Annotated in this window: 39 protein-coding genes and 2 pseudogenes (1 of these 41 cut by a window edge); 21 read left to right on the forward strand and 20 right to left on the reverse strand. The window is 63.4% G+C overall.

Annotation, left to right across the window (positions count from 1 at the left end):
* Positions 1-192, reverse strand: partial view of a DUF302 domain-containing protein gene (locus FQU74_RS09420; protein WP_146286130.1) — the 5' portion only. It extends 195 nt beyond the left edge of the window; the window shows 192 of its 387 coding nt (coding positions 1-192); the start codon lies at positions 190-192; its stop codon lies beyond the left edge, outside the window.
* Between the two features lie 38 nt (positions 193-230).
* Positions 231-584, reverse strand: a complete 354-nt coding sequence (locus FQU74_RS09425) for a hypothetical protein (RefSeq protein WP_146286131.1) — start codon at positions 582-584, stop codon at positions 231-233.
* Between the two features lie 302 nt (positions 585-886).
* Here FQU74_RS09425 and FQU74_RS09430 point away from each other — a divergent pair, with 302 nt between their 5' ends.
* On the forward strand, positions 887-1825 hold the full coding sequence (locus FQU74_RS09430) for a transglutaminase family protein (protein ID WP_146286132.1): 939 nt from the start codon (positions 887-889) through the stop codon (positions 1823-1825).
* A gap of 57 nt (positions 1826-1882) precedes the next feature.
* Here the strand turns inward: FQU74_RS09430 and FQU74_RS09435 are convergent, their stop codons facing one another.
* A complete protein-coding gene (locus FQU74_RS09435) occupies positions 1883-2659 on the reverse strand; it encodes a ZIP family metal transporter (protein ID WP_146286133.1) in 777 nt (258 codons plus the stop codon).
* A 231-nt stretch (positions 2660-2890) separates the two neighbouring features.
* On the opposite strand from FQU74_RS09435, the gene FQU74_RS09440 reads away from it, so the two are divergent.
* On the forward strand, positions 2891-3592 hold the full coding sequence (locus FQU74_RS09440) for a VIT1/CCC1 transporter family protein (protein WP_146286134.1): 702 nt from the start codon (positions 2891-2893) through the stop codon (positions 3590-3592).
* Positions 3593-3654: 62 nt separating this feature from the next.
* On the opposite strand, the gene FQU74_RS09445 is transcribed toward FQU74_RS09440, so the two are convergent.
* A complete protein-coding gene (locus tag FQU74_RS09445; RefSeq protein WP_146286135.1) occupies positions 3655-12060 on the reverse strand; it encodes a glycoside hydrolase family 94 protein in 8406 nt (2801 codons plus the stop codon).
* Between the two features lie 415 nt (positions 12061-12475).
* On the reverse strand, positions 12476-13504 hold the full coding sequence (locus FQU74_RS09450) for a UTP--glucose-1-phosphate uridylyltransferase (protein WP_146286136.1): 1029 nt from the start codon (positions 13502-13504) through the stop codon (positions 12476-12478).
* Between the two features lie 361 nt (positions 13505-13865).
* Between FQU74_RS09450 and FQU74_RS09455 the strand changes: the two genes are divergently transcribed.
* The 4 genes from FQU74_RS09455 to thrC all read left to right on the forward strand — a co-directional run bounded on the left by FQU74_RS09455 (position 13866) and on the right by thrC (position 18041).
* Entirely contained in the window at positions 13866-14933 is a 1068-nt protein-coding gene (locus FQU74_RS09455; protein WP_206665006.1) for a homoserine dehydrogenase, read from the forward strand.
* Positions 14930-16336: an aldehyde dehydrogenase family protein gene (locus tag FQU74_RS09460; RefSeq protein WP_146286138.1), complete on the forward strand. Its 1407-nt coding sequence runs from the start codon at positions 14930-14932 to the stop codon at positions 16334-16336. The genes FQU74_RS09455 and FQU74_RS09460 overlap by 4 nt, the downstream gene beginning before the upstream one ends.
* A 116-nt stretch (positions 16337-16452) precedes the next feature.
* Complete coding sequence (locus tag FQU74_RS09465) at positions 16453-16656, forward strand: hypothetical protein (protein WP_146286139.1); 204 nt, start codon at positions 16453-16455, stop codon at positions 16654-16656.
* Positions 16653-18041 (forward strand): threonine synthase, encoded by a 1389-nt coding sequence (thrC, locus tag FQU74_RS09470; protein WP_146286140.1) that lies wholly within the window; start codon positions 16653-16655, stop codon positions 18039-18041. The genes FQU74_RS09465 and thrC overlap by 4 nt, the downstream gene beginning before the upstream one ends.
* Before the next feature lie 50 nt (positions 18042-18091).
* Here thrC and FQU74_RS09475 read toward each other — a convergent pair whose 3' ends face one another.
* From FQU74_RS09475 to FQU74_RS09505, 7 genes are all read right to left on the reverse strand, one after another.
* Entirely contained in the window at positions 18092-18529 is a 438-nt protein-coding gene (locus FQU74_RS09475) for an Lrp/AsnC family transcriptional regulator (protein WP_146286141.1), read from the reverse strand.
* Between the two features lie 9 nt (positions 18530-18538).
* Entirely contained in the window at positions 18539-19774 is a 1236-nt protein-coding gene (locus FQU74_RS09480) for a trans-sulfuration enzyme family protein (RefSeq protein WP_170246210.1), read from the reverse strand.
* A 29-nt stretch (positions 19775-19803) separates the two neighbouring features.
* Positions 19804-20493, reverse strand: coding sequence for an ABC transporter permease (locus FQU74_RS09485; RefSeq protein WP_146286143.1), 690 nt, complete (start codon positions 20491-20493; stop codon positions 19804-19806).
* Between the two features lie 7 nt (positions 20494-20500).
* Entirely contained in the window at positions 20501-21211 is a 711-nt protein-coding gene (locus tag FQU74_RS09490; protein ID WP_229704288.1) for an ABC transporter permease, read from the reverse strand.
* A gap of 16 nt (positions 21212-21227) precedes the next feature.
* Positions 21228-21995, reverse strand: coding sequence for a transporter substrate-binding domain-containing protein (locus tag FQU74_RS09495; protein WP_146286144.1), 768 nt, complete (start codon positions 21993-21995; stop codon positions 21228-21230).
* Positions 21996-22024: 29 nt separating this feature from the next.
* Positions 22025-22807 (reverse strand): ABC transporter ATP-binding protein, encoded by a 783-nt coding sequence (locus tag FQU74_RS09500; RefSeq protein ID WP_146286145.1) that lies wholly within the window; start codon positions 22805-22807, stop codon positions 22025-22027.
* A gap of 130 nt (positions 22808-22937) precedes the next feature.
* Positions 22938-23411: an Lrp/AsnC family transcriptional regulator gene (locus tag FQU74_RS09505; RefSeq protein WP_146286146.1), complete on the reverse strand. Its 474-nt coding sequence runs from the start codon at positions 23409-23411 to the stop codon at positions 22938-22940.
* Between the two features lie 397 nt (positions 23412-23808).
* Here FQU74_RS09505 and FQU74_RS19625 point away from each other — a divergent pair.
* The 9 genes and pseudogenes from FQU74_RS19625 to FQU74_RS09550 all read left to right on the forward strand — a co-directional run.
* Positions 23809-24063: pseudogene (locus tag FQU74_RS19625) on the forward strand (transposase); the annotation flags it as partial.
* 284 nt (positions 24064-24347) lie between these two features.
* A complete protein-coding gene (locus FQU74_RS09515) occupies positions 24348-25382 on the forward strand; it encodes a LacI family DNA-binding transcriptional regulator (protein WP_146286148.1) in 1035 nt (344 codons plus the stop codon).
* 181 nt (positions 25383-25563) lie between these two features.
* Positions 25564-26886 carry an ABC transporter substrate-binding protein gene (locus FQU74_RS09520; RefSeq protein ID WP_170246211.1) on the forward strand — a complete coding sequence of 441 codons (1323 nt, stop codon included), beginning with the start codon at positions 25564-25566 and terminating at the stop codon, positions 26884-26886.
* Positions 26887-26957: 71 nt separating this feature from the next.
* The gene (locus FQU74_RS09525) at positions 26958-27902 is read left to right on the forward strand and encodes a carbohydrate ABC transporter permease (RefSeq protein ID WP_146286150.1); all 945 of its coding nucleotides are present in this window, start codon (positions 26958-26960) and stop codon (positions 27900-27902) included.
* Between the two features lie 211 nt (positions 27903-28113).
* Positions 28114-29049 carry a carbohydrate ABC transporter permease gene (locus FQU74_RS09530; RefSeq protein WP_146286151.1) on the forward strand — a complete coding sequence of 312 codons (936 nt, stop codon included), beginning with the start codon at positions 28114-28116 and terminating at the stop codon, positions 29047-29049.
* A 58-nt stretch (positions 29050-29107) separates the two neighbouring features.
* Complete coding sequence (locus FQU74_RS09535; RefSeq protein WP_146286152.1) at positions 29108-29296, forward strand: hypothetical protein; 189 nt, start codon at positions 29108-29110, stop codon at positions 29294-29296.
* A 6-nt stretch (positions 29297-29302) separates the two neighbouring features.
* Complete coding sequence (locus FQU74_RS09540; RefSeq protein ID WP_146286153.1) at positions 29303-30400, forward strand: ABC transporter ATP-binding protein; 1098 nt, start codon at positions 29303-29305, stop codon at positions 30398-30400.
* Positions 30393-31391 carry an ABC transporter ATP-binding protein gene (locus tag FQU74_RS09545; RefSeq protein ID WP_146286154.1) on the forward strand — a complete coding sequence of 333 codons (999 nt, stop codon included), beginning with the start codon at positions 30393-30395 and terminating at the stop codon, positions 31389-31391. Before FQU74_RS09540 ends, FQU74_RS09545 begins: the two co-directional genes overlap by 8 nt.
* Positions 31392-31395: 4 nt before the next feature.
* Positions 31396-33018 (forward strand): dihydroxyacetone kinase subunit DhaK, encoded by a 1623-nt coding sequence (locus FQU74_RS09550; RefSeq protein WP_146286155.1) that lies wholly within the window; start codon positions 31396-31398, stop codon positions 33016-33018.
* Positions 33019-33135: 117 nt separating this feature from the next.
* Here FQU74_RS09550 and FQU74_RS09555 read toward each other — a convergent pair whose 3' ends face one another.
* Positions 33136-34065 (reverse strand): hydrogen peroxide-inducible genes activator, encoded by a 930-nt coding sequence (locus tag FQU74_RS09555; protein WP_170246212.1) that lies wholly within the window; start codon positions 34063-34065, stop codon positions 33136-33138.
* Between the two features lie 97 nt (positions 34066-34162).
* On the opposite strand from FQU74_RS09555, the gene FQU74_RS09560 reads away from it, so the two are divergent.
* On the forward strand, positions 34163-35125 hold the full coding sequence (locus FQU74_RS09560; RefSeq protein WP_146286157.1) for a sodium-dependent bicarbonate transport family permease: 963 nt from the start codon (positions 34163-34165) through the stop codon (positions 35123-35125).
* A 344-nt stretch (positions 35126-35469) separates the two neighbouring features.
* Positions 35470-36147 carry an Hsp70 family protein gene (locus tag FQU74_RS19755; RefSeq protein WP_308423070.1) on the forward strand — a complete coding sequence of 226 codons (678 nt, stop codon included), beginning with the start codon at positions 35470-35472 and terminating at the stop codon, positions 36145-36147.
* Between the two features lie 720 nt (positions 36148-36867).
* On the opposite strand, the gene FQU74_RS09570 is transcribed toward FQU74_RS19755, so the two are convergent.
* From FQU74_RS09570 to kdpF, 6 genes are read right to left on the reverse strand one after another with little or no spacing between them, the layout of a single operon-like run.
* Positions 36868-37563, reverse strand: coding sequence for a response regulator (locus FQU74_RS09570; RefSeq protein WP_146286158.1), 696 nt, complete (start codon positions 37561-37563; stop codon positions 36868-36870).
* Positions 37560-40235 carry a sensor histidine kinase gene (locus FQU74_RS09575; protein WP_146286159.1) on the reverse strand — a complete coding sequence of 892 codons (2676 nt, stop codon included), beginning with the start codon at positions 40233-40235 and terminating at the stop codon, positions 37560-37562. Before FQU74_RS09575 ends, FQU74_RS09570 begins: the two co-directional genes overlap by 4 nt.
* Before the next feature lie 8 nt (positions 40236-40243).
* Positions 40244-40825, reverse strand: a complete 582-nt coding sequence (gene kdpC / locus FQU74_RS09580; protein WP_146286160.1) for a potassium-transporting ATPase subunit KdpC — start codon at positions 40823-40825, stop codon at positions 40244-40246.
* A gap of 11 nt (positions 40826-40836) precedes the next feature.
* A complete protein-coding gene (kdpB, locus tag FQU74_RS09585; protein ID WP_146286161.1) occupies positions 40837-42873 on the reverse strand; it encodes a potassium-transporting ATPase subunit KdpB in 2037 nt (678 codons plus the stop codon).
* Positions 42874-42882: 9 nt separating this feature from the next.
* On the reverse strand, positions 42883-44556 hold the full coding sequence (gene kdpA, locus FQU74_RS09590) for a potassium-transporting ATPase subunit KdpA (protein WP_146286162.1): 1674 nt from the start codon (positions 44554-44556) through the stop codon (positions 42883-42885).
* A 13-nt stretch (positions 44557-44569) separates the two neighbouring features.
* A complete protein-coding gene (kdpF, locus tag FQU74_RS09595) occupies positions 44570-44668 on the reverse strand; it encodes a K(+)-transporting ATPase subunit F (protein WP_241659872.1) in 99 nt (32 codons plus the stop codon).
* A 370-nt stretch (positions 44669-45038) separates the two neighbouring features.
* Here kdpF and FQU74_RS09600 point away from each other — a divergent pair.
* Positions 45039-45702, forward strand: a pseudogene (locus FQU74_RS09600) (tyrosine-type recombinase/integrase).
* Positions 45703-45967: 265 nt separating this feature from the next.
* Here FQU74_RS09600 and FQU74_RS09605 read toward each other — a convergent pair.
* Positions 45968-47686 (reverse strand): AfsR/SARP family transcriptional regulator, encoded by a 1719-nt coding sequence (locus FQU74_RS09605; RefSeq protein ID WP_146286163.1) that lies wholly within the window; start codon positions 47684-47686, stop codon positions 45968-45970.
* Between the two features lie 125 nt (positions 47687-47811).
* On the opposite strand from FQU74_RS09605, the gene FQU74_RS09610 reads away from it, so the two are divergent.
* From FQU74_RS09610 to FQU74_RS09620, 3 genes are all read left to right on the forward strand, one after another.
* Positions 47812-48492, forward strand: coding sequence for a peroxiredoxin (locus FQU74_RS09610; protein WP_146286164.1), 681 nt, complete (start codon positions 47812-47814; stop codon positions 48490-48492).
* Positions 48489-49616 carry an NAD(P)/FAD-dependent oxidoreductase gene (locus FQU74_RS09615; protein ID WP_146286165.1) on the forward strand — a complete coding sequence of 376 codons (1128 nt, stop codon included), beginning with the start codon at positions 48489-48491 and terminating at the stop codon, positions 49614-49616. Before FQU74_RS09610 ends, FQU74_RS09615 begins: the two co-directional genes overlap by 4 nt.
* A 298-nt stretch (positions 49617-49914) precedes the next feature.
* Positions 49915-50021 (forward strand): transposase (locus FQU74_RS09620; RefSeq protein ID WP_146284639.1); only part of this gene is annotated, 107 nt, incomplete at its 3' end.

Below are 50021 nucleotides of genomic sequence, written 5' to 3' on the forward strand. Positions count from 1 at the left end.
TGCCATACGGGGATTGCAGGCCCCGAGGATGCGGTAGCCTGGCATCTCGAGGCCCAGCTTGGCCCTCATCGTCGCCTGGACATCGATCTCGGTCAGCACACCAAACCCCTGCGCCGCGAGCGCGGCACGGGTGCGGGTCTCGATGGTGGCCAGATCGCTATCCGGGATCAAACGGGTGATCGTGTAGTCCATGTGTCCTCCTTGAGCAGAGCATGGGTTGGCGCGGATCGTCACCGGACGGGTGTTTGCTGATGGGCCAACCTGAGCCACGTTCCGGCATCGTGCAGCCACGTTGAGGCGCAAAGCGCCTCGTGCAGTGGCGCTTCTGCCTTCTCGGCGCGGACGCGGTAGGCGAGTATGGCGACATCACCGCGTCGAGTGATGCTGCGGTCAGTCATCTCGACAAGCCGCCAACCGGTGTTGACGGCTGGATGGGACCAGACGTCGTCACCCTGAAGTATCCCGTCTGGATAGGGCAGAACCATGATCGCGCCGGAGGCCAATCTGGTCCGGGCGCTATCGCGCCCACTGGTCCAGAGTTGCTCTTCCAGTTGCCAAAGCTCGTCATCCTGTTGCCGTGACATGAATTTACCCTTTTCTCGTGGCTCAGACGCGCTCTTGGGTGGCCAGAACCCCGGCAACCCCGCATGATCCTGAACTCGATCTGCGCCTGCCGCGTTGATGCAGATCAGCACGCGGACAACCCAAGCGACAAAGCCCCTTAACCATCGCCAGACTGATACCGATCAGCGCCAACAGGTCAGGGCGCGGTATGATGCCTTGCGCGGCGTGGTGGTGAGGCTGCAAGGGACTCGCAAGGCGCCCCAGGATCCCCGCAGGCGCTGGATCGCCAATGCCAGAGCAACGCAGAATGAATGGAGAAGGCATGCAGGTTCTGAACATTTCGCATGTGACCGAATACCGCTATGCCGCGCAGGTGGCGTTGGGCGAGCATCGTTTGATGCTGCGCCCGCGCGAGACGCGCGCGTTGAGGCTGCACTCCTTTGATCTGAGCATCCAGCCTGAGGCGGCGGTGACATGGGCCTATGACGTCGCCGGCAATTCGGTCGCGACGGCAAGGTTCTCAGGCACCACCGATATCCTGCGGATCGAAAGCCGCATGACGGTAGAACTTGATACGCCCGTATGGCCCGTCTTCGACATTGCGGCATCGGCAGTTCAGTACCCGTTCCGATACTCTGATGAAGACAGGACCGACCTTGGCGCACTGGCGCTTCCGCAATACCAGGATACCGCAGGCAGGCTGGCCGACTGGGTCGGGGGGTTCATCATGGGCCGGCCAACCGATACGCTATCCTTGCTTCGAGATATCGCCAACGGGGTATCCAACCGGATCAGCTATCAAAGCCGCGAAACTGAAGGCACACAAGGTCCGCTGGAAACGCTGGACCGTGGCTGGGGATCGTGCCGCGACCTCGCCGTGCTTTTCGCCGAGGCGGTGCGAACGCTTGGCCTTGGCGCACGGATCGTCTCGGGCTATATTACCGAGCCTTTGCGCGACGGCGACGGCTCGATCAGCCCCGGTTCAACCCATGCCTGGGTCGAGGTTTTTGTACCAGGTGCTGGCTGGATCGCCTTTGATCCGACCAACTGGTCTGTGGGCGCGGTCAACCTTATCCCGGTCGCCGCCGCCCGCCATATTGGTCAGGTCTCTCCTGTGACGGGCAGCTTTCGCGGTGCAGGTGTCGGCCCAGTCAAGCTGGCGGTCGAGGTCTATGTCGTGCCCCTTGGACGGGACCCCTTTAAATCCACCGACAAAATGGGCGGTCTGTTCAGGCACCGGCAGGACTTGGGACACGGATAGCCGCTGGTTTCGCATGGACCGTGCACCGATCATTCATCGAGCGTGAGTGGCGGGCCATCAACTGCTGGACAGCACGAACATCACAAGAAACCCGATTGCCACGGAAACCGCAGCCGATTGCTGGTATTGCGCACGCTCCGATTTTGGCAAGAGGTCCGTGATCGTGAGATAGAACATTCCTCCGGCTCCAAGCGACAGAAGCGACCCAACGACACTCTGTGGCATTTCTCTCAGGAAGAACCATCCGATTGTCGCAGAGGAAAACAGCGCCAACCCGATAATGCTGGTCCAGGCATAGGTCGGCAAAGATGCCCGTTCGGGATTTTCGGCGCGGATGATCTCGGCAATGCTGATCCCTTCAACGAGATTGTCCAGGATGATTGCAGCCGCAATGATGGCACCCAGAGTGGGGTCTGTTGCAAGTGCGACGCCGATGCTCAGCCCCTCGATAATCTCCTCGACGGATGTCCCTGCCGCCAGCAGCGTGACCTTTGAGCTTCGCGCGCGCCTGTTGCGATGAATGCGGGACAGGGTGTGCCATTCATCGGACTCCCGACCGGCCATGAATCCGCGATTGATCAACATGTCGATTGCGTAGACGCTGGCAAAGCCAAAGACGAAGCCTGCGACTGTCAGTGTCCGCCCCGCGGCCTCGAGCGCGGCGGGCATCATTTCAAAGCTGAACGCGCCGAGAAGTACGCCCCCTGCGAGGCCTACAGAAATCGACAGAAAGAGGCTCCCCGTCCCGAGGCGCAGTCCGAGCCAGCCACCAAGTGGAGAGGCGATTGCCGCGGCACCGGCAAGCAACAGATACGCCGAACTGCCAAAAACCATGACTGTCACCGTTGGTTGAGAAAGTCGGACCTTGAGTGCTGTGATATGCAAGCCAAGCGGGCTGCGAAGGCAGGATTGCGGGAATGTGGGACGGGAAAAGGCGTTCGCCCCTGTGTCGGCCATGCTAACACATATGAAGACGCGCAAGGCCGATGTCAGCGAAGATCAAGGTCAATAGAGCATGGTCACGCGGATATCGACCGCTCATCCAGAATTGAAAGGACCACGATGATGAGCAGGCTTTCGCATGGAGAGATCCACATGGTTCACCGCATCGGTTGGTTGCGCGCGGCCGTGTTGGGGGCAAATGATGGGCTTGTCTCGACGGCAAGCCTCGTCATCGGCGTCGCGGCAGCAGGTTCGGCCCGCCCGGAGATCCTTATCGCGGGCCTTGCTGGTCTGGTCGCGGGGGCGATGTCGATGGCTGCCGGTGAGTATGTCTCGGTCAGTTCGCAGACAGACGCGGAGCGGGCCGACATCCGGCGCGAAACGATGGAATTGAAGGACGCCCCGGAAGTGGAGCTTGACGAACTGACGCGCATCTATGTTGAGCGTGGGCTGGACGAAGGTTTGGCGCGACAGGTCGCAACCCGGCTTACGCAGATGGACGCGCTGGCGGCGCATCGACGCGACGAACTGGGGATATCTGATACCGTGACCGCCCATCCGATTCAGGCGGCCATCGTATCGGCGTTGACCTTCGCTGTCGGAGCCGTAGTCCCGCTCATTGTGGCAGCGGTCGCGCCTTCTGGACAGATCACGACAATCATCGCGGGAACCACCCTGTTCGCGCTTGCGGTGCTTGGGGGACTTGGGGCGTCCGCCGGCGGCGCCCCTGTCCTGACCGGTGCAGTTCGCGTAACCTTCTGGGGGGCGCTTGCCATGGCGGCGACAGCGGCTGCCGGGGCCTTGTTCGGAGTGAGTTTGAGCTAGACAGTCAACCTTCAGCTCAGGTGACGGTTCGGGTCTGCCCGACCAATCCCGGTTGGGCCGGTTCATGGTGACCCGAGTGTAACCGTCAGGTGATGCGTTCCGTCCAGCACGGGAAACGACAGGATGCCATGTGATACATCCATGGTCATTCCGTTCAGGATGGCGGATCGGATGCCGCGCCCTGTCAAATCCGGATTGAGGATCGAGACGGTATAGCTGGCCGCGCCGAGTGTGATGGTCAGCGTCAGTTCGGGCCAGGAAGCCGGAAGGCAAGGATTCAGGCATAGGATGTTGCCCCGGCGCGTCAGACCGATGATGCCCTCGATCCCTGCGCGATACATCCAGCCTGCCGAACCGGTGTACCATGTCCACCCGCCGCGACCGGCATGAGGTGGCGCGGAATAGACGTCGGCAGCCACGACATAGGGTTCGACCTTGTACCGCTCTGCATCCTCAGGCGTCAGGGAATGGTTGATCGGGTTCAGCATCGCGAACAGTTGGTGGGCGGAATCGCCGTCGCCAGACTTCGCATGCGCGAGGATCGCCCACATGGCCGCATGGCTGTACTGGCCACCGTTTTCCCTCAGGCCCGGCGGGTAGCCTTTGATGTATCCAGGGTCGAGGGGCGTGCGGTCGAAGGGGGGCCAGAAAAGAAGCGCAAGCCCCGGGTCGGGCTGTATCAGATGGCGGGTCATCGACGCCATCGCGGTGCGCGCGCGGTCCGGATCAGCAGCCCCGGAAAGGACTGCCCAGGACTGTGCGATACTGTCTATGCGGCATTCGTCCGAGGTGACCGATCCAAGCGGTGTGCCATCATCATAGGTGCCGCGCCGGTACCACGCGCCGTCCCAGCCGTGCGTTTCAATGGCCTTGAGTACGGATTTTGCATGATCGCGCCAGCGCGCGGCGCGGACAGGGTCGCGGGTGTCGGACAGCGGCGACATCAGCTCGATCGTGGAAATCAGAAGCCAGCCCAGCCAGAGGCTTGTGCCCTTGCCGCCTTCGCCCACACGGTTCATCCCGTCATTCCAGTCGCCGGTGCCGATCAGGGGCATGCCGTTCTCACCGGTTTTTGCGATGGCCAGATCCAGACCACGGGCGCAGTGCTCGAACAGGGTTGCGGTTTCGACCGACGTCTGAGGCTGGAAGAAGTCGTCATGAGCCCCGGGCGGCACTGTCGGGCCCTGAAGGAACGGCACTGCCTCGTCCAGGATCGACGCATCGCCCGAGACGGCCACATAACTCCCGACCCCGTAGCCAAGCCAGACACGGTCGTCAGAGATGTGGGTCCGCACACCCTGCCCGGAATGGGGCAGCCACCAGTGCTGCACGTCGCCCTCCGGGAATTGGCGGGCGGCGGCGCGCAACAGATGGGCGCGCGTCATCGCAGGCGAGGCGAACGTCAGCGCCATACCGTCCTGAAGCTGGTCCCGGAAGCCGTAAGCCCCGCTTGCCTGGTAAAAGCCTGCCCGTGCCCAGATCCGGCAGGCAAGGGTCTGATACATCAGCCAGCCATTCAGCAGAATGTCCATCGCTCGGTCGGGTGTCCTGACCTGCACGGCGCCAAGTTGCAACGACCAGTGGTCGCTGACGGCCCCGAGAAGCGCTTCGGTATCGAGCGCCCGCATGCGCTGGACAAGGGCGCTCGCATTCGCGTCACTGTCGGCCTGACCGATGAGGAAGGTCAGCGACACCGTCTCACCCGCGCGCAGGGTCACGCGGCGCTGCAATGCGGCGCAGGGATCAAGGGCGGGACCGGTCTTGCCAGACAGCGGCGCATCGCGGAGTCCGGCTGGTGAGGCAAGCGAGCCGCCAAGCCCGATGAACTCAAGCCGGTCTGCCGTCAAGCTGGTGCAGCCGGGCCCGAAATCGGCAAACGCAATGCGGTCCGGGAAGGCCGTGCTGAAGGTGTTCTGCGCGAGAATTGCCCCGGTCGCGGGGTCAGTCCGCGTCACGATATAGGGCGCCGTCACACCGCGAGCGGTACCCAGAACCCATTCGGCGAAGGCGGTCACCGAAAGGGACCGGTTCGTCGCGCCGATGTTGCGCAGCGAAAGCCGGCTGACTTTGACCGTCTCATCCAGCGGCACGAACTGAACCATGTCAGCCGCGATCCCGTGGGCGTCATGCTGGAACCGGGAATAGCCGAACCCGTGACGCGCAACAAAGACCCCTGTGCCGCGAATGGGCTGGGCAGTTGCTGTCCAGATCTGGCCGGTGTCGAGATCATGCAGATAGATCGCCTCGCCCGTCGGATCCATCACGGGGTCGTTTGACCAAGGCGTCAGCTGGTTCTCGCGGCTGTTTTCCGACCAGACATGGCCACATCCTTCGGATGAGACCTGAAAACCGAACCTCGGGTTGGCGATGACGTTGATCCAGGGCGCCGGCGTCGTCTGCCGCCCTTGCAGGATCGTCACATACTCGCGCCCGTCGCGGTCGAAGCCGCCGGTGCCATTGAAGAATTCAAGCTGCGGCAGGTCCCGCGCGGGTGAGGCTTTCGACGGGGTCGGCAGTCTGCGCGGCTCTGTCACAGGCGGACGTGCAAGACGTGCCATCTGGTCTCCAATATCGCCCCTGCTTGCCACAAGCAGCACCCGCGCCACAGAGAGAAGCTGCGCTCGCGCGTTGGCACCCAGAAGATCCGCGCGAAGCACGTGGATTGACCCCTTGGCCGGGGCGTGGATGCCCGTGGCTCGTGGGCGGGACCGGGCGGCGCGCACAGCGCTTTCGATGGCGATCTGCAAGTCCTGCACATAAGAGGATGTGCGGTCGTTGAGCACGACCAGATCCACGGCGTGCTGGCGCATTTCCCAGTAGACATGGGCGGCGATCGCCTGATGCAGGACGGCGATGTCTTCGGCATCATCGATCTGCACCAGCACGATCGGAAGATCCCCCGATATTCCAAGTGCCCAGAGTGCGGATTGCGGCGCAGCGCCCGCGATGATTTGCGCGGGCGAGGCGCGCATCCGGCCGTCGTTGCGCATCACCATGCCACCCAAAGCCTGATAGACCGCCGCGTCGGCATGGGTGATGCCCACGTGGCGCAACTGCACCTGTGCCTGCGTCCAGGCCAGCGTGGCGGCGCGTGCAAAGGCAGTCGGATCGCGATGCCGGTCCACCAGATCAAGCAGCGCATCCGGCGTATCGGCGACCATGGTCCAGAATGTCACGCGCGTCGTGCCCCCTGCCGGCACAACGACCCGACGCCGGATCGAAAAGACCGGATCAAGCACGGTGCCGATGGTCCCGGAAAGTGGCTGGTCGGTCATGGCCGCCGAGGCGATGCTCCGTCCGCGCCCGATGAACCTCGCACGGTCCGTCTCGATCTGGATCGGCGCGGTCTCCTCTCCCTCGACCACAGCAATGTGCGCGGCCCAGACCTCGGGGTCATGGGGTGAGCGGCGACGGCGGGTGGCTATGATGACCCCAAGTTCCGGCAGGTAGTCCGTCACGACAAACATCTTGGAGAATGCCGGGTGCGCCAGGTCGGCCGCCGCCGGGGCCAGCGCCAGCTCGGCATAGGAGGTCACGTCGATCTCTCGTGCGCGGCGGCCGCTGTTGGTCAGGGTGACGCGTCTCGCTTCGGCATCGTCCTCGGCCGAGACAACAACTTCGGTGGTCGTCGTCAGGCGTGGCATGTGTTGGGTAAAGGCCGCATGGTGTTCGCAGAAGACAGCGCGGTGCCGGTCGGCCCCCACGCGCGTTGGCTCGATCCCGGCCGACCAGACTTCGCCCGAGGCAGTGTCACGCAGAAACAGGAACGACCCAAGGGCCGGCTGCGTCGCCTCGGCCCGCCAGCGCGTGATCGCCATGTCCCGCCAGCGGCTGAAGCCCTCTCCCCGAGGGGTCAGCATCACGCCGTAGTTTCCGTTAGACAGCAGATGGGCGGTCGGAGCCTCGGACGCAGGGTTTTCAAACGTGCGGACGGCGGGCGCCTCATGGTGTTCGACCGGCGCAACCAGCACTTCGGTCGCACGCGGCGGGGCGCTGGCGACATCACGGGGGATCCGCTCTTGCAGCAGAAGCTCGACGCCCTGGATCATCGGCTCGGCGTGGAAGTGGTCGCACAGCCGACCGTTCTGCAGGGCATTGGCGATTGCGGTGATCGTCATGCCCTGATGGTGCGCCATGAAACTGCGCACAATGGCCCTGGGTTCGTTCGCAGGCAGGCGGGATGGGGTGAAATCCACCGCCTCGTAGAAACCATAGCGCCCAAGGGCCCCGAGGTTCGTGAGTTCGGCAAAGTTGTTCGATGCGGCAACGGGATCGATCATCGCCGCAAGGCCGGTCGCATAAGGTGCGATCACGCGGTTTTCGCTTAGTCCCCGTTTCAACCCAAGTCCCGGTACGCCGAAGTTGGAATACTGATAGGTCATTTCCAGGTCGCGGGCGTTGTACGAAGACTCGGAAATACCCCAGGGGATTCCAAGCGCGGCGGCATAGGCACGCTGCCGGGCGACGACCAACCGCGTTGTCTGTTCCAGAACCGAGCCCACCGGGGCACGCATCACCAGCGACGGCATCAGGTATTCGAACATGCTGCCGGACCAGGAAATCAGTGCCGATCCTGAGCCGATTGGTGTTGCCGGACGTCCCAGCCGGAACCAGTGCCGGGTTTCCACGTCGCCTTTTGCGATGGCAAACAGGCTGGCCAGGCGCGCCTCAGAGGCGAGGAGATCATAGCAGTTTGCATCCAGCCGGTTAGTCGCCACCGAAAAGCCGATGGAGAGCAGCTTCTTGTCCGGCTCCAGCAGGAACTGGAAGTCCATCTCCATGGCGAGGCTGCGGCACAGGTTCTCCACTTCTGCAAGCAGCGCCGTCTCAGCCGGATCGGCCTGATCGGCAATATGATCCGCAAGCGCCGTCTGCATGGCTGCGATCCAGAACTTCGCCTCGGAACGGGTGTCGCCGGTCAGCGCGAGGGCGCTGTCCATCAGGCCCATCAGCAAGCCAGGTGGCGTTGCCCGGCCTGCGGCTGCGTCCACGATCGCATCAAGGGCGCGGATCAGGGCCAGATCTTCCGCGTTCGACCCAAGCGAGCGGCGTGCAAGCAAGGCACAATCCGCCATTGCCTGGCCAACCGCCTGACCGTCCCGGATCGGATCGGCTGCCCATGCCCGGCAAGCCTGCGCCACGGCGATCAAGTGCCCTGCAAGGTTGCCGCTGTCGACCGAGGACACATAGGCCGGGTCCAGCACGCGCAGATCTCGGGTATCGTGCCAATTGTAGAGATGGCCGCGAAAGCGCGGCATTCGCTGGATTGTCTGCAGGGTGTTCTGCATCCGCTGCAAAGCTGCGCGCTTGCCGATCCATCCCATGTCATGCGCCGAGACGGTGGACAAAAGATAAAGGCCGATGTTCGTGGGCGAGGTGCGCGAGGCAATGGTCGGCCTTGGTGTCTCTTGAAAGTTGTCGGGTGGGAGGAAGTTCTCTTCCGGAGTGACGAAGGTTTCGAAATAGCGCCACGTCCGTCGGGCAATCAGCCGCAATTCCTGTGCCTTGGCGGCAGACAGGGCGGCGGAAAGTTTCTGCGCCCGCGGCAAGCTGATCGCGCGAGCAAGGGCGGGCGCTGCGGACCAGAGCAAGCCGAAGATCAGTGGGAGCGGCCAGACTGCAGGATTTATCGCCCAGGCGAGGCCACAGGCACCCAGACCCAGCGACAGGCCCGGTAGCATCGACTGGTACTGAACCAGCAAGCCTGGACGGCTGCTACTGCCGGCCTGTGCGGCGGTGAGCCATTCCAGAAGGTGCCTGCGCGACACAACAAGCCGCCACGCCGTCCGCAAGATTGCATCGATCTTGGTGGCGGCCGTGTCTGCCAGAAGCACCAGACTGACCGCCGTCTGGCCAAGGGCGGTAAGCGTATCTGACCAGACGGCCGCGAAATGGCTGCGCATCGTTACCCCGGCGCGGGCGGGGAAGATGTCGAAGGGCAATGAAAGGAAGCGCGGGAGCGAAAGCATCGCGACCGTCAGGGCTGTCCACATCGCGGCCAGCGGCAAGGGCAGCATCCAGCCAACCACGAGGGAGAGAATAGCCAAGGGCGCCAGTAGCGAGCGGCGCAGGTTGTCGAGCATCTTCCATCGCCCGATAGCGGGAACGCCGCCCCGTTCATGGCGTCTGTGCCCGCACAACCAGGGCAGCAGCTGCCAGTCTCCCCGCGCCCAACGGTGTTGCCGGCGAATATCGACATCGTACCGCGCAGGGTAATCCTCGACCACTTCGATGTCGGATGCGAGTGCGGCCCGCGCAAAGGTCCCTTCGAAAAGATCATGGCTCAGCAGGGTATTTTCCGGCACCCGGCCTTTGAGCGACGCCTCAAAGGCGTCAACGTCATAGATGCCTTTGCCGGTAAACGTGCCTTCGCCGAAAAGGTCCTGATAGATGTCAGAGGCCGCTGCCGCATATGGCTCAATCCCCCCGGGGCTGGAAAAGAGGCCCTGATAGAGGGAACCGTCTTGCCCGGTTGGCAGAGAGGGGCTGACGCGGGGTTGCAGGATGCCGTAACCGCCGGTCACGCGCTGCAGGCTGGCGTCGAAACGTGCGCGGTTCAGGGGATGGGCGATCTTGCCCACCATCTGCGCGACCGTCCCGCGCAGAAGGCGGGTATCGGCGTCCAATGTGATGACATAGCGGATATCAGCGGGCAGCCGGCCACTGACCACCGCATAGCTGGTGTCGCGCGCCCCGCGCAGCAAACGGTTCAGCTCGGCCAGCTTTCCGCGCTTCCGCTCCCACCCCATCCACGCGCCTTCGGCCGGGTTCCACAACCGCCGCCGGTGGAGGAAGTAAAAGCGGTCACCATCCTCGCAAGGGTATCGCGCGTTCAGCCGTGCGATGGCATCGGCAGCCGCGTCAACCAGCCCGGCGTCCCCAAGGTCGATCTCGGTCGCCGCATCCGGCGCGTCTGAAAGCAGCGCGTAATGCACTGCGCCGCCCGCGCTGGAAAGGTGATGAACCTCCAGCCGCTCGATCATCACCGCGATGTCGTCGCTGTCACGCAAAAGCACCGGAACAGCGACCAGCGTGCGCAGATGCGGCGGTATCAGCTTTGCTAGTTCAAGGGCCGAGAGGGGTTTGGGCGGAACGGACCGCGTGATCAGCGTGTTGACGATTGCCATGCCCAGATCAACGGCAAGCCCGGCCCCGACAACACCCAAGGCCAGCAGCGTGTAAGCGCCTGCCCCTTGTGATGCCATCACTGCCAACGCAAGGATCAGGATGGTGCCAGCGACCGCCGCAATTGCGGTCAAGTAGCCGGGCAGACCCAGCCTTGCAGCCATGCGAAACACCGCCACCCGAGCAGGGGGGCGATAGTCGATCGATGCTTCGAACTGCCTGCGACCGTCGCCGATCAGCCAGTAGCCGGGATCGCGCTCATGCTCGGCCTCACGGCTGTCGGCCTTGGACAGCGCGGCCTCCACCACCTCAGCCTCGGTGCGGGGCGAATGCTGCGCCAGAACCTCGATCTCTGTCCGGTATCGGTTGCGGGTCGCGAAATCCATCGCGGGATACGTGGGGTTGTTGCGCAGGCGGGCATCGACGAGGCTCACCTCCTCGAAGAAATCGGCCCAGTCCATCTCCGACGCAAGTCGCATCGAAGTCACGATGTTCCGCATGGTGACGTTAGAGGCCCCGAGCCGGGCCTGCGTGTTCGCAATCACATCGTCAAGCGAGGCGTCTTGCCGGGCCAGCCGGTCTTCAAGCCAGCCCAGAAGCGGCGTGTGCAGGGGATCTACGCCGCGCAGGCGCTTGGCAATCTGGCTTGCAACGATATCCGGAAGCGGTGCCAATTCGTATGGCCCGACAACCTGCTGCATCACCGAGAGCGCTGTCTGGCCGGGGATTTGCGTGGCGGCAAGGACGGCGTCGACGATGGTATCCGCTTGCTGGCGCAGCTCATGTCCCTCGACGATCTGAACAGCCAGCCGCCGCATGTTCTCGACCAGAACAATCCGCAAGGTGATTGCGACGGCCCAAAGTTCGCCAATCTGCAGCGGCTGGACCTCTTGATAGGCCTTGACGAACCGCGCCAGCACAGGCCCGGACATCAGGCTGTCGGTATGTGCGACATAGGCCCAGGTCAGGCCAAATACCCGTGGATAGCCCGCAAACGGCCCCTCGGACAGTTTCGGAAGCTGCCGATAGTATCCCGGTGGCAGGTCATCACGGATCTGGCGCAACTGCTGCTCGACAAGGTGGAAGTTGTCCAGAAGCCACTCGGCGGCGGGAGAGATCACCTGACCCGCCTGCAAGGCCTGCGCGCAGGTGCGGTAGGCCTGCAGAAGGATGTCGGCGTTCTCATTAACCCTGTGGCGAAGCGGCTGAACCCGAACGGGCTTGCCCGTCGAGATCGGCTGCGCCGAGGCAAGGCTTTGCGCGTGATGCTCAAGCCTTTCCGTTCCGAAGAGGTCAGACCGAATGGGTGCGCTGTCCTGCCAGACGCCGGGAACAAAGGTCATATGTGCGCCGATCAAGCTTCGCAGATCAGGACGCTGACCCTTTCCCCATCTCACTTGGCAGAAGTCTCGAGTTCAGGCCCCTTGACCATCTCAGACATGTTCATCGTGTTCGTTGCCGCGTGGGTATCGCGACGCTGCAAGCCTTGGACAGACCCGCCTGTCGGAACGGTTCTATCCGCAGTGCAATCTGCGCGGACACGTCGGGCCATCGCGGCCCATTTGAGTTCAATCTGCTCCCAGTTCATCGCAGGTATCCTTTCCGGCTATGGCAGTACCCAGAAACCAGACATGGCTTCCCGGCCTTGAGCGCGAGAAGCCTGCGCTTTGGATCGGGTCGCGCCTGTCTTCGAAACGCGTTGGTGGCGAAGGAAAACGAGGCAAAGGCCCATTACGGACCTCGCGCCTTTCGCGTCACTCACATTGTGTCGACTGAATTCTTTGGACGAGCCGGACTCATGAACTGATCCGGCGTTTTCACCTTGTGAAGTATAGCGCCGATATCATCCGCAGGGGTATCAAAAAGCGAGGCAGACTTGAGAACAGCGGCGCATTGCTGCTGAACGATTGCCTTTCGAGCCACCGAAGCGGCGAGCAAGCCATCATGATTGCCGCAGTCATATCGGTTTCCGCTGAATTTGAAAGCCACGACGGGTATGGCGTCGGCCGACATCGTGATGGCGTCAGTCAACTGAAGCTCGCCTCCCCTTCCGGGTGGCGTCCTCTCCAGCACCTTAAAGATCTCCGGATCCAGTATGTAACGTCCTACGGCTGCAATCGATGATGGCGCATGGCCAACTGATGGCTTCTCGACCATTCCAGACACTGGCAAGCAATTGCCCTTCGGCTGCCCGGAAAGCCGGAAGATGCCATATTGAGAGGCGTCTTCCGGCCTGACCTGCATTGCCGCGACCATGTGGCCGCCGGTGTAGTGAGCTGCCATTTCAGCAAGGCAGTTCGGGCCAAATATGATGTCATCGGGAAGAAGCACAGCGAAAGGCCCGGGCAAGGTCGTCTCCCTGCAGCAGAGAACGGCATGGCCGAGGCCCAGCGGACGATCCTGGGTCACAAAGATCAGTTCCGGGACAGTGGCTCCTGGCCTGCCGATCACCGAAGGGGCACTGTGCCGCGCTTGAAGGACGTGACCACTCAGGTAATCTTGAATAGCAATTTTTGCTGTGCTGATGACGATGACAATCCGATCCGCGCCCAGTTCGACCGCCTCCTCGATGGCAAAATCGAGGACCACGCGATCAAAAATCGGCAAAAGTTCCTTTGCTGTCACTTTCGTCGCGGGCAAGAGCCGCGTGCCCTTCCCCGCAGCGGGGATGATGACCGTTCTGATAGGCGTGATCGGCACAAGGGCCTCCGAGGCTGGAACAGGGTTCAAAATTTGGCGCGCTGGATTTGCCCAGGCTTCCGTCTTTTGAGTACGGTGTTCATTCATGATGGCCGATTTCGGACGCCACCAAACTAACGGAGGTTAGCGCCTTCATGGGAATAGCCATGTGGATCACTCCGCCGCCCCCGCCGCTCACCGCTTTGGGGGAAGGGTTACGTGGCTGGTTTCTCATTGAAAATCATGCGCCTGGACGGGCACAGCCTGAAACAGGGTAAGGCAAGCTCGCTTCTGATCAATCGGGGTCCAGTGTCAGTCGAAACGAAACGTTTTTCATTTCGACGGCTCAATCCGCGCCCGCGTCCCAATGCTGCGCAATCTGCGCATCATTTTGGTCGGATTGCCAAATGGCCTCGCGGGTCCGCTCACGTCACCCTTTGCCGTAGTCGTATCATCGGGGAGGCTTTCAGTGACGACGACCTATACCATCTCGCTTCTTGGTTTCGGCGGTGTAAACCGCGCACTGGCCGAACTGATCACGCAGCGCAACGACGAATGGCAGCGCGACTTCGGCTTTCGGCTGGTCATTGTCGGCGTCAGTGACCTTGCACTTGGCTCGATCATCGCGCCGGGCGGCATCGATGCGCGGGTCCTGACCCAGACCGACTTTGGCCGCGGCGGCTTTGCCGCGCTTTCGGGCGGCTCCGCCGATCCCCGCAGTCTTGATGTGGTGCGCGATGCACCTGCCGATATCGTGGTCGAGGCGACATATACCGATGCAATCACGGGCGAGCCTGCGCTGTCGCATTGCCGCGCCGCTCTGGCAGCCGGACGCCATGTCGTCACAACCAACAAGGGGCCAGTGGCCTTGGCGGCGCGTGCCCTGACAGCAGAGGCCGCCCGCGAGGGACTTCGTTTCGACTATGAAGGCAGCGTGATGAGCGGGACGCCCGTGCTGCGATTGGCACGTCAGGCGCTGGCCGGATCGGGGATCACCGGGTTCAAGGGCATCCTGAACGGCACCTCGAACTTCATCCTCGGCCGGATGGAGGCAGGGCTCGACTTCGCGGCCGCATTGTCCGAGGCGCAGGCCGCAGGTTATGCCGAGGCTGACCCCACTGCCGATGTCGAGGGACACGATGTGCGACTCAAGGTCGTCATCCTGGCCAATGAACTGCTGGGCGCAGACCTTGCGCCGTCTCAGGTCGATTGTTCTGGCATTACGGCCCTGACGCCTGCAGACATTGCCACTGTAGTCTCGAATGGTCAGCGCTGGAAGCTGATCGGGTCCGCAAGTCGCCAGACTGATGGCCGTGTCGAGGCGCGGGTCAGTGCAGAGTGCCTGCCAGTCACGCATCCGTTGACTGGCGTATCCGGCGCGGTGAACGCGGTGACCTTCACCACCCAGATGCTGGGCGATGTGACGATCACAGGTCCCGGTGCCGGCCGGATCGAGACAGCCTATGCGCTCCTCTCAGACATCATCGCGCTGCACCGCGACCGGACTGCCCAGATGCATCAGGAGGCCGCAGAATGACCTTGCTCGCGCCGATAACCGCCCGCCGGCCCGCAATCGCCGTCAGCAGCCCGTACGATGACCAATGGCTGGCAGATGTGCCCGAAACCTGCGTGGCCGATGTGCAAGACGTGCTCGAGCGCGCCCGGACCGGTGTCGCAGCGGCACGTGCCCTGCCCCGTCATTCCCGCGCCAGCATTCTGGACGGCGCAGCGGGCCGGATCGCCGCCGATGCCGAGACCTTCGCCCGGCGCATCACCCTTGAGGCCGGAAAGACCATCCGCCAGGCCCGAAAAGAGGTTGCACGCTGCGTGAACACGCTACGCCTGTCTGCTGACGAGGCCCGACGGGGCGGCGGGGAAGTGATCCCATTTGACGCCTTTCCGGGTTCAGAAGCGCGTCAGGGCTGGTTCACGCGCGAACCACTTGGATTGATCGCGGCGATCACACCTTTCAACGATCCGCTCAACCTTGTGGCGCACAAGCTTGGCCCTGCGATTGCAGGTGGAAATGCGGTTCTGCTCAAACCGTCGGAACTCGCACCACTTTCGGCGCTGGCACTGGTGGAGGCGCTGGTCGGCGCAGGACTGCCAGACAGCGTCATCACCCCGGTGGTCGGCGGGGCCGATCTTGGCCGCGCGCTCGTGTCTGCCCGCGACGTGCGGATGGTCAGCTTTACCGGTGGATTTCGCACAGGCGAGGCCATCGCCGCCAACGCCGGCCTGAAGAAGCTGGCGATGGACCTGGGCGGGAACGCCCCGGTCATCGTCATGGCCGACGCCGATCTGGACCGGGCGGTAGCGGCCTGTGTCTCGGGTGCGTTCTGGGCCGCAGGACAGAACTGCGTCGGCACGCAACGCATCCTGATCGCCCGACCGCTCTATGCCATGTTTCGTGACCGGTTCGTTGCCGCGACCCAGGCAATGGTTACCGGCGATCCGATGAACGAGGGAACCGACATGGGTCCGATGATCTCGGAGGCCAGTGCCGAACGGATCGCTGCGCGCGTGGAAGATGCGCTTGGCAAGGGCGCGCGTCTGCTGTGTGGACACCGGCGGCAAGGCGCAATCTATGCCCCCACCGTCCTCGAAGATGTGCCGCATGCCGCCGCGCTCTGGCAGGAAGAGGCTTTTGCACCCGTCGCAATGCTTGAGCCTTTCGACACGTTCGATGAGGCCATTGCCCGCGCGAATGCTATCGAGTTCAGCCTGCACGCGGGGATCTTCACAGCCAGCCTCGACACTGCGCTGGCGGCGGCCGACCGGATTGATGCAGGGGGCATCATGATCAACGACAGTTCGGACTATCGCTTTGATGCCATGCCCTTTGGCGGGTTCAAATATGGCAGCCTCGGCCGTGAGGGCGTGCGTTTCGCGTATGAAGAGATGACGCAGCCGCGGACCATCTGCCTGAACCGATCCTGACGCGCAAAATCCGCGCAAAACCGCATATCTGCGCCGAAGTCCGCAAATACTTGCGGACATTACGCAGACGTCCCGCACCGATGCGGCATATCCTGACGACCAGAAAGGAGTGCCGCATGCCCATCACGATCGAGATCATAGGACCGGCGGATCAGGCCGCCAGCCTTGCGAACGCGCTGGAGGGTTCGGGGACAATTCGCCCCCTCGCCTGCGACATCGCAAGGCCCGGACCCGAGTGGGCCGAACCGCCGCATTTCCTTTTGTTCCTGCGCACAGAGGCGCAGACCCCGGTTCCGGCTGAAAAAGAGGAGAGGCCATGATCTTTACCAGCACGCGCGGTCAGGGCGGCCGTGTCCCGCTGCGCTCGCTTCTGACACGCGGCACGGCGGCGGATAGCGGGCTCTTCATGCCCGAGCATTGGCCCGAGGCAGACCTGCAACGCGCGCTCGCCCTTGGCACCTTGCCCTGGGCACAGCTAGTCGCCGGGTTGATCGCGCTCTTTGATGACCGGCCCGAGGCCGCGCCACAAACCCTCGCGGCAGTCACACGGGCCTATGCCCGCTTCGCCTCGCCTGACGCGCCACCGGTCAGGATGATGACCGGGCAGTGCCATGCGCTCGAATTGTTCCACGGCCCGACGCTCGCCTTCAAGGACTATGCGTTGATGCCGCTCGCAGAGCTGATCTCGGATGAGATGCGAAGCAGCGGCGGCGAGGCGACCATCCTCTGTGCAACGTCAGGCGACACTGGCGCGGCCACCGCCGCCGCCTTTGCCGGTCGTCCGGCCACCCGCGCGGCAATCCTGTTCCCGCGTGGCAGGGTCTCGCCGGTTCAGCAGCGCCAGATCACCACGACCGGGGCCGCAAACATCGCACCCCTTCGCATCGAAGGCGATTTCGATGCCTGTCAGGCACTGGTCAAGCAACTTTACGCCAGCCCCGAGGCCCAGCACGATGGATTCACGGCCGTCAACTCGATCAACTTCGTCCGCATCCTGATCCAGACAGCCTACTACCTGTCCACCACCGCCCGGCTGTGGACCGAAAAGGCCGAGCCGGTGAACTTCTTTGTTCCGACGGGCAACTTCGGCAATGTGCTGGCAGGTCACTTCGCCCGGCTGCTTGGGGCGCCCATCGGCAAGATGGTGGTGTGTTCGAATGAGAACGATGTCCTTCCGCGCCTGTTTGAAACCGGGCGGATGGAACGGCAGCCGACACAGGCAACGCTCTCTCCCAGCATGGACATTCAGGTCTCGAGCAACTTTGAACGGATGCTCTACCTGATTGCGAACGGCGATTGCGACCGGGTGAACCATTTGCAGCGGGAACTGGAAGACACAGGCAGCTACGTCCTGGCTGCCCCCGAGCTCATGGCGTTGCGCAGGGATTTCGTGGCATTTCGGGTCTCCCGCGAAGGTGCGCTGGCCGCCATCACCGAGGTCTGGCATCGCCACCGGAGGGTCGTCTGCCCGCATGGCGCCACCGCCTGGGCTGCGGCACTTGCACTGGACCTTCCGGGTCAGTCGGTCGTGGTCGAGACCGCGCATCCCGCAAAGTTCCCGGAGGCCTTCCAGTCGCTCGGGCAGATCCAGCCAACCGAGCCCGAAGTCCTGTCTGCATTGCGCGGCAGGGCAGAGAGGTGGATCAATGCCCCCAATGACGCCGCCCGGCTGCGCGCCCTGATCGCCTCGCTGCCGCACGGCTAGATCGCGCGAGCCGGGACGACACAAGGGCCGCCCGTCGGGCGGCCCTTTTTTCAGCCCCGGCGATATGGCGACAGGGCAAAGGAGGTCAGCGTATCGCGCACGCCGGGCATGCTGGCGATCTCTTGCCAGATCGCGCGGATACGATCGGCCGCGCTTGCCTCAAGCCGCAGGACGATGTCGAACTCGCCGCTCATGACATCACAGCTGATGACTTCGGGGATACGCCGCAATGCGACAAGCACGTCGGCGCCGCGCAGGCGGTCCTGCCGATAGACGAAGATCAGCGCCACCATCGGGCCGGCCTGATCCCGGCCAGCACTTCGGCGGATCGTGTAGCCCGCGATCTCACCGTCGCGTTCCAGCCGTTCAATGCGGGCGCGCAGCGCATTGCGCGACAGGTGGATCTGCCCGGCAAGTTCCGCATGCGGAATCCGGGCATTGCGCTCAAGCGCATCCAGAATGCGCAGGTCAATCTGATCGCGCGGCATGGCGCGCGATCAGCCTGACAAGGCCTGGTCGAGGTCGCGGATCAGATCCTCAGGCGCCTCAAGCCCGACCGAAAGGCGAAACCCCCCGTCCCCCGCATAGGTGCGGTAGTCAGCGAGTTGCTCGGGGGTCAGCCTGTAGGTGCCGCCGGTCATTTCAGCCGTATCGAGCAGGGTGACGATGCTGCGCTGATGACCAAGCGAGAAGGCGTAGTGCATCACCCGCAGTCGGGCCGCCAGCTGGCGCGCCATGAAGGGTGGATCGGCGGTCTGGAAGAAGATCATCCCGCCGGGCAGGTCCATCTGCCGCTCGGCCAGCTGGCGCTGCGGATGCGACGCAAGCCCCGGATAGATCACGCGGGTAACCCCCGAATGGGTTTCAAGAAACTCGGCCAGACGTTGGGCGGTAGCATTGATCTGGCGCATCCTGGGGAACAGCGTGTCGATCCCGCGCAGGATGAGCCAGGCATTCATCGCTGGCATGGCCGCGCCCAGATAGACCCCCGCCCGACCCCGCATCGGGGCGATCAGCGCCTGACGGCCCACAACGATCCCGCCAAGCGCGTCGCCGTGACCGTTGATGAACTTTGTCAGCGAATGCACCACCAGATCCACACCCAGTGACAAGGGTCGTGTCGAGACCGGCGTTGCCAGCGTGCTATCGACCGAAACCAGCGCGCCATGGGCATGCGCGATGCGTGCCACCTCGGCCAGATCGGTCAGTCGCAGGATGGGGTTGCAGGGGCTCTCGCAATGAACAAGCCGGGTGTTGGGCCGCAATGCCGCAGCCAACGCACCGGGGACGGATAGATTGACGGGCGTCACCTCAATGCCGAAATCCGGCAGGATGCTGCGTGCAAGCTCGGCCGCGCCGGCATAGGTCACGTCGCCGATGATCAGATGGTCACCCTGCTTCAGAACCGTCAGAAACATCCCCGCGATCGCGGCAACACCAGTGGCAAAAGCCAAAGCGTCCTCGCCCCCTTCCAGTGCCGCCATGCGCGTTTCAAGCGCCCGCACGGTTGGATTCAGCCACCGGGCATAGGTGAAGGGTTCTTGCGAAATGTCTGCAATACCGGCCGCCGAAAAGGCACCCTCTCCGGGGATCACCTGGTTGTTGACCGACATTGAAATGTTGGGCTGGATCGCCCGGGTCGCCGGGTCGATGATAAGTCCGGCATCCAGGGCCAGAGTCTCGGGCAGCGCCGATTGAGGCAGCCCGGACGAAGGGGCCTTCAGGCAATTCATGTGCAACCTTTCAGAATAGATGGGCGCCATCAGCGCCGGATCGGAACCTGCGCCTCGATCCGGCGGAAGATGCGATTGATCAGAATGGCAACCACGACAAAGAACAGACTGACCACCAGCAGCGGCTCGTAGACCAGCAGGGTATCCTGCCGCACCTTGTAGGCGACCGCGTAGAGATCCATCACCGTTACGCTGAAGGCCAGCGGCGTGGCCTTCAACTGCAGCACGACCCCGCCTGCGATCACCGGCAGCGCCGTACGCAACGCGCGCGGCAACCAGATGCGGCGGGTCACCATCCCCGGGGGCATGCCGAAGGCCCGCGCGGCCTCGATCTCTCCCCTCGGGACAGAGCGGAGCGCGCCGCGGATGACCTCCGCCTCATAGGCGGCGTAATTGAGCGTGAAGCTGAGCGCCGCGAAGAAGAAGCCCTGGCTCAACAGTGGCCAAAGGATGCTGCCACGCAGGCCCGGCACCATCGGAAGCAGCGAGCCGACCCCGTAGTAAAGCAGCCAAAGCTGTACCAGAAGCGGCGTGCCACGCAGAAAGGTACAGTAGCCATCTGCCAGCCGCGCCAGAACCCGGTTCTGCCCCAGCCGAAGAAGCGCGATCCCGATGGCCAGCGGAAAGCCAAGACCCACCGATATGACCAGCAGAAGCAGCGTCTGCCCCGCCCCCCAGAGAAGCAGGTCCGCATAGGTCACGATCCATCCAAAGTTCATAGCGACCTCATGCGGATTGCGGCAGACCGCGGCGGTACCGCCGGTCCATCAGTCGAAACACCTGGTTCGACATCAGCGTGATGGCGAGGTAGATGAACGAGGCCGCAAGGAAGAAAAGGAAGTACTGCTTGGTGTTGCCAGCAGCGATCCGTGTCGCAAGGGCAAGCTCTTGATATCCCACCACTGCGATCAGGGCGCTGTCCTTGGTGACATTGAGCCAAAGATTGGCAAGGCCAGGCAAAGCATTGGGCATGAGCGCCGGAAACACCACGCGACGCAGGCGCAACAGCGGCGGCATGCCCATCGCCTTGGCCGCCTCGATCTGCCCGACGGGGATTGCAAGGATCGCGCCGCGCAGAACTTCCGTCATGTAGGCCCCTTGCACGATCCCCAGGACCAGCACGGCAGCCAGAAAGCCATTCACCTCGACCGGTTCCAGTCCGAACATCGCCAGAAGCCGATTTAGGCTGTCCGTACCGGCGTAGTAGAGCCCCACGATCAGGATCAACTCGGGAATGGCACGTACAGCCGTGGTGTAGACATCCAGCGCCGCGACCAACGGCCGCTGGCCTGAAAGCTTGCCCAGTGCCCCCGCGAGACCAATCCCGAATCCGGCGGCATAGGCGCCGGCCGATATGGCCAGCGTGGCCAACGCACCTTCCAGAAGCACGCCCCCCCATCCGGGAGGCGTGAGCGCGAGCAGGGCGAGTTTCTCCATCAACCCCGACATGGGATCAGCCACCAAAGGGGTCAAAGGTGAAATACTTGGCCGAGATCTCCTGGTAAATTCCCTTGGCGCGCAGGGCCGAAATTGCGCCATCGATGCGGGCAGCCAGCTCGGTCTCGCCTTTGCGCAGCCCTCCACCGATCCCCTCGCCCAGAATGGCCGGATCGTCCGCGACGTTACCTTTGTCTTCGCAGCAGTCGGCGCCGTATTCGGTCTTGAGGAATTCCATCAGTGGAATGGAGTCACCAAAGACATAGTCGATGCGACCGGCGGCAAGATCCTGAAAGGCCTCGTCCAGCGTGGCATAGGTACGTTCGGTCGCCACATCCTTGTAATGGGTCGCGTAGTAGGCGGACTGGATGGTCGAGACCTGAATCCCGAGCGTCTTGCCCGCCACATCCTCTGGCGTCGTGCCCGTGACCCCGTCCTTCGCCCCTATCAGCTTGGCGGGGGTCTTGTAGTAGCTCGACGTGAAGTCGATGGTCTTGCGCCGCTCGTCTGTTATCGACATCGACGACCAGATCACGTCGAACCGACCCGAAGTCAGGCCGGGGATCAGCCCATCCCACGACATCTCGACGATCGAGCAGCTTTCCTTCAGCTCGGCGCAGACCGCCTCCATCAGCTCGATTTCCCAGCCGACCCATGTGCCGCTGGAATCCTTGGTGAAGAAAGGTGGATAGGCTTCGTTCATGATGCCAAAGCGGATCTCGGCCTCGGCCGAACCGGCAGCAAGAAGCAGCGCCCCGGCAAGGGCGGCGGTCAATCTGGTCATCTTGTTTCCCTGTGTTTATGTTTCTTGGTTCAGGCGGCCAGTGCGCCGGTGAAATCGCGCACCCGTGCAGAGCTAGGCACCCCGAATATCTGCTCGGGCGGCCCCTCCTCCTCCACCTGGCCCTTGTGGAGGAACATCACATGCGAGGACACATCACGTGCGAAACGCATCTCGTGCGTGACCAGCAGCATGGTCCGGCCCTCTTCGGCCAGATCCCGTATAACCTTGAGAACTTCACCGACCAGTTCGGGGTCAAGCGCCGAGGTCGGTTCGTCAAACAGCATCACCGCCGGATCGACGCACAGCGCCCGCGCAATCGAGGCGCGCTGCTGTTGGCCACCAGACATGAAGGCCGGATAGGCGTGGCGTTTTTCATAGAGCCCGACTTTGGCGAGAAGCGCCTCGGCCTGCTCCACGGCCTCGGCCCGGCTACGCTTTTGAACATGGACCGGCGCCTCGATCACGTTTTCCAGCACGGTCATATGCGGCCAGAGGTTGAAGTTCTGGAACACCATGCCAAGACCGGCGCGCACACGCTCGATCTGCCGCATATCGGCCGGATGGGCACGACCGTCACGACCGGGCTTCAGCCGTATCGTCTCGCCATTGATGACGAAGCTGCCGCTATCGGGGATCTCAAGAAAGTTGATGCAACGCAGAAAGGTGCTTTTGCCTGATCCCGACGATCCGATCAGCGAGATCACATCGCCCCGCTTAGCCCTGAGCGAGATCCCCTTCAGTACCTCGTGCGGGCCATAGCTCTTGTGTACCCCCTTGATATCGAGTGGCAGCAGCGCTTCCTGTCCGGCCATCCTGTCCTCATGCCCCTGATCCTGTCAGGGTTCGAGACTAAGGATAGCCCATGCCGGAGGACTGCAGATTTGATACAACATGCGCCGAAATCCGTCATCAATGACCCATCATGCGCCGCCATACCGCGCGTCAGTCGATTTCTTCTACGTCCGGCACCGGGACAAAAAGGCCGCTCTTGATGCTTTTGAGCACGACATTGGTGTTGATCCTGCGCACCTGACTATTCTCGCGCATGATCTGGGCGGCGATGTCATCGTATTCGGTTACATCGCGGGCCGTGATGATCGCGATCAGATCGACCGATCCGGTGACGTAGAACAACTGCTGGATATTGTCGTTGCGGGCTGCCCAGTTTCGCAGTCGTTGCAGCGTGTCGTAATTGTCCCGCTCAATCTCCAGCCCTGCGATGAAGGTCATGCCGCCGCCGACCTCCTTCATATCGACGACTGCAATCTCCGAGGTGATGACCCGGTCCTGCCGCAGTTGGCGCAGCCGCCGCTGCACCGCCGAGGCCGAAAGCCCGACCTCTTCGGCGATAGCCTCGGCCTTTAACTGACAGTTCCTTTGCACAATTCGCAGGATCTTGCGGTCAAGATTGTCCATGTATTCTCCCGACGTCCGGATGATCCTGCCTCCGGATTTGACCGGAACGCGTTGGGCAAATTATCCTTGTTCGCGCGATTGGGGCAATGGGCAGTGCGCGGCAAGCTTTACACCGCCACCCGCAATCGACAGCCGGACCACTGCGCTGACGGGCACCGCCCTTAATGCTCCCGACAGGGTGGGATCAACGATAGCGCCCCGCGAACGATTGCCCCGGCAAGTTCGCACAGCATCATTCGGCGATGTCGGGCACATCAAACGCTGTCCTTCGGCAGACCGAAGTTGCCGCACCAATGCCCAGCTCCATTTCTGCGCGCAGATCGCGCAACTTGATGCGCCACGAGGCCGTGTTGACAAAAGGGAATCACGGGGCGGTCTGAACGTGGTAAAAGCTGGTATCTGCGATGGGGACCAGTTTGGACCGAACCTGATCTCGGACTACGGTTCGGCGTTTTTTAATCGCTTCACCTTGGCCGTCCGCGCCCAGAAAGGGCGCAAACCTCCGAAACATCGTGTTGTTCTGGATGGGATCTTCTGGATCGCACTCACCAACCTGCCATGGCGCGTCCTGCTCGAGGAGTTCGGAAAGTGGTCCATCGTCTATCGCCAGATCCGGCCCCGGATGCTGGTCGAGCTCTGGGAAGGAATGCTGCCCTAGGCAACCTCTGGGCACGCGCCGCCGACTGCTGGTCTCCCTTGCATCGCGGCACCAGACCCGACGGCGCCGCCCGCAGCGGCACCTGCGACAGCCGCGTATCGCACGGCGCGTCCTGAGAGAACCCGCTGCAGACCCTGCACCTGTCTTACCGCGTCGGATTCCCCGCGACCCGCCGTCAGGCGAATGGCGGCTTCCGCATCATCATCACACCCTGATCTTCAATCTAATTGACGTACCTCAAACGCTGCGCCATACCTGACCCTCAACCGGGAGGACAGATGGCCCGCCCCACCGTCAACGACATAGCGCGCGAGGCAGGGGTCAGTCTGGCCACCGTTGACCGTGTGCTCAACGCCCGCCCCGGCGTAAGGGAAAGCACCGTCACTGCGGTGCAAGAGGCGATCACGCGGCTCGGCTATGTTCGCGACATCGCCGCCGCCAATCTGGCGCGCCAGCGGCAATACCGCCTTGTTGCCGCCCTGCCCGATTCCGGCAGCCAGTATGTCGAAACGCTGGCCTGCGCCCTGCACGACGCCGCCCAGACCGCCGCTGTCGCCCGAACCGAATTGCAGATCCTGCGCTACCCGGCAGAGGATCCGCACAGTCTGGCCGCCCTGTTGCACGCCCTCCCCCCGGCTGAAACCGAGGGCGTCGCCCTGATGGCCCCGGAAACCCCTGTCCTGCGCGACGCCGTCAAAGCCTTGCGTGAAAAGGGGATTCCGGTAATCGCCATCGGGTCAGACCTGCCCAATACCGACCGCGATCACTTCGTTGGTATCGACAGCCGCGCCGCAGGCCGCACGGCAGGCGTGCTGATGGGTCGCTTTGTCGGGCGCGGGCCGGGGCAGATTCTGGCGCTGGCAGAATCGATGCAACTCCGCGACGCCATCGAACGCCGCCATGGATTTGACGCCGTAATTCAGGCCGAGTTTCCATGGCTCGAGGTGCTGCCCACGCTAGAAACCCATGGCTCGGACGCTACCCTGCGCGCCGTGGTGACCGAACGCCTGCGCCATGCCACCGGCTTGCGCGGCATCTATGTCCTTGGCAGCGGCCACCGCGCGCTGGCCGCCACTCTGGCCGATCTGGGCCTGACCGGGCGATTCACCATCATCGGGCACGAGTTGACGCCCCACACCCGCCGCGCCTTGCAAGGCGGCCAGATCGACGCAGTCATCACCCAGAATCTAGGCCATCTCGCCCGTTCCGCCCTGCGCGTCCTGCGCGCCAAGGCCGATCGCGCCCCGATCGACGCCGCACAGGAACAGCTGCGCATCGAAATCCTGATCCGCGAAAACCTTCCAGATCAATAACTTACGATATACCACCTCCAAGCCGCGCTGCCCCTGGAAGATTTTTGAGGTACGCACCTCAAAAATTAGTAGACAAACGCCCCGGCATGCCGCAAGGTCAGCTCAGCCAGAAGGCCCGGGCGCAGGTTTCCGCCAAGGGCACGCCGCCGTAACTAGGCATTCCAAATCCGTGGGAGGATTCATGAAAATCGCACAATTGGCCGGTTCCGCGGCCATAGCCCTGCTGTCTGCCAATGCCGCACAGGCACAACAGACCGAACTCACGCTTTGCTGGGCCGCCTGGGACCCGGCCAACGCACTTGTCGAACTCAGCAAGGACTTCGAGGCCGAATCCGGCATCAAGATGAAGTTCGAGTTCGTGCCATGGCCCAACTTCGCCGACCGCATGCTGAACGAACTGAATTCGGGCGGCAAACTCTGCGATCTGATGATCGGAGACAGCCAATGGATCGGCGGCAGCGCCGAGAACGGCCATTACGTCAAGCTGAACGATTTCTTCGATGCCAATGGCATCACCATGGATGCCTTTGTCCCCGCCACCGTCACCGGCTATTCCGAATGGCCGAAGAACTCACCAAACTATTGGTCGCTTCCAGCCTTCGGCGACGTGGTCGGCTGGACCTACCGCAAGGACTGGTTCGAACGCCCCGAGATCCAGGCCGCGTTCAAGGAAAAATACGGCCGCGACCTGACGCCCCCCGCCACCTTTGCTGAACTCAAGGACATCGGCGAATTCTTCCAGGGCCGCGAAATCGACGGCAAAACCGTTTACGGCCTGTCGATTTACACCGAACGCGGGTCCGAGGGCATCACCATGGGCGTGATGGATGTCCTCTATTCCTTCGGCTTCCTCTACGAAAATCCGGAAAAGCCCTATGAGATGGAGGGCTTTGTCAACTCCCCCGGCGCCGTGGCGGGTCTTGAGTTCTACAAGTCGCTTTACGATTGCTGCGTCGCCCCCGGCACCTCCAACACCTATATGGGCGAAGGCATCGACGCCTATAAATCCGGCCAGGTCGCCATGCAGATGAACTTCGCCTTCACCTGGCCGGGGTTCGAGGTCGATCCCAACGTCGGCGGCGGCAAGACCGGCTATCTGGTCAACCCCGCGGGCCCCGATGGCCAGCAATTCGCTCAGTTGGGCGGTCAGGGCATCTCGGTCGTCGCCTACTCTGAAAAGCAGGATGCGGCGCTGGAATACATCAAATGGTTCGCCAAGCCCGAGGTGCAGTCGAAATGGTGGTCGATTGGCGGCTTCTCCTGCCTGCGTGCCGTCGTAGAGGACCCGGCCTTCGCCACGAGCCAACCCTATGCCCAGACCTTCCTGGACAGCATGGCCATCGTGAAGGATTTCTGGGCCGAGCCCAGCTATGCCTCGCTGCTGCAGGCCTCACAGAAGCGCTTTCATGACTATGTGGTCGCCGGCAACGGCACCGCCAAAGAGGCACTGGACGGCATGATCGCCGACTGGACCGAAGTGTTCGAGGATGACGGCAAACTCTGACTTGCCCGCCTGAACGCGGCCCCCCCCATGACGGGGGCCGCACCCCGCCCCGCCTGCGGCCCTGAGGTTCCATGCACAACCCCATCGACATCGCCGCCCGCGCGACCCCGCGCCCCGTGGCCCGCCGCCTTCGCGGCCTATCCGACCGTGCCATCGCCTGGATATTCGTCGCCCCGACTATCTTTCTACTACTGGCGATCAACATCTTTCCGCTGATCTGGACGATCCGCCTGTCTTTCACCAATTACGCCGCCAACCGCCCAAACCGAGAGGTGGAATGGGTCGGTCTGCGCAATTACAGCCGCATCCTGACCGACGCCGACACCTGGGCGAACATGCAGAGCACGGCGCATTTCCTGATCTGGACGATCACCTTTCAGGTCGTCATCGGATTTACGCTTGCTTGGCTGATCAACCGCAAGTTCAAGGGCAACGATCTTCTGACCACGCTGATCGTGCTGCCGATGATGCTGTCCCCCGCCGTCGTCGGCAACTTCTGGACCTTCCTCTACCAGCCGCAGATCGGCCTCGTGAACTACGCGGTCGAGGCGGTGGCGGGTATTCCCGCCTCCTCCTTCTCGATGCTCGGCCCTGGTGGCTGGGCCCGCTGGGCCATCGTCATCGTCGACACCTGGATGTGGACGCCCTTCGTCATGCTGATCTGTCTTGCCGGTCTGCGGTCAATCCCCGATTACATCTACGAGGCAGCAGAGGTGGACCGCGCCTCCAAATGGCGCCAGTTCTGGACCATCACCTTGCCCATGGCCTTGCCCTTCCTGATGCTCGCCGTCCTCTTCCGCGGCATCGAGAATTTCAAGATGTTCGACATGGTCACGCTCTTGACCGGTGGCGGCCCGGGCAATGAAACCCTGCTGACCTCGATCGACCTGAAGCGCGAAGCGTTTGAGAAGTGGCGCACCGGCTATGCTTCGGCCTATGCGATCATCTTGTTTGTCACGGTCTTCGGCCTCGCCTCGATCTACGTCAAGGCGCTGAACAAGGTTAAGGAGCGGTGAGGATGCCAGTCACACAACCGGCATGGGCCATCCCCCAAGCCAAAGCGAGCGCGCTCTGCATCGCGGACAAAGGCGCAGGCGTCTCCCCCGCCGGGCGCGGGCCGGGCCGTGTTGCGCCTAGGACCGCCGCCGCTTGGACCTCTACCCCGCAAAAGCGCAGGGAAAGGCTCTGCCTTTCCAAGCCCGCGCCCCGGCCGGAAGGACGTTGCAGATGACCGCCTACTCCATCACCGAACCCAGCAAAGCCTCGAAATGGGTCGCGGGTCTCTTGGTCGCCTTCTACACGATCGTCACCCTGCTGCCCTTGGTCTGGATCATCTCTACCGGCTTCAAATCCGGCCCGGATTCGATCTCCTACCCGCCCAAGCTGGTGTTCGACCCCACGGTCGAAGGTTACGTCAACCTCTTCACAAGCCGCACCCGCATCAGCCAGGACGCCCCGCCCCCGCCGGCGGAAACCTGGTATGACGAAATTACCCGCGATCAGGGCATGGTCATCACCGGCCCCTCCCGGTTTGGCGAGCGGTTCATGAACTCGGTCATCATCGGCTTCGGCTCGACCGCGCTCAGCATCATCCTCGGCACGCTGGCCGCCTATGCCTTCTCGCGCTTCAAGGTGCCACTAAAGGATGACCTGCTTTTCTTCATCCTCTCCACCCGGATGATGCCGCCCATCGCCGTCGCCATCCCGATCTACCTGATGTATCGCGAACTGGGTCTGTCAGACACGCATCTCGGCATGATCCTGCTCTACACCGGGGTGAACATCTCGCTCGCCGTCTGGCTGCTCAAGGGGTTCATCGACGAAATCCCCCGCGAGTACGAGGAGGCCGCGCTGATCGACGGCTACACCCGCTTTCAAGCCTTCCGCAAGGTCGTGCTGCCGCAGGCCGCCACCGGTATCGCCTCCACCGCCATCTTCTGCCTGATCTTCGCCTGGAACGAATACGCCTTCGCCGTGCTCCTCACGAGCGGCAATGCCCAGACCGCCCCGCCCTTCATCCCCACCATCATCGGCACCGGGGGGCAGGACTGGCCCGCCGTCGCCGCGGGCGCCACGCTGTTCCTGCTGCCGGTGATGGTCTTCACCATCCTCCTGCGCAAACACCTTCTGCGCGGCATCACTTTCGGTGCGGTGCGGAAATGAACGTACGTCCCTCAGCCATACGTCAGCCATATGTGAGCCATATGTGGAGCATACGTCCATGACCGCCTTCTTTTCTGGTCTCCTTCGCCTGCGCCGTGGCCCGTGGGAGATGCTCGCGACGATCCTGATCGCGCTTGGCGTCTTCATGCTGATGCAGCCGTTCTTCCTCTGGGCCTTCACCTGGTCTTTCCTCGTCACGCTGGTTGGAACCGTCATGTTCATCATCACAAGCCACTTCCCGGAATAGCCCGTCATGGCGCAGATCATCATCCGGAACCTACGGAAAGAATTCGGCAGTTTCACCGCCGTTCAGGGCAGCAGCTTCACCATCGAGGATGGCGAGTTCTTCATGCTGCTCGGCCCTTCGGGCTGTGGCAAGACCACCACCCTGCGCATGATCGCCGGGCTGGAACTGCCCACCTCGGGCGAGATTCTGATCGACGGCGAAGACGTCTCGCAGCGCCCCGCCAGCCAGCGCGACATTGCGATGGTCTTTCAGATGTTCGCCCTCTACCCTCATATGAATGTCCGTAAGAACATCTCTTATCCCCTTGTTTCCCAAGGCGTTCCAAAGACAGAGGTCCGTGACCGCGTGGCCGAGGTCGCCCGTATCCTGCGCATCGAACACCTGCTCGAAAGCCCCGTCGGCGGCCTTTCTGGCGGCGACCGGCAACGGGTGGCGCTTGGCCGCGCCATCGTCCGCCGTCCCAAAGCCTTCATGATGGACGAACCCTTGGGCGCGCTGGATGCCGAGTTCCGCGAGATCATGTCCGAAGAACTCCGCGGACTGCACGACCGCATGCGCGCCACCACCGTCTATGTCACCCATGACCAGCTGGAGGCGATGCAGATGGGCGACAAGATTGTGGTTATGAATCATGGGGTTGTCGAACAGTTTGGCACGCCGCAGCAAATCTACGACCACCCCGCCACCCTGTTCGTGGCCGATTTTATCGGGTCGCCCTCGATGAACTTCCTCCGTTTCGATGGCGCCGTGAAGCGCGGCGCCTCCTCGGTCTCACTTTCGGGCCTTGATGTGGAAACCCCAGAAATCCTTGACGAAACCGCGCCCACGAAACTGGTCCTCGGTGTGCGTCCGGAACACGTCATCCTCTCCGACGCCGCCCCCTACCGCGGCCGCGTGCTGGCCACCGAATACCTTGGCACCAGCCAGATCATCACCATCGAGGCGGCCCATGGCACCCTCAAGGCTCGCGCCCCCTCGGGCCAGATCGCGCACACAGGAGAGACCGTCGGCCTGACTTTCACTGCCCCGAAACTCGCCCTTTTCAATGCCGAAACAGGCCGCGCCTTCCGCACCGCCGCCAATCAGGGGGTGCACCATGGCTGAAGTTACTCTGTTCGGTATTTCAAAGTCCTACGGCGCAACCCTCGCGCTATCAGATGTGTCCATGACCATTCCCGACGGCGCGTTCGTCGTCCTGCTCGGTCCCACAGGTGCAGGGAAAACCACCACCTTGCGCCTGATCGCCGGTCTCGACAAACCCGATGCCGGAGACATCCGGATCGATGGCACCTCGGTCCTGCCCGACACCCCCGCGCAGCGCGACGTGGCAATGGTGTTCCAGCAATACTCGCTCTACCCCCACCTCACCGTCCGCGACAATCTCGCCTTCCCGCTGCGCTCTCCGATGATTGCCATGCCCGAAGACCAGATTGCCAAACGCGTCGCAGAGGTCGCCCAAGCCCTTCGCATCCCTCACAAGCTGGATAACAAGGCCACCGCTCTGTCGGGGGGCGAGATGCAGCGCGTCTCCATCGGTCGGGCTTTGGTCCGCAACCCGCGGATCTACCTGATGGATGAACCGCTCAGCAGCCTTGACGCCAAGCTACGCGCCGATCTGCGGGTGGAACTCAAACGTATCCATGCCGAACTGGGAGCGACGTTCCTCTATGTCACCCATGATCAGATCGAGGCGATGACCATGGCCACCCACGTCGGCGTTCTTGATCACGGGCGCCTCGTGCAATTCGGCACCCCGCGCGAAATCTACGAATCCCCCGTCAGCACCTATGTCGCCACCCGTCTGGGCCAGCCCCGCATTACCCTTCTGCCCGCCGATGCCTTCGGTCCCGCCCCGCGCAATGCCGCCCAGATCGGCCTGCGCCCCGAACATATCCTGCAGGGCGAAGGCCAACCCGCTACCGTCCGACGGCTGGAGCATCTGGGAGACCAGACCCGCCTGCACCTGGCCTTCGGCCCGCATGAGATTGTCACCCTGGCCGATCCCCATACCGGGCTGGCCGCCGGTGACACCGTTCTGATCCGCCCCCACACCCCGCTGTGGTTCGATGCCAACGGCGCCCGTATTCAGGAGTAAGCCGATGAAACAATTCATCAATGCCAAGGAAAGCCTCGTGACCGAGGCCATCGACGGCCTCTTGCGTACCGGGGCCGGGCGGCTGGCGAGGCTGGACGGCTATCCGCATATCAAGGTGGTGGTCCGCACCGACTGGACCCGTGACAAGGTGGCCCTCGTCTCGGGCGGTGGGTCGGGGCATGAACCCAGCCACGCCGGATTTGTGGGTCAGGGCATGCTGACGGCCGCCGTCTGTGGCGATGTCTTTGCCTCGCCGTCGGTCGATGCCGTTCTGGCCGGGATCCTCGCGGTCACGGGCAAGTCGGGTTGCCTCTTGATCGTAAAGAACTACACCGGCGACCGTCTGAACTTCGGACTTGCCGCCGAGCGCGCCCGCGCCTTCGGGCTGAAGGTGGCCATGGTCATCGTCGATGACGACGTTGCCCTGCCCCATCTGCCGCAGGCGCGCGGGGTCGCGGGCACGCTTTTCGTCCACAAGATCGCCGGGGCCATGGCCGAGGCAGGGGCGGATCTGGACACCATCGCCAGCGCGGCGCAGGGCGTGATCAAGGGCGCCATCTCGATTGGGATGAGCCTTGACACCTGCACCGTCCCCGGCAGCCCGAAGGAAGACCGCATCGCTTCCGGAAAGGCCGAACTGGGCCTTGGAATTCACGGTGAGGCTGGGGTGGAGCAAGTTGATTTCTCGGGCGCCCGCGCCGCCATGGCCATGGTGGTGGACCGGCTGACCCCATCCATGGGCAAGGGTGACCATGTGGCGCTGTTGAACAATCTCGGGTCAACCACGCCACTGGAAATGTCAGTTCTGGCCGAGGAACTGGCCCGCTCTCCGCTCGGGGCCCGCATCAAATGGCTGATCGGCCCGGCGCCCCTGATGACCTCGCTTGACATGCACGGCTTTTCCCTGTCGCTGCTGCCGGTCGATCAGGACCGGGCCGCCCTGCTGACTGCCCCCGTCGCACCCCACGCCTGGCCCGGCTGTCTGGCGTTTGCGGCCCCTGACGTTCGCCCACTGCCCGACGGGTTGGCGCCGATCCAGCCCGTGCCCTCGGCACATCCGGCCCACCGCGTCCTGCTGGACCGCTGCTGCGATGCGCTGATCGCGGTCGAATCCGATCTGAACGCTCTGGATGCGAAATCCGGCGATGGCGATACCGGCAGCACCCTTGCCGGCGCCGCGCGGGCGCTGAAATCCGCGCTGGACCGCCTGCCGCTGGCCGATCCGACCCAGCTCTATCGCGCGATCGGGATGGAGCTGAGCCAGACCATGGGCGGCTCGTCCGGTGTGTTGCTGGCGATCTTCTTTGCCGCCGCGGGCGATGCCTCGGCCTCGGGGCGCGACTGGATCGGTGCGCTGCGGGCGGGGCTCGACCGGGTGATGCAGGTCGGCGGGGCCGAACCCGGTCACCGCACCCTGATCGACGCGCTCGCTCCGGCCCTCGCAGCCCTGCCGCAGGGCATTGCCGCCGCCGCGACAGCCGCACGCACCGGCGCCGATGCCACGGCGCAGATGACACGGGCCAAGGCCGGGCGGGCCAGCTATCTGTCGGAAGACAAGCTCAAAGGCCACAACGATCCCGGCGCCGAAGGGGTGGCACGGCTGTTCGAGACGCTCGCCCGCAGCTGATGCTGCCCCGCCCTGCCCCCAATCTCAATGGCTTGGCCTTGCAGCGCAACGCCTGAAAGCGGGACGCTATGAAAATGGACCCGGGTGCCCCCCCCTCACACCGACGCCGCAGGGGGATCAGTTCGGCGCGGTGTCTGTCGCCGAACCTGCCAAGCCAAGGGCAGAGACCGCATCCAGCAGCGCTGCCTTGATCAGATCCAGCCCGTCCTCGTCCGCTCCTGCCAGTTGCAGAAGGGCGATTTCGCGACTGGCCCCATCGGCATGCAAAAGCCGAAGGGCGACATCCCTTCGGATGGCGGCCTGCTCGCGGGCGTAAAGCTCGGGCAGGATCGCGATGCCGGCCCCCGAAGCTGACATCAGGCGCACGGAATCAAGGCTTGTGCCTTCGTAGTCGTCAGAAACAATACCGCCGCAGGCCGACGCAAGCGCATGGACGATCCGCGACAACCGATGCCCGCGATCCAGGGTCAGGAAGACCCGCCCGCGCAAATCCTCGGCAACGACCGGAGACTCGGATGCCGCGAGCGGATCGTCGCGCGCTACCGCAATCCACAGCCGTTCGCCAAACAGTCGGACCTGCCGGGTATTGGGATGGTCCTCCGGAGTGGAGACGATCACGTCAAATCTGGCGGAGCGCAGGCCCTGTTCCAAGCTTTGGGTGTTCTCCTCCCGCACTGACACGCGAAGGCCTGGGTGCTGGCGGTGGATCGACGCAATGGCGCGCGGCAGAAGATATGGCCCTATCGAAGGCAGGACGCCCAGACGCAGCCGACCGCCGAATGGCAAGCCGCTGGTGACGCTGGCGCGCAGATCCTCTACTTCGCGCAGGATTTTCTGTGCGCGGCGAACCACCTCGGTCCCCGAGGCGGTAAGCCGAACCCCCGACCGACCGCGCTGAAACAGGCGCGTCCCCAGATCAGCCTCCACCTCGGAGATCTGCGCCGAAAGGCTGGGCTGGCTTACGTTCAGCATGGCCGCCGCTACGCCAAAGCGCCCGTGACGGGCCACGGCGACGATGTATTCGAGTTGCCGAAGGGTGGGTCGCATATCCATAGCCTCAAACTATGAAAAGATTAGTAACGATGTATTTGGCTTATGCAAGCAAACGGTGCATCCGACCGCAAACTCATCCAAGGAAGCCGCCGTGCCATCCACCCTCGATATCCTGACCGGAAACCTGCTGGTGCCAACCATTCTGTTCTTCGTCCTTGGTCTGGTCGCAGCCTTTGCCCGCAGCGATCTGTCGATCCCGACCGGTGCGGCAAAGTTCATGTCGATCTACCTGCTGCTTGCCATCGGCTTTAAGGGTGGGGTCAGTCTCGCCGACCATGGCGTCAGTACTGACCTGTTCCTGGCGCTGATGGGCGGCGCGGCGCTGTCGTTGGCGATACCCTTCGCGGCCTACGCGATATTGCGGGCGATGACACGACTGGACCGGCTGAATGCGGCGGCTGTGGCAGGGCACTACGGGTCGATCTCGATCGTGACCTTCGTCACCGCAACCAGCCTGCTGGACGTGGCGCACATCGCCTATGACGGCTATATGGTGGCCGTCGCCGCGGCGATGGAGGCTCCGGCCATCGTGTCGGCGCTTTGGCTCGCCCATCGAGGCGGAGGGGCTGCGGCGCGCCCGATCCGGCTTGGCCGCGAATTGCTGGCCAACGGATCGATCGTACTGCTGGTCGGCGCCTTCGCGATCGGCGCTGTGACAGGCGGCCGGGGGATGCAGATGATTGCCCCCTTCATCGTGACTCCCTTCACCGGCATCCTGTGCCTTTTCCTTCTGGACATGGGTGTGACCGCCGGGCGCAGTCTGATCGGCAATCGGCACCTTCTTTCACCCGGCCTTTTGGCAGCCGGGGTGTTGATCCCGCTCGTCGGTGCCGTAATGGCGCTTGGCATTGGTGCGTTGATCGGGCTGTCAGGTGGAAGCTTGTTCTTGCTGACGGTACTGGCCGCCTCTGCCTCTTACATCGCAGTTCCCGCAGCGATGCGGATAGCGCTGCCCGAGGCCGAACCGGGGATCTATCTGACCATGTCACTGGGCGTCACTTTTCCCTTCAACCTGACGTTAGGGCTGCCGCTTTATCTGTGGGTTGCCATGTGAGGTGATGTGCGGGACCGCCGCAAAGTCGGCCAGTTGAACAAGGAAGCTCTTCGGCCGCCCCATCATCGTAAAGACACGCACTTTCCCTTCTGACCACCCAACACGAGGTTTGGATCGCCGCTGCTCTGCTCCGCAAGGTTGGACCGCCGGAGGCTGGATTTCCCCTGCTGTCTCTCGATGTCGGGCTGCCAGCGCCACAAGACAGGCAAGGAGGGCCACTGCTGCCGCTCAGCCTATCCGCGGCATGGCTTGCCGGGTCGGTTGCCAGCGGCAGGCCACCCGCTTGACACCCTCTGACGCGACCCTTATCGACGCCTGCCCTGCAGGTCACGAGGAACACGGTCATGGCGCAACCAACACTTGGGCTTGGGGTTGACTTTGGCACGTCAAATACCGCCGCCGGCTACATGGTCGATGGGCAGCCGCGCCTCATCCAGTTTGCGCCCGGCCGGACCACAATTCCGACGACCTTCTTCTTCGACTATGAAGCGCGCGAGATGCTGATCGGCGAGTCTGCCAATCAAGCGCTTATTGAAGGTCTCGAAGGGCGCTTCATGCGGGCACTCAAGCGCGTCCTTGGCACGAGCCTCATGCATGAGCGCCGGCAGATCCTGAACGAGCGGCTGACCTTCGTCGACATCATCGCCCGCTTTCTGGCCGAGGTGAAGGCACGGGCCGAGGCCGAGGCTGGCGTGACCTTTGACCGCGTCCTCTCCGGGCGGCCCGTGGTGTTCCATGGCGTCGGCGATCCCCGCGAGGCCAAGGCCGAGGCGGACCTGCGCGCCTGCTATCTGGCGGCCGGATTCCGGGAGGTGGATTTCATGCCCGAGCCGCAGGCCGCCGCCATCGCCAGCGGCGCTCTGGAACAACAGGATCCATCGGCCTCATCGTCGATGTGGGCGGCGGTACATCGGACTTCTCGCTGTTCCGGTCCGGTCGCGCGGGGGTTACAATCCTTGCCAATCACGGCGTCCGCATCGGCGGCACGGATTTCGACCGCTCCATCAGCATCGACCGGGTGATGCCGTATCTGGGCAAGGGAACCGAGCTGCGCAAGATCATGGGGCCGGGCAGCTCTCCCACCCCGAATGCCATCTTCAACGACCTGGCGACCTGGGAGATGATCCCGTTCCTTTACACGCCGCAGAACCGCCGGCTGGCGGCCGAGATGGTGCGGCTGGCGCATCAGCCGGAAAAGCTGTCGCGACTGGCAAAGGTGCTGGAGGAGGAGTTGGGGCACGACATGAGCTTCGCCGTGGAGCGCGGCAAGATCGCTGCCAATGGCGGCGAAGAGGCGGCTAACATCTTTCTCGACAAGATAGAGGCAGGCCTGGCCATTCCCCTGTCAGCGGAAGCCCTGGCCGCAAGCCTCGCCCAACATGCCGACGCGCTGGCAAAGGGCGCCCGCGAGACCCTGAGGATGGCAGGGCTCGATGTCGCCTGCGTCGATAGAGTGATTTACGTCGGAGGCTCCAGCCTGATGTCGATGGTATCGCAAACCATGCAGGAGCAGTTCCCGCAAGCTGTCCACGCGTTCAACGACGTTTTCACGGCTGTTGCAGACGGGCTTGCCATCGCGGCACAGGACAAGAGGTCGATGCAACCGCGTTGATTCAAGCGCCGGGGTAGTCGCCCTCGGTTTAGCCCAGGCACGTCGGTCGATAGCATAGGTTACGTGAGCGGCACCAAGCAATCAGACAGGATTCCTTGCTGCCAACATGGCTCACGTGAAAAACTTGGCTTCAGGATTCAGTGACTTCCAGGAACCTGTATCCGATGCCGGGTTCGGTCACGATGAAGCGCGGGTTTGTGGCATCATCACCAAGCTTCTGCCTAAGCTGACGAATGTAGACCCGCAGATACTGGCTGTCGTCGACATGGGCCGGACCCCAGATTGCCTTCAGGATCATCTCCTGGGTGACGAGGCGTCCGCGGTGGCTGGCAAGCATCCACAGCAGCTCGAACTCCCGACGAGTAAGATGAAGGGGGTGGCCTTCGAGCGTTGCGGAGTGATCGACGGCATCTATCCTGAGTGCGCCGATGGCCAGCACTGCGGGGGTCACCTCGGTCGCCCGATCGCGCAAGAGACCGCGAACCCGTGCAAGGAATTCCTTTACACCAAAGGGCTTGACCACATAGTCCTGAGCGCCTGCATCCAGCGCCTCGACCTTGTCGCCTTCATCGGCGCGGACGGACAGGATGAGGACCGGAACCTGGCTCCATCCCCGCAGGTCACGCAGTACCGACAGGCCGTCGGCATCCGGCAGGCCGAGATCGAGCACGACAAGGGCCGGCGCTTCGCGTGCGGCCATCGCCAACCCTTCGCGCGCGGTGCCAGCTTCGATCACGCCATAGCCTTCGGCCGCAAGCGCCACGCGCAGAAACCGACGGATTGGTGCTTCGTCATCGACGACAAGGATTCGGGCTTGCGCGCTCACACAGAGACCTCGGGATTGTGGAGAGGGAGTGCCACCACAATACGGGTGCCGGTTCCATCGGGCCAGCCGGTCTCGGCCTTGATCGAGCCGCCCATCGCATCAACCAGTCCTTTGCAGATCGCGAGGCCAAGGCCCGTGCCAGCCCTCTGACGGTCCCCGCCGGCGACGCGGTAGAACATGTCGAAGACGCGCGCCTGATCGTTGGGGGGGATTCCGGGGCCACAGTCGGTGACTGAAAGCTCGACGCGTCCCCCCTGCAGCCGGGCGGCAACAGCAATCGCGGTTCCCTCGGGCGCATACTTGGCGGCATTGTCGAGTATGTTGACCAGCACTTGTTCCAAAAGCACCCCGTCGGCTAGGATCAGTGGCAAGTTCGGCGCAAGTTCGACTTCCAGGTCATGCCCGCGCAGGACGCCCTTCATCCGCGACCGGGCACCGCCGACGATCTCGGCCACATCCTGCGGCGCAAGGCGGGGCTTGAGGGCGCCGTGGCCGAGGCGGGTCATGTCGAGCAGGTTCTGGACGTAGCGGTCCAGCCGCTCGCCCTCTTCGCGGATATTCTCGGCCAGATCGCGACGGACGTCCGTGGGCAGGTCGGCTTCCGCCAGATGGCCAGCAGCGCCAATGATTGTCACCAGTGGCGTCCGAAGATCGTGGCTGACGCTGTTCAACAGGGCCGTGCGCAGCCTCTCGGTCTCAGTGGCAAGCTGGGTGGCGGCCAGATCCTCGGTCAGCCGCAGCCGTTCCAGCGCCAAGGCAATCTGGTCGATCAAGGCATCCAGAAGCCGCCTGTCGGTGCGTAGAAGCCGGCGGTCATCTTCAAAAGCGATGCCAAGGACGCCCAGTCGCCGGTCACCCGCCACCAGCGGCAGGAAGAACCAGCGCGCCATGGGCAGCGTGTCCGATCCCCGGCCCGCGGGCTCACCTTTCTCCCACGCGAATTGCGCGGCAGACTGGTCTCGCACATCCAGTTGATCCTCGGGGGGAAAGCCCCCCACGACCCACAACTCCGCTCCGCGCGGCATCAAGAGCACCGCCTCGCAGCGTAGCGTTGTCGCCACGTGGCTGACCGAGGCCCAAACCACATCATCGGCTGTGGCTGCGGCAGCGACCCTGCGGCTGAAGTCGTAGAGCTTGTTCGTGCGGTCGGCGATGGCGGCCTGCGCATCCACCCTGGCACGCAGGCGCGCCGCCAGGTTGCCGGTGACCAGCGATGCGGCAAGGAACAGCCCCAAGGTCAGCAGTTCGCCTTGCCGCGAGACGTGGAAGGTGTAGCGCGGGTGGGTGAAGAGGAAGTTGTAAGCCATAAAGCCCAGAACTGCAGCCGCAAGAGCAGGTCCAAGGCCCCGGCGGCTCGCCACCACGACGACGGCGGTCATGTAGATTACGCTAAGGCTGGCCACGGGGAACAATTGCTCGGCCCCCCAGGAACAGGCCGAGGCGATAGCGACGGCCAGGACCGCTTCAACCCAGGCGCGCGGCTCTGCCCCCAAACGCGGCAGGTGGAAGCGGCTGGCCTGTGGTTTTTCATCCGGTATCGAGGCAACGGTGACCTCGAACGGACCGGCTTTCCGCAGGACATCGGTCGCGACATCCTCTGATGTCCATTTTGCCCAGAACGGCCGGGGCCGCGGGCGACCGATCACAATGCGGCGCACGTTGCGGTCACGGGCATAGGTAAGGATCGCCTCGGCCACGTCATGCTCAGCCTCCAGCGTCGCCAGTTCTGCGCCCAGCCGTTCGGCCAGCCGCAGGCTACCCGCGAGCCGGTCCTTGTCGGCCTCGGGCTGAGCCTCCATCCGCGTCTGCGCGACATTCAGCGCGATCCACTCTGCCCGCGCGCGGTCAGCACTGCGCTTGGCCACCCGTATCGCCTCACGCGCGGCAGGGCTTTCGTTGATGCACACGAGGATGCGTTCCTGCGTTGGCCATGGCCCGGCGATGGCATTCGCGGCCATGTGTTCACGCAACTGCGCGTCAACGCGATCGGCGGCGGCGCGCATGGCGAGTTCGCGCAGCGCAGTCAGGTTGCCCTTGACGAAGAAGGACCCGAGCGCGCGGGCGGCCTGGTCGGCCGGATAGACCTTGCCCTGCTTCAGACGGTCCACCAGCTCATCCGGCGGCAGGTCAATCAGCTCGATTTCGTCGGCCATCTCGAGCGCGCCATCCGGCACGGTTTCGCGCACGCGGACGCCCGTGATGCGGGCGACAGTCTCGTTCAGCGTCTCGATGTGTTGGATGTTTAGCGTGGTATAGACGTCGATCCCGGCGGCCAGCACCTCCTCGACGTCCTGCCAGCGCTTCTCATGCCGGCTACCGTCCGCGTTGGTGTGTGCCAGTTCGTCGATCAGCGCGAGTGCGGGTTTGCGTGCCAAGAGACCGTCCAGGTCCATCTCGGTCAGCGCACGGCCCTTGTGAATCACCGGTTTGCGCGCAAGTTGCGGCAGACCTGCCAGCTTGGCTTGCGTTTCCGCCCTGTCGTGGGTCTCGATCAGCGCAGCGATGACATCAACACCTTCGGCACGCTTGCGCTGTGCATCGTCCAGCATCGCCCAAGTCTTGCCGACACCTGGAGCCGCGCCCAAGAAGACCTTCAGCCGACCCCGCCCCTCACGCGCGGCCTGCGTAAGAAGTGCTTCAGGAGAGGGGCGGATGTCGGCATCGGGCGTCATTCGGAGGCTTATCCTTCGCCGCCAGCGGGCGGTATCGGGAACGCGTCGTCAAGCGCAATGTTTGTCTGAAGCACGTTAACCCTGTGTTCGCCATAGAGTCCGAGGAACGGGCCTTCGACGGCAGTTTCGATCAATCGTCGCACAGCGCCCGCATCCACACCCCGTGCCGCGGCGATCCGGTCAGCTTGCGCGAGCGCGCTTTCCGGGCTGATATGCGGATCAAGACCAGAGCCGGAAGCGGTAACCGCATCGATGGGCGCCTCTGCCCCGTTCGCAGCGCTCCATGTTGCGCGGCGTTCCGCGACTGTGGCGATCAGTACGGTCGAGGTTGGCCCAAGATTGGAGGCCCCGGTTCCGGCGGCATTCCAGCCGCTGGCAGAAGGGCGCGGGTGGAGCCAGGCATCGCCCGCGAAGGGCTGTGCGATCAGGGATGAACCGATCATTGTTCCATCCATTTCGATCAGACTGCCATTGGCCGCCGACGGGAACAGCGCTTGCGCGGCCCCAGTCATGACCAGAGGATAGGCAAGCCCGGTCAGCAGGGTGAATACGGTGGTCAGGGCGATGGCCGGGCGCAGGTGGTTGAGCATGTCTTTCTCCTTCAGGCGAGGTTCAGGGCCACGAGGGTCGCGTCGATGGCCTTGATTCCGACGAAAGGCACGATCAGCCCGCCCAAACCGTAAATCAGAAGGTTTCGCCGCAAGAGTGCCGCCGCGCTGGACGGGCGGTACCGCACCCCCCGCAGAGCGAGCGGCACCAGAGCGACGAGGATCAGCGCATTGAAAATTACCGCCGAGAGCATGGCTGATATGGGTGAGGCAAGCCCCATGATGTTCAACACTCCAAGGCCAGGATAGGCCCCCACAAAGATCGCGGGCAGGATGGCGAAGTATTTCGCCACATCGTTGGCGATGCTGAATGTCGTCAGCGCCCCGCGCGAGATCAGAAGTTGCTTGCCCACCAGCACCACCTCGATCAGCTTCGTCGGGTCACTGTCCAGATCAATCAGGTTCGCGGCCTCTTTCGCCGCCGGGGTGCCTGCGTTCATCGCCACCCCCACGTCGGCCTGCGCCAATGCGGGCGCGTCGTTTGACCCGTCGCCGCACATGGCGACCAGCCGCCCGCCCGCCTGTTCGCGGCGGATAAGGTCGAGCTTCATCTCGGGCGTGGCTTCGGCGAGGAAATCATCGACCCCCGCCTCGGCCGCAATCGCGGCGGCGGTCAACGGGTTGTCGCCGGTGATCATCACCGTGCGGATACCCATGGCGCGCAACTCGGCAAAGCGTTCGCGCACGCCGGGTTTCACGATGTCTTTGAGGTGGACCGCGCCGAGGATCTCGGCCCCTTCGGCCACCAGCAAGGGCGTGCCACCCGACCGCGCAATGGCATCCACCTGCGAAGCCAGCACACCGGGCGGGGTCGTGCCGGTCAGCCGGATCACCGCGTCTGTGGCCCCCTTGCGGAAGCTGCGCCCGCACTCAAGATCCAGTCCCGAAAGCCGCGTCTGTGCGGTGAAGGCCACCGCTTGCGCCCCTTTGGGCATGTCTGGAACCGCCCCCGACACCTCGCGCGCCTTGTCGACGATGGATTTGCCTTCGGGCGTCTCGTCGGCCAGCGAAGCCAGCGTCGCCGCTTCTGCCAGACGCGCCATATCCACCCCCGGCGCGGGAATCAGCGCATCGGCCATGCGGTTGCCGAAGGTGATCGTGCCGGTCTTGTCCAGAAGCAGCGTGTCCACATCCCCCGCCGCCTCGACCGCACGGCCGGATTTGGCGATGACGTTGGCCTTGACCAGCCTGTCCATCCCGGCAATGCCGATGGCACTCAGCAGCCCTCCGATAGTGGTGGGGATCAGCGTGACGAACAGCGCCCCCAGCACGATCACCGGGATTGTGGTGCCGGAATAGCTGGCAAAGGCAGGCAAGGTTACAACCACAAAGAGGAAGATCAACGTCAGCCCGACAAGGAGGATGTTCAGCGCGATCTCGTTCGGGGTCTTCTGCCGCTCGGCGCCTTCGACCAGCGCGATCATCCGGTCGAGGAAGCTCTTGCCAGGTTCCGCCGTCACCCGGATCACAAGCCAGTCAGACACGACCGTGGTGCCCCCCGTCACCGAGGAGCGATCGCCCCCGGCTTCGCGGATCACCGGCGCGCTTTCGCCAGTGATGGCGCTTTCGTTGACCGAGGCCACGCCGCGCACCGCCTCGCCATCCGCCGGGATGATCTCACCCGCCGCGACATGGACGAACTGGCCTGCGCGCAGCGCAGTGGACAGCGTTTCCGTGGCGCTGGCAGGATCGTCATCCGCAGCACCGAGGACGCGCACCCTGGTTTCAGACTTCGTCGCGCGCAGGGTGTCTGCCCGCGCCTTGCCGCGCCCTTCGGCCAAGGCTTCGGCGAAATTGGCGAAGAGGACGCACAGCCACAGCCACGCCGCTATATGCAAGCTGGCTCCAGCGCCCTGAACGCCGCTTAGAAAGTCGCGCAGGCCGAGAACCGTGGTCATCGCCGCCACAATGGCGGTCACGAACATCACGGGGTTGCGCCACAGGATGCGGGGGTTGAGCTTGGTGACGCCCGCCCGGATTGCGGCGGGGTAAAGGCCGCTCATATCGGCCGTCTTGGTCGGTTTCGACATCGGGGTGCCTCAGAAGCTCTGCCCGGCCAGCCGCGCGGTCTCTTCCGCGATGGGGCCAAGGGCGAGGACAGGAAAGAAGGTCAGCGCGCCAAGGATCAGCACGGTGAGGATGAGAAGCGTCACGAAGAGCGGCCCGTGGGTTGGGAAAGTGCCCGACGTGGCGGGGGCCTGCGGCTTTCGGATCATCGACCCTGCGATGGCGAGCATCGGGATGATGATCGCATAGCGGCCGATCAGCATGATGATCCCGAGTGCGGTCGTGTGCCAGGGAAGTGCCGCGCCGTAGCCGCCGAAGGCACTGCCATTGTTCCCGGTGGCAGACGAATAGGCGTAGAGGATCTCGCTCATCCCATGCGGCCCGGCCTCCTGCACCGCAGCCAGCGCCTGCGGCACAGTGGCAGCGACTGCACCCCCGACCAGAATGCCCAACGGCATCGACAGGAAGGCCAGCACGGCCAGTGTCACCTCGCGCCCCTCGATCTTGCGACCGAGGTATTCGGGCGTGCGGCCCACCATGAGCCCAGCCAGGAACACTGCGAGGACAACATAGAGGAGCATGCCGTACAGCCCCGCGCCGACGCCGCCGAAGATCACCTCGCCAACCTGCATGAAGATCATCATCACAAGGCCAGACAGCGGCATGAACGAGTCGTGCATCGCATTGACCGACCCGTTTGATGCCGCCGTGGTGGAAGCCGCCCACAGCGACGAGAGCATTGCGCCGAAGCGCTGCTCTTTCCCCTCCATGTTGGCGCCAACCCCGAGAGCCGGGTTGCCCGCAACCTCGTTGTAGTGGATCACCACAAGCCCCGCGACGAACATCACCGCCATTGCGGCAAAGATCGCCCAGCCTTGCCGACGGTCTCCGACCAACCGCCCGAAGAGGAAGCAGAACGCCACCGGGATCAGGAGGATCGACAGGCATTGTGCCAGATTGGATGCGATGGTCGGGTTCTCGAAAGGATGAGCCGAGTTCACGCCGAAGAACCCGCCGCCGTTGGTACCAAGTTGCTTGATCGCGATCTGCGCAGCAGCGGGGCCACGGGCGATGACTTGCTCGCCGCCCTCGATGCCCCTGGCGACCACTGCGCCCTGCAGGGTTTGCGGCACGCCCTGCGCTGCCAGGAACAACGCGAGAACCACGGACAACGGCAAGAGAACCCACAGAACCGACCGGGTCAGATCGACCCAGAAGTTGCCCAGGCCGGACCCCTTGGCCGCGGCAAATCCGCGGATCACGGCTACAGCCACTGCCATCCCAGTGCCCGCGCTGACAAAGTTCTGCACTGTCAGCCCGGCCATCTGGCTCAGATAACTCAGCTGCGCTTCGCCCGAATAGGCCTGCCAGTTGGTGTTGGTCACGAAGCTGACGGCGGTGTTGAAGGCAAGGTCAGGCGCCATGCCGCCGATGCCGTCGGGGTTCAGCGGCAGCGCCCCCTGCAGTCGCAGGGCCGCGTAAAGGAGCACGAAACCCACGAGGTTGAAGGCCAGCACCGCCAGCGCATAGGCGGACCAGCCCATGAGCCTTTCAGGTGTAGCCCCGCAGGCGCGAAGGAGGAAACCTTCAAGGCGCAGGAGCGGGAGCGGTAGCGTTCCGCCGTAGACGCGCGCCATCCAGATCGCCAACGCCCACGCCAGGCCAACGAGGACAGTGAAATACAGTGCGTAGGCAAGCAAGGTCATCGCGCGCCCTCCCTCAGAACCGGTCTGGGCGCAGCAGAGCCGCACCGAGATAGACGAAGAGGCACGCCGCCACGGCAAGCCCGAGGATCAGGTCAAACATGGCGCCCCTCACATCCGTTCGGCGGCGCGCACGCCAAGAGCAGCGACCGCAAACCCGGCGAAACCGAGGGCGAGGTAGACAAGATCGAGCATGGGAAATCTCCGGTTAGCCTGATCAGAGCATCCAGGAGGGTTGCGTAAAGGCGCTATGCGGGACTTCGCCACCCCGCGTAAGGACAACGTAAAGGAATCAACGATGCAGAAGCTGTCTGCGGCGTCCGCTCACCGACCGCGGAGGGATTTCGGTTTTCGGCGCGATGTGATCGCGCGTGACCGCTTCCCGCCCGCGAGACCTCAAGGAGCGTCCTGGGCATCTCATGATACCATCGTTCCTGTCGGATCAGCGGAAGTCAGGGTGGGGCTGGAGGACAGGAAGTCACTCCATATCCGCCGACTATCTTCCTGCGATACGACCCGAACGTCCGGCCTGGAACCAGAGCCGCATCATCAGCCAGAAGCGCCCGTTGCTGACCAGGCACGTCTGGTCGATCCGCGTCCGGCTGGAAATGGCGGGCAACCGACGTGACCTGGCCTCGTTCAACATGGCGGTAAAGGGCAAGATTCGGGGCTGCGACCAGGTTTGACTGAAGGTCCGCGACGTGTTTGCGGCCGTGTGGGTGAAGGAGCGTGCATCAGTCACCCAGACCAAGACGCGCAAGCCGGTCTGCTTCGAATTTACGGAAACAACACGCCAGTCGCTTGAACGCTGGAGTACCGATCCCGAGATGCTCGGACAGCAACGTCTCTGGCCCAGCCGTCTCCACCACAGTCCGCATCTGGCAACGAGACAGTATGCGCGAATGGGTTACGTCATCTGGGCTTGATCCGAGCACCTGTGGGACCCATTCGATGCGCCGGACGAAAGTGGCCCAGACCTACAAGGAGACGGGAACCCGGCGGGCGGTTCAGCTTCTGCTGGGTCACACCAAGTTGGACAGCACGGTTCGATACCTCGGCGTCGATCTAGACGACGCGCTGACGCTGTCGGAGGGGATAGATCTTCAACCACGACGCCGGTCAGCGGTTTTTCCACTGACCTGCCCATAGCGGCCTCTGAGCAAGAGTTGCTCGACATGAAGCGATTTCACAAAAGCAGTCAGTCGCAAATACGTTACCGGATCGCCATCTGACGTAGCCACAGACGCAAGTAACTGGTGATACTGACGGTTTGCAGGCGACGGTTCGCGTTAATTTGCAATGTTTGGTCGTCGATCTTTTGCATCGCTGCCAATGTTGCCATCGCGAGTCCGTTGATGGTTTGAGGGATCGGCGGGAGCTCTGTTAAGTCGGATCCAATTCTTCGCGGACTGTGTCAGCCCCCTCTGGACGCCCCCGCGATCTGCGCCCTGCATCGGGCTTCATCGGTTGGTCGGCCAAGAGAGGCGTAGCGGCTGGCCGCTTCTTCAAAGGCCGACACCGCCCGGGCGTCGTTCTTTTCGGCCCGGCGCTGGATGCCTCGGGCTTCCCAAACGGCGGCCACCCAAGGCCCGCCATGCCACATGGCGGAAATCCGTTCGGCCTCGTCCAGCCGCCGGCCGACCTGATCCAACTCTCCCATCTCGGCAAGCGCGGATGCGGAAGCGACGCGGAACCCCATCGAGCACGGCTGACACCCATGACTGTGCAATGACAAAAGCCGATCGCCTTCGCTAATGACCTCCAGCACCTTTTCCTTTGATCCCGCCGCCCGCACGGACAGGCCCTTCAGTCTGATCTCCAAATGCGGCGCAAGCCAAGAGGTTGCGGCGATGCCCTCCGCCCGGGCGATCAGCCGTTTGGCATGCCAGTTCCGCCCGCTGGACAAGGCAATCTCGGCCAGCCGTTCCAGCGCAAGCACCCGGCCAGCTGACGCCGCTGCCTTGGCCAGAAGTGCCTCCGCTTCCGTCAACAGCCGTTCGGCTTCACCGATCTGCCCAGAGAACAGCGCCACTTCGCCCAGGATCATCAAAGCAAGGCCACGGCCTGCCAGCGATCCAGCCCCTTCGGCGGCAGAGAGCAACTCCTGCGCCGCAAGCCCGATTTCATGGTGGCCCTTGGCGTTGCACAGGCAGAACTCGGCAAGGCAGAGGTGGCCATCAAAAACTTGGGCGACCTTGTCGGGTGTCTTGCGGGCCCAGGCGATGAATTCGGACTGAAAGACCTCTTTCCAGCGGCTCTGCATCATGGCGCACAGGCCCATCAGGGCGCTTGCCTCGCCAACCTCGCGCGCCAGACCCGCCGCCATCGCCAGGGCGCGGGTCTCCTCGGCCACGGCGCGGGCCTTGTCAAAATCGCCGCTGTGCAGGTGCAAAAGCCCCCAGGCGAGCGAGGCGCGAATGCGGTCGGTCTGGCTGACCGGATCGACAGTTGGAATGGCCAGCGCCTTTTCATAAAGCGCCACGGCCTCGGCCGAAGGGCCAAGCCCAAGCTCCATATGCAGGCTTTGGCGCAGCTGGTTGAAGATCCTGATCGCGTCGGCGCGGTTGCCGGAGTCGAGTGCGGCCTGCATCAGCGCGCATTGCGCCGGTTCGTCGCTGGGTTCGACGGCGATAAGCCGCTGCCACAGCCGGCCTGCGCGCAAGAGGTCGATATGGCGCTGCGCCAGCCCCGTGCGCGGGGCGTCAAGCCAGTCGAAATAGAGGTCATCGGGCAGAAGCTGCCCTCGGTACAGGTCGGCGGCAGTTCCGCAGGCCTCGGGCGTTGGCTGGCGCAGGGCCGCGCTGGCGGCGGCCTCAAAGTCCTCGGCATCGATCACCAGATCGGCCGCAGGGGCCAGGGCAAGGCTATCCCCGTTGGTGGAAATCAAGTCGTTCTGGCCAAGCGCCTTGCGTGCGTAGTGAACCGCCTTGCGCAAGGCAGCGCCCGCGACCTCCGAATCAGCCTCTGGCCAGAAAAGGTTCATCACCTGTTCGCGGTGCATCCGGTGCTGCGGCGTAACTGCCAGCAGCTTGACAAGGGCCGCAGCCCGGTCGCGCCGCCACAGGCCGGGCGCGACCGCAACCCCATCGACAGACACAGAGAAACCGCCAAGAACTTGAATTTCAACGCGCATATGCCTTCAACTCCCCCCGCTCCGCCGCCCCGAATTGCGTCACAAGGCCCGAGGCCAAAGGGAACGCTGACGGAACATAGTTGCGCTAATCTATACCGACAATCAGGAACCAAGGGGAGAAACCCATGTCACTTCGCATCAACGACATCGCGCCGGACTTCACGGCCCAGACCACCCAGGGCACCATCCACTTCCACGACTGGCTGGATGGCGCGTGGGGGGTGCTCTTCTCGCATCCCAAGGATTTCACGCCGGTCTGCACCACGGAACTGGGCCGGATGGCACATCTGGCCCCCGAGTTCGCCAAGCGCGGTGTCAAGGTCCTGGGCCTCTCGGTCGATCCGGTCGACAAGCACGCGCTTTGGGCCGATGACATTGCCGAAACCCAGGGCGCGATGCCGCAGTTCCCGATGATCGGGGATCCGACGCTGGCCGTGGCCAAGCTCTACGACATGCTGCCCGCCACTGCGGGTGACAGCGCCGAGGGCCGCACCGCCGCCGACAACCAGACCGTGCGGCATGTCTTCATCATCGGGCCAGACAAGAAGATCAAGCTGATGATCGCCTATCCGATGACCACGGGCCGCAACTTCGACGAGATCCTACGCGTGATCGACAGCCTGCAACTGACCGCCAACCACCGAGTCGCGACCCCGGCCAACTGGACCTTCGGGCAGGATGTGATCATTGCAGGTTCGGTCAGCGACGAAGAGGCCAAGGGCCTGTACCCCGACGGCTGGGCTGCGCCCAAACCCTATCTGCGCATCGTGACGCAACCCGGCCTGAACAAGGGAGAGAACGCATGAAACCCCGTATCCTGATCCTAGGTGCCGGTTTCGGCGGGCTGGAACTGTCGACCTCGCTGTCCGAGGCCATGGCCGACGGCATCGACATCACCCTGATCGACAAATCCGACGGTTTTGTCTTTGGCTACTCGAAACTGGACATGCTGTTTGGCCGCCAGTCCGAGACGATGATCCACAACCCCTATGCCGCCTTTGCCAAGCCCGGCGTGCGCCTGCTGCGCGAGACCATCACGGCCATCGACGCCGAGGCCAAGCGCGTGACGACCGACAAGGGCTTGCATGAAGCCGATATCCTAGTCATCGCCCTTGGCGCGGATTACGATGTCAACTCGACCCCTGGTGTGGTGCTGGGCGTGAACGAATTCTATTCCGTACCCGGCGCCGCGCATCTGTCCAAAGTCATGCCCGGGTTTCAGGGCGGCGATGTGGTGGTCGGCGTCTGCGGCGCCCCCTACAAATGCCCGCCCGCCCCGGCCGAATGCGCCCTGATGATGCATGACTACATGAAGGCCCGCGGGCTTGATGGGGTCACGCGGATCACCCTCGTCAACCCCTTGCCCTCGCCGGTTCCTCCCTCTCCCGACACGTCGAAAGCGATCCTTGGCGCCTTTGCCGAGCGCGGGATCACCTTTATCCCCAACACCCGCGTGACGGCGGTCGAGGGCAAGACGGTGGTACTGGACAATGGCACCACCCTACCGTGCGATCTGTTCCTGGGCGTGCCCAAGAACCGTGCGGCGGATGTAGTCGTGGCGGCAGGCCTGACCGAAGGTGGCTGGGTTCCGGTTGATCCTTTCACGCTCCTGACCAAGTTCCCTGACGTCTATGCCGTGGGCGATCTGGCCAATACCGGGGTGCCGAAAGCCGGAGTCTATGCCGAAGGCGCCGCCCGTACCGTGGCCGCCAACATCATCTCGCGGTTGCGGAACGAGGCCGAGACGGCGCGCAACCCCGGTGCGGGCTCGTGCTATATTGAGTTCGGTGCGAACCGGATCGGTCGGGTTGATGTGGATTTCCTGTCAGGTCCAAAGCCCTTCGGCACCTTCCATGGCGCTTCCGAAGCGATGCGCGTTGATAAAGAACATTTCGGCTCCAGCCGCCGCGCCCGATGGTTCGGAGCATAAGGTTCCAGTCCCCATCCCTGAAACGGCGCCCTCCGCAATCGTAAAGTGTGTACGGAGGGCACCGTTCTACCGAGCACCGTCAGTTTTGCTCTTAGACCGGAAGATGCTACCCCTCGCGCCTTATTGGACTTCGTTGCTCCAGGCGCGATGTCCGCCCTTCCCTTGCCACGTCAGTTGCAAGGCTAAAATCTCTCCGCCCGCAACGCATCAGCGTGTCGCTAATGGTTGGGTAATCCTCCCCATGGTTAATGGGATGCGGAAGTAGAATTTTCTCGGCAGGATGGACGAGGAGATTCCGATGAAGAAGAGCCGTTTCACCGAAGCCCAGATCATGGGCGTGCTGCGTCAGGCGGAGGGCGGGATGCCTGTTCCCGAGCTGTGCCGCGAGCACGGCATCAGCAGTGC

The organism is Gemmobacter aquaticus, assembly GCF_007859075.1.
Taxonomy (GTDB): Bacteria; Pseudomonadota; Alphaproteobacteria; order Rhodobacterales; family Rhodobacteraceae; genus Gemmobacter; species Gemmobacter aquaticus.

What these genes read in the sequence shown, in the direction of transcription:
- FQU74_RS09425 (WP_146286131.1), bottom strand. Translation starts at nt 584, where the DNA reads ATGTCACGGCAACAGGATGACGAGCTTTGGCAACTGGAAGAGCAACTC.
- FQU74_RS09430 (WP_146286132.1), top strand. Translation starts at nt 887, where the DNA reads ATGCAGGTTCTGAACATTTCGCATGTGACCGAATACCGCTATGCCGCG.
- FQU74_RS09435 (WP_146286133.1), bottom strand. Translation starts at nt 2,659, where the DNA reads ATGGTTTTTGGCAGTTCGGCGTATCTGTTGCTTGCCGGTGCCGCGGCA.
- FQU74_RS09440 (WP_146286134.1), top strand. Translation starts at nt 2,891, where the DNA reads ATGAGCAGGCTTTCGCATGGAGAGATCCACATGGTTCACCGCATCGGT.
- FQU74_RS09445 (WP_146286135.1), bottom strand. Translation starts at nt 12,060, where the DNA reads ATGACCTTTGTTCCCGGCGTCTGGCAGGACAGCGCACCCATTCGGTCT.
- FQU74_RS09450 (WP_146286136.1), bottom strand. Translation starts at nt 13,504, where the DNA reads ATGAATGAACACCGTACTCAAAAGACGGAAGCCTGGGCAAATCCAGCG.
- FQU74_RS09460 (WP_146286138.1), top strand. Translation starts at nt 14,930, where the DNA reads ATGACCTTGCTCGCGCCGATAACCGCCCGCCGGCCCGCAATCGCCGTC.
- FQU74_RS09465 (WP_146286139.1), top strand. Translation starts at nt 16,453, where the DNA reads ATGCCCATCACGATCGAGATCATAGGACCGGCGGATCAGGCCGCCAGC.
- thrC (WP_146286140.1), top strand. Translation starts at nt 16,653, where the DNA reads ATGATCTTTACCAGCACGCGCGGTCAGGGCGGCCGTGTCCCGCTGCGC.
- FQU74_RS09475 (WP_146286141.1), bottom strand. Translation starts at nt 18,529, where the DNA reads ATGCCGCGCGATCAGATTGACCTGCGCATTCTGGATGCGCTTGAGCGC.
- FQU74_RS09480 (WP_170246210.1), bottom strand. Translation starts at nt 19,774, where the DNA reads ATGAATTGCCTGAAGGCCCCTTCGTCCGGGCTGCCTCAATCGGCGCTG.
- FQU74_RS09485 (WP_146286143.1), bottom strand. Translation starts at nt 20,493, where the DNA reads ATGAACTTTGGATGGATCGTGACCTATGCGGACCTGCTTCTCTGGGGG.
- FQU74_RS09490 (WP_229704288.1), bottom strand. Translation starts at nt 21,211, where the DNA reads ATGGAGAAACTCGCCCTGCTCGCGCTCACGCCTCCCGGATGGGGGGGC.
- FQU74_RS09495 (WP_146286144.1), bottom strand. Translation starts at nt 21,995, where the DNA reads ATGACCAGATTGACCGCCGCCCTTGCCGGGGCGCTGCTTCTTGCTGCC.
- FQU74_RS09500 (WP_146286145.1), bottom strand. Translation starts at nt 22,807, where the DNA reads ATGGCCGGACAGGAAGCGCTGCTGCCACTCGATATCAAGGGGGTACAC.
- FQU74_RS09505 (WP_146286146.1), bottom strand. Translation starts at nt 23,411, where the DNA reads ATGGACAATCTTGACCGCAAGATCCTGCGAATTGTGCAAAGGAACTGT.
- FQU74_RS09515 (WP_146286148.1), top strand. Translation starts at nt 24,348, where the DNA reads ATGGCCCGCCCCACCGTCAACGACATAGCGCGCGAGGCAGGGGTCAGT.
- FQU74_RS09520 (WP_170246211.1), top strand. Translation starts at nt 25,564, where the DNA reads ATGAAAATCGCACAATTGGCCGGTTCCGCGGCCATAGCCCTGCTGTCT.
- FQU74_RS09525 (WP_146286150.1), top strand. Translation starts at nt 26,958, where the DNA reads ATGCACAACCCCATCGACATCGCCGCCCGCGCGACCCCGCGCCCCGTG.
- FQU74_RS09530 (WP_146286151.1), top strand. Translation starts at nt 28,114, where the DNA reads ATGACCGCCTACTCCATCACCGAACCCAGCAAAGCCTCGAAATGGGTC.
- FQU74_RS09535 (WP_146286152.1), top strand. Translation starts at nt 29,108, where the DNA reads ATGACCGCCTTCTTTTCTGGTCTCCTTCGCCTGCGCCGTGGCCCGTGG.
- FQU74_RS09540 (WP_146286153.1), top strand. Translation starts at nt 29,303, where the DNA reads ATGGCGCAGATCATCATCCGGAACCTACGGAAAGAATTCGGCAGTTTC.
- FQU74_RS09545 (WP_146286154.1), top strand. Translation starts at nt 30,393, where the DNA reads ATGGCTGAAGTTACTCTGTTCGGTATTTCAAAGTCCTACGGCGCAACC.
- FQU74_RS09550 (WP_146286155.1), top strand. Translation starts at nt 31,396, where the DNA reads ATGAAACAATTCATCAATGCCAAGGAAAGCCTCGTGACCGAGGCCATC.
- FQU74_RS09555 (WP_170246212.1), bottom strand. Translation starts at nt 34,065, where the DNA reads ATGCGACCCACCCTTCGGCAACTCGAATACATCGTCGCCGTGGCCCGT.
- FQU74_RS19755 (WP_308423070.1), top strand. Translation starts at nt 35,470, where the DNA reads ATGGCGCAACCAACACTTGGGCTTGGGGTTGACTTTGGCACGTCAAAT.
- FQU74_RS09575 (WP_146286159.1), bottom strand. Translation starts at nt 40,235, where the DNA reads ATGACGCCCGATGCCGACATCCGCCCCTCTCCTGAAGCACTTCTTACG.
- kdpC (WP_146286160.1), bottom strand. Translation starts at nt 40,825, where the DNA reads ATGCTCAACCACCTGCGCCCGGCCATCGCCCTGACCACCGTATTCACC.
- kdpB (WP_146286161.1), bottom strand. Translation starts at nt 42,873, where the DNA reads ATGTCGAAACCGACCAAGACGGCCGATATGAGCGGCCTTTACCCCGCC.
- kdpA (WP_146286162.1), bottom strand. Translation starts at nt 44,556, where the DNA reads ATGACCTTGCTTGCCTACGCACTGTATTTCACTGTCCTCGTTGGCCTG.
- FQU74_RS09605 (WP_146286163.1), bottom strand. Translation starts at nt 47,686, where the DNA reads ATGCGCGTTGAAATTCAAGTTCTTGGCGGTTTCTCTGTGTCTGTCGAT.
- FQU74_RS09610 (WP_146286164.1), top strand. Translation starts at nt 47,812, where the DNA reads ATGTCACTTCGCATCAACGACATCGCGCCGGACTTCACGGCCCAGACC.
- FQU74_RS09615 (WP_146286165.1), top strand. Translation starts at nt 48,489, where the DNA reads ATGAAACCCCGTATCCTGATCCTAGGTGCCGGTTTCGGCGGGCTGGAA.